Source organism: Ruegeria sp. BF7 (assembly GCF_056538605.1).
This window is the reverse complement of sequence record NZ_JBQFTM010000007.1, coordinates 110,158-163,157: the sequence shown is the minus strand read 5'-3', so window position 1 is coordinate 163,157 and position 53,000 is coordinate 110,158. Positions and strand designations below refer to the sequence as shown.

Below are 53,000 nucleotides of genomic sequence, written 5' to 3'. Positions count from 1 at the left end.
TGTTCGAGGGGATGTGAAAGATGTCGTCGCGTTGGTCAATCTCCTCGATCACCCCGGCCAGCTGTTTGCAGGGCACAGTGGTGACAAACGAAATATCGTTTGCGACCAGATCATCCGTAATCTTTTTGTCTATGTTCATATCTGGTCTGTTCGTCCTGCTTGAGGCACCTAGGGCGCAATTTTGGGTTCATATTCTGCGATGCACATGCACGGCGCACCCGGCATGGCGAACCACACGCGATGCGGTCGAGCCCAGGAAATAGTCGCTGAGCCCCGGCTTGTGTGAGCCGATAACGATGCAGTCAAAGTCATTGCTATTGGCATAGTCGATGATGGTCCGGGCAGTATGGCCCTTGACGATCTCGGGCTGGATACCCTCCAGTTCCTCGGTCTTTTCGCGCAACAAACTGGCCGCCGCGCGGAATCCATCGGCAACTGCGTCCTTGTCCAGATAGGCACTGACCGAGCCCTGCGGCATCTCGTAAACATGCAGCGCAACAATTTCGCTGCCTTCTGCCGAAAGCGCCCGTGCCACTTCCAGCGTGTGCTGCGAAATGCCGTGGTCCAGCGCCATTGGAACCAGAATTTTCTTATACATGAAACCCTCCGTTTCTGTCGGACCAGAGCCCACAGACGGCCGCCAATAAGACCCACGCGGTCTGCCGGAAAACCTCGGCCGTATTTGTGTACGGTGCCGAAAAAGGTGGTTTTCTGCAAGGTATTGCGACAAGGCTCCTGCCCTGAGGCCCCCGCGCAGTCAGATTGAAGGGTATCCGATGTTCATCCATCCGCGTGTAGGTCAAACTGTTCGTCAGGGAAATACTTGGCCAAACGCACATCCGCAGCGCGGGCATGGCCTTCCATCCCCTCAAGCCTGGAAATTCGGGCAGTGGCGACAGCGACAGGCTTCGATCCTTCCCGCGTGGCACGTTGCCAGGTGACGATCTTCATGTACTTGTGGACGCTCAACCCTCCAGTATAGCTGGCCGCCCCCGAGGTCGGCAAAACGTGGTTGGTGCCGGTGGCCTTGTCGCCATAAGACACAGTGGTCTCTTCACCCAGAAACAACGACCCATAACAGGTCAGCCGGTCCAGCCACCAATCCAGGTCCTCGGCCTGGACGGTCAAGTGTTCGGGGGCGTATTCGTCCGAACAGGCAGCCATTTCCTCACGATCCGAACAGACGATGACCTCGGCATAGTCGCGCCATGCGGCGGCCGCATTTTCGCGGTTCAGGGCGGGCAGATCGTCTATAAGCTTCGGCACCAGCGTCATCACCTCCTGCGCCAGATCCCGGTCATTTGTTACCAGCCAGACGGGCGAGTTGTACCCATGCTCGGCCTGGCTGACCAAATCGGTGGCCACCACATGCGCGTCGGCGCTGCTGTCGGCAAGGATCAAGCTGTCGGTAGGACCCGCGATCATGTCGATGCCGACTTTGCCATAGAGAATCCGCTTGGCCTCGGCCACGAACTGGTTGCCCGGGCCCACAAGGATATTGGCCCGCGGCAGGCCGAACAGGCCATAGGTCATCGCGGCCACGCCCTGTACACCGCCCATGGCCAGAATACTGTCTGCCCCACAGATATGCGCGGCATAGACAATCGCTGGCGCAACGCCCTCGCCTGGGCGCGGCGGAGAACAGGCGGTGATATGGCGGCATCCGGCGACCTTGGCCGTGGTAACGGTCATGATCGCGCTGGCGGTATGGCTATAGCGCCCTCCGGGCACATAGCAGCCCGCCGCATCCACCGGGATCGCCTTTTGACCGGCGACGAACCCCGGAACGATCTCTGTCTGCACATCGGCCACGGTTGCCTTCTGCGTTTCAGCAAAGCGGCGCACATTGTCGTGGGCAAAGCGGATATCGGCCTTCAGTTTTTCCGGAACCCGTGCGATAGCAGCGTCAATCTCGGCCTGCGTCATCAAGACATTGCCGTCGAACTTGTCGAATCTGGCTGCGTATTCCAGCGCCTTGGCATCACCGCCAGCCTCAATATCAGCAAGGATGTTCCTGACTGTATCATTCACTTCGGAGGCATGGGATTGCGCTGTCAGGATGGCTTTTTTCAAATAGTCACGAGGCATGCTCAGCTGGTCCTATTCACGGGTCTTTCTTCCGGATTCGGCTTACCGGATTTGTAAGCCCTTACATCAAAGATGCAAGCGCTTACACATCTACTTTTCTTAAGCCGCGCTTGAGTTTAAGCTTATTGGCAAAAGCAAATCTCAGGTTTGAAAATGCCGAAACTTCGATCCGCGCCCACATTGGACGATGTCGCCAAACTGGCGGGCGTTTCAACAGCGACCGTGTCGCGCTGCATGAATGACCCCGACCGGGTGGTAGAGGCAACGCGTCAGCGCGTTCTGTCAGCGGTGGACAAGCTGGGATACACGCCGAACTTTGCCGCGCGGGTGATGGTAGCCAAGCGAACCCGGACGATCGGTGCGATCATTCCCACCATGGAGAACGCTATTTTCGCGCGCGGCCTACAGGCTTTTCAGGAAGAACTGCACACACGCGGTTACACACTGCTGGTATCAAGTTCGGCCTACGATCCCGACCTTGAAGAAGAGCAAATCCGGACGCTGGTCGCGCGCGGTGCGGACGGGTTGCTATTGATCGGGCATGACCGCAATCCGCAGGTTTACAAGGATCTTGCGCTCCGCGACATCCCGGTAATGATCGCGTGGTCCTTTCTGGCGGATGCACAGGTTGCCTCGGTCGGGTTTGACAATCGCGCAGCCATGGCCGAGCTGACGAACCGCGTGGTCGGGCTGGGCCACCAACGGATCGGAGTGATTTCCGGCATCACCGCTGGCAATGATCGGGCGCGTCTTCGGATTGAAGGTATAAAGGACGCGGTCCGGCAGTACGGGATTTCCCCGTCAGGTTTAGCGATCGTTGAAACACCCTACCAGATCGAAAACGGCGCCGATGCCTTTACCGAACTGATGTCACAGAACGCCCCGCCCACGGCAATCCTGTGCGGCAACGACGTTCTGGCCGTCGGCGCACTGCATCGGGCGCGTGAGATGGGATTAAATGTGCCCAAGGATGTTTCTGTCACCGGGTTCGACGATATCGAGCTGGCCCGGGTCGCCACCCCCGCGCTGACGACGGTGCATGTACCGCACCGCGAAATGGGTCAACGGGCCGCGTCGGCTCTGGTTGATATGCTGGAAAACCAGGCCCCAGGCACTGGCACGCGGCTAGTGACCCATATCGTCGAGCGTCAATCCCTCGGACCACCGGCCAGCGCCTAGGCAGCCTCGGCCTCCATGGTGCGGAAATCGTCCTTTAACCAGGAATGAGCCCCACACATCGGATCGGTGAAATGCTGCCGGATCAGCTTTACCATCACTTTCTGGATCAGCTTCGATGTCGTCTCGGGATACACTTCGGTCGTGAACAGGGACACGGTGCGTACGAAGTTGCGCCCCGGAAACGGCAGCGCCCGAACGTTGTCGTGGAACCTTTGTGCGCGGTGGAAACAGGCGGCCGTCGTGATCGCCCAACCGCTGCCCTCGGCGACAAGACCGATGATCGAGTGGTTGCACTCCATTTCAAACCGGTTCGGGAGATTGTATTTGCTGCGGGTTAGTTGAATTTCAATCTGCTTGCCGATCATGTAGTCCCGCGAATAGCGCAGCAAGGGCAATTCCGCATCCGGTTTCAGCAGGTCTTCAGGTTCTCCGCTGAACGTGTTGGGCAGAATTACGATAAACGGGTCGCGCATCAGCGGGTATTCGATCAACCCCTCGGTCCGCTCCGAGGGCCGGGTGGCAACCCCGGCATCCAACTTATGCTCTTGCAGATTGTTGATGATCTCGTGACTGGGGCGCGTGTAGTGGCGAAAGCTGCAACGCGGCAGAGCCTGTGCCAAAAAGCGGAACAGGTCCGGGGCGATCTGGTTGTCGAAATCGTCAATCAAGGCCAGCCGCAGATCCGTTGCGTGCTTCCAGTTGCCGGAGCGGATTTCGGCCTCTCCCCGTTTCAGCACCGTGAGCCCGTCGCGGACATATCGCGCGAACACCTCGCCCGCAGGGGTCAGCCCCATCGGACGCCGCCCATGATCGACCAGATCAACGCCCAGCGCGCCTTCGAGGCTGCGCAAGTGGTTCGAGACGGTGCTGATCGACAGCCCCGTTTCCGAAGCGACCTGCTGGATCGACCCCGATTTGGCAACCAGACGGAAGACTTCCAGCCAGCGAAGGCTCAGAGATTTGGACACTGCACACCCGTTGTTTCGATTTCTTCGAAACAAACCAAGCAAAGATTCACACAAACGGCAATGGTGAAGTTGGCCGAGCGGTCACGCTCTCATGCGCTCAAAACCCGGATCATAAGGTGATGGCGGGATAACTGTCGCACGCACGCGCTGACCACAGGAGTCTAACTCCATCTCAGTTCCGATATCTGCCAGATCGGGTCGCACGAAGCCATGCGCAAGATTCAGCCCTGTGCGATACCCCCAATCACCCGAGGTGATCGTGCCGACAACCTGCGAGCCCAGCATCAAAGATGCCCCGGGATGAGCGGGTTGTCGGGTGGTGTGAATGTGCAAGACGACCAGAGTTTTACGCGGCCCCTCGGCCTGCCGTTTCAACAAGGCGTCCCGCCCTGTGAAATCTCCCTTGTCCGGCTTCACGAAACGGTCGAGGCCGGTTTCGAAGGGGTCGAATTCGGTGATCAGATCGGCCTTCCAATGCAGGAAGCTCTTCTCCATTCGCATGGATTCCACTGCCCGCGCGCCGAAGAGTCTCAGCCCATGAGCCTCTCCAGCCTGCCGCAACGCCAGATAAGCCGCATAGAGCGACGCGTTGGGGACATGGATTTCATAAGCCAGTTCACCTGAGAAACTGACGCCCATCACCGTCACCGGAGCAATCCCGACGAAACACTCCCGCACGCTGAGCCACGGAAATGCCGCTGCGGACCAGTCACCGCGTGCGCTGGCGGACAGGACATCGCGCGCCTTGGGGCCAGCCAGCACCAGAATGGTCCGGTCGTTGGTCAGGCTGCGCAATTGCACGTCTTCATCGGCGCGCAGGTGTTGGGTCAACCAATCCATGTCGTGAAACTCACTTGCGGCGGCGGATCCGTACCACAGGCGGTCCGGCCCCCGGTCGCTGGCGGGCAGGTTGGCGACGGTCGCCTCGGCCTTGACCATGCCCTGATGGTTTAGCAAATAGCCCAGCCCAACCCGGCCATCGCGTCGGGTGACGGTGCCGCAAAACATCCTATCCAGAAAAGCGTGCCGGTCCGCGCCTGTGATCTCAATCCGGTTGAACCCGTTCACCTCGGCCAGCCCGACGCCGTTCTGCACGTTGGCCACCTCAGCTGCGACCAGATCAAATGTTTCGTCAAAATCGAAACTGAGAGACGGCGAGAAATCGGGCGTAGGCTTGATATACTCCACCCTCTCCCAACCATTGACCACGGTGAATTCCGCCCCTTCAGCTGCCAACACCGGAGTCAGAGGCGTCGTCTTGGCCGGCCGCCCGGCGGGGCGGTGTTCGTGCGGAAAGTGAAAGCGGAACTCGTTTTGATAGTCTTCGATGGCTTTCAGCGCCGTCAGTTCCACATTCGCATGACCAGTGAACCGGCGCGGGTCCAGACACCACGTGTCGTAACATGCTTCGCCATGCACAATCTGCTGGGCCAGCAGCCAGCCGTGGCCGCCGCCCTCACCCAACCCAGCGCGCAGGCCGATGATGCAGAACGCGTTGCGCTTGCCTGGGATCGGCCCGACCAAGGGCGCACCGTCGATCGTGTAGGTGATCGGGCCGTTGACAACCGTGTGAACGCCGACCTCCATCAACGCCGGCATACGGGCAAATGCGCCCTCCAACACATCGGTCACCCGGTCCAGATCGTCTGGGCACAGGGCATTGACGAAGTTCGGATCGATCCCGTCCATGCCCCAAGTTTTGCAGTCCTGTTCGTAGAACCCCAACAGCAGCCCGTTCTTTTCCTGCCTGCAATAGTAGTCACTGATTGGGCACCGCAGCAGGGGCATCCTGTGACCCGCATCCCGGATGGCAGGGATCTCTTCGGTCAGGAAATACTGGTGTTCCATGGACGAGACAGGGTGATGCACCCCCATCATCGCGCCGACCTCGTTCACCCGATAGCCGCAGGCGTTGACCACGATGTCACAACCTATATCGCCATGTTCGGTATGGACCGTCCAGGTGTCGTCGCCGTGCTGGGTCAAACCGACAACCGGCGTGTTGCGATAAACCTCGGCCCCCGCCTTGCGCGCGCGCCGCGCCAGCGCCTGACACAGCTGCGCCGGGTCGATGTCGCCATCCATCGGATCCCACAAACCGCCAATCAGGTTCTCGGTCGAGATCAGCGGGTGGCGGCGAGCGCATTCTTCGGCGTCGATCACCTCGAAATGCACATCCATCCCGCGCGCCATCGACGTGAAATGGCGATAACCCTGCATCTGCGCCTCGGTATTGGCCAGACGGATGCCACCGTCCCCGTGGTGGTAGTTGATCGGATAATCCGGGTCCTCGGCCAGTTCCTTGTACAGTTGGATCGAGTGCGATTTCAGGCCCACCATCGTCTGGTTCATGCCGAAATTCGTCACCTGCGCCGCAGAATGCCATGTCGTACCCGAGGTCAGCTCGTTGCGTTCCACCAGAACAACATCCGTCCACCCCTCCTGCGTCAGGTGATAAAGTGTCGAACAACCGGCGATCCCGCCCCCGATCACAACAACTTTGGTGCGCGACTTCATTGGCTCTGCTCCCTCTGGTCCGGGACAAGTTTTGCGGAAGAATGGACCGGGCCGACAATAGGGCCAGTGACTGTATTGAAAAATCGAAACTGCGATTGAGGATTCTGATATTCGCAGTTCCCCTTTGCGACGGGGCAGAGTTGCCGCTTAGTGTGCCCGGAGGAATAGCGGGAAAGGATAGGGATGTCCTCGGAAGGTGGCAAACGAAGCGGTCGGCGGGCACGGCACGCTCAGCGCGCGGCCAAGCCTGTTTTTGATCCCTGCCCGCCCGGTCAAAAAGGAGGCGCGTTCAAACCACTGAAACCAGCTGAGCTTGAGCAAATCTACGACACCGCACTGCGCCTGCTAGAGACGCTGGGCATGGGCAACGTGCCGGACCGGCTGGCCGTTGATCTGCTAGCCGCTGGTGCGCAGCCGGGAGCACAGGATCGGCTGGTCTTTCCGCGCAGAATGGTGGAGCGGTTGGTCAATTCCGCCGCCAAGACATTCACTTTCCACGGCCGGGACGAAACACGCTCCATTCAGGTGGGTGGAGACCGCGTATACTTCGGCACCGGAGGCGCCGCCGTACAGACATTGGATATCGACAGCGGGCTCTATCGCCCCTCGACGCTGATCGATCTGCATGACTTCACCCGGTTGCAGGACACTCTGGCTAATGTCAGCTGGTTTACCCGCTGCTGCGTGGCGACCGATGTACCCGATGTGCGCGATCTGGACATCAACACGGCTTATGCGCTGGTGCGCAACACGACCAAACCAGTGGCCACATCGTTCACGCTGGCTGAAAACGTCGCTCCGATTGTCGAGATGCTGGACATCGTGGCCGGTGGGCCGGGCGAATTCGCCAAGCGGCCCTTTTTGAAGGCCCATATCAGCCCGGTGATTTCTCCGCTGCGCTATGGAGAGGATGCGGTGGACGTGGTCTATGAATGCGTTGCCCACAACATTCCCATGTCCTGCATCACCGCCGCGCAGGCCGGGGCCACTGCCCCAGCGACCCTGGCTGGATTTCTGGCGCAATCTCTGGCCGAAACGCTGGCCAGCCTTGTCATGGTCAACGCGATCCAGCCCGGTTTTCCGATGGTGTTCTCCAACTGGCCCCTGATCGTGGACCTGCGCACCGGCTCCTTCGCCGGGGGCAGCGGTGAGACCGCCATTCTGAACGCCGCCTCAGCGCAGCTCACCAACTGGCTGGCGCTGCCTTCTGGCGTGGCGGCGTCAATGACCGACGCCAAAGCTATCGATGCGCAATACGGGGCCGAAAAGGGGATAACTTCTCTGGCCGCCGCGTTGGCCGGGGGCAACCTGATCTATGAAAGCTCGGGCATGACGGCATCTCTGCTGGGGGCCAGTTTCGAGGCGTTTGTTCTGGACGATGAAATGCACTCTCACACTTATCGGGCCCTGCGAGGGATCGAGGTGACCGAGGAGAACCTAGGCTTCGATGCGATCTGCCAGTCGGTTCTGGGCGACGGTCACTTTCTTGGCAGCACTCATACCTATGAGGCGATGGAGCGGGATTATTTCTACCCATCCCTCGCCGACCGGAATGAGCCGCGCACGTGGGAGGAGGGAGGCGCAACCGACGCATGGTCCGCTGCGCGTGCAAAGGTCAAAGAGGTTCTGGCCACCCATCACCCACAATACCTGAGTGACGCGCAGGACGCAGAAATCCGCAAACGCTTTCGCATTCTGATCTGAGCGCATCGGCCCATTCCCAAGTCACAAATCTGCCGCTAGGCTCGCGCCAGAACCAACAAGGGGGAACCACATGACCAATCCGTTTTTTCAACCGGTCTCGGCAATGGAGCTTGCCCGGTTTGCTGGTATCCCCACTTTCATGCGCCTGCCGAGCGTGACGCTGGACCACGAACGCATCACCGAGGTTGAGCTGGGCCTGGTCGGAATACCGTGGGACGGCGGCACCACCAACCGCCCCGGTGCCCGGCATGGGCCGCGTCAGTTGCGAGACTATTCGACGATGATCCGTGCGATGAACCCAGTGACCGGGGTTGCGCCTTTTTCCATGGTCAATTGCGCCGATCTGGGAGATGTCGCGCCGAACCCGGTGGATATCCAGGATACGCTGGATCGGGTGACCAGCTTCTACGCTGACCTGACAGCGCGCGGCATCACCCCCCTGACCGCCGGCGGCGACCACCTTACCACCCTGCCCGTTCTGCGTGCGCTGGCCAAGTCCGGCCCGCTTGGCCTGATCCAGTTCGACAGCCATACCGATCTGTTCGACACATATTTCGGGGGCCACAAATTCACCCACGGCACCCCCTTCCACCGCGCGGTCGAAGAAGGGCTGGTCGACCCCAAACGCTTTGTTCAGGTTGGTATTCGCGGCACCGCCTACAACACCGATGACATCGAATGGGGCGAGGCGCAGGGTATCCGCATCATTCGCATTGAGGAGCTGTTTGACCGCGGCATCAACGACGTCATGGCCGAAGTGCGCAGCATCGTGGGTACCGCGCCCACCTATTGCACCTATGACATCGACTTTGTGGACCCGACCTATGCCCCCGGCACCGGCACGCCCGAGATTGGCGGGCCAAACAGTTTTCAGGCGCAACAGGTCATTCGCCAGATGGCAGGCGTCAATCTGGTCGGCGCCGATCTGGTCGAGGTTGCACCGCCCTTCGATCCCGAGGGCGGCACGGCTTGGCTGGGCATCTCTTTGATGTTCGAACTGCTCTGCGTGTTGGCGCAGGCAGTGGATGCGCGGCGCTAACTGACGTTTTCGGCGATCATCGAGATCATCTCGAACATCACCGCCGCCGCTGTCAGGGCAGTAATGTTGTTGGGGTTGTCTTTGGTGGGCATCATGCAGACGACATCCCCACCCACGATATTCAGGCCCCGTGCGGCACGCAGAATGCCGACCGCCTCGTCGATATCGAACCCTTTCTCACCCGGCTCCAGATTCGACACGGCGGGCGCAACCGTGGGGTCGAGGCAGTCCAGATCGAACGTGATATAGACCGGACGGTCGCCCAATACCTCGCGGGTCTGTGCCACCACATCCTCCAGCCCGCGCTGACGGAATTCGCGCATGGTGACGATATTGTAGCCATAGTCATAGGAGGGCTGCAGCCAGTCCAGACTGCGCGGATGGCCCCGCAGCCCGATCTGCATCGACCGCGTCGGATCGACCTGACCCTGATCGGCCAGATATGCCCCCCAATGGGCCGCTGATTTCTTGGCGCCCAGAAAGTGATCAACTTTGGTGAACACATCTGTATGCGCGTCCAGATGCAGAAAGCTGACTGGCTCTCCGCCCGCCAGCTTGCCGTTGCCCAGCGCCTGCACGATCCCACCGGTGATCGAATGATCACCACCGACAGACACCGGCCGCGCCCCTGCCGCGTCGATGTCTTTAAAAAAGGCCGTGATGCGCTCGATGCTATCTTCATTGTCGTTCGCACGCGGAAACGGCACGTCGCCCACATCGGCAATTTTCGCACTGTTCCACGGGTCGATCTCGAACACCGAATGCACCCGGCGTTGGACCGCCGAGACGTGACGCAGGGCACGCGGACCCAGATGCTGATCCCGCTCAGTCGTGCCGTTGCCGGTGGAATGTGGCACGCCCACCAGCGCGATGTCCTGCCCCTCGGGGCCTTCGTTTGGACAGCGAAACAAGGTGGGCACGCCCCACCAATAGAGATTGTCCATCATGGACTGTTCATAACGATCGGTCATTGTCTTACCCGGTCAAAGAAAAACGCCCCCGGCGGCAACCGGGGGCGGATATGTTCAGATTTTTTCGTCTTCTCGCCGGAAGGCTCCCTGTACGATCCGGTCAATGACCATCGCGCAGAAGAGGATGGCAAAGCCACCCAGCAGGCCCGGCCCCTTGGCGGCGTATTGCAGCGCCTCTAGGATTTCCTTGCCCAGACCTCCGCCGCCGATCAGCGAGATGATCACCACCATCGACAGGCACATCAGGATGGTCTGGTTCACCCCGGTCATGATCGACGGCAAGGCCAGCGGTATTTCCACATCCTTCAACAATTGCCACTTGGATGCACCAAAGGCGACTGCCGCCTCTTTGATACTCTCCGGCACCCCGCGCATCCCGAGCGCGGTCAGACGGATCACCGGCGGCATGCCAAAGATGATCGTCGCCAGAATACCCGGTGGGTTGCCGGTGCCAAAGAAGGCAATGATCGGGATCAGGTATACGAAGGCCGGAAGCGTCTGCATCAGGTCCAGCACCGGTTCCGCCGCGCGATATGCACGTTGGGACTTGCCGAACCAGATTCCCAACGGGATGCCGAAAACCACGCACAGCAACACCGCGGCGCCGACCAGAGCCACCGTCTCCATCGCCACATCCCAGTAACCCAGCAAGGCAATATAGGCCAACGAAGACGCTGTGAAGATCGCCACGCGCGGCCCTGCCGCACGCCATGCGGTCACGCAGATAACCAGCATCACAACTGGCCACGGAGACCCGATAAGCGCAATAGTCAACGCATCCAGAACCGAGCGGACACCAGCGACAATCCCGTCGAAGACATCACCCCCGGCGGCGGCGGCGGCGTCGATTTGCGCCTCCATCCAACTGGCCAGATTCGAGAAGATAGTGCCCTCGCCCTCGCCTAGTATCAGAGCGGAGACCTCATCTTCCGGAAAGGCGTCCAGCATCGCCAGCGACGCATTCACCGTGAACTTATAGATGATCAGCGGCGCAATCGCGGCCACCAGAACAGCACCCAGAACCGTATTGCGCGTGGATCGGCCGCTTTCGGTGCTGGTCGGATCGATCCGCCATTTCGAATACTGCTTTTCATAGACCCGGTCCGCGTAGAACCCCTGGGCCAGTTTGAACACGAGCAGCATCAGAAGTCCGGTGATCAGGATCCCCGACGCCTCGGCCTGAGCCGCCTGCGCTTGCGCCAGACTGCTGTCCGCCGCCTTCTGGATATTCTCGGCCAGCCGGTTGAACCGGTCTATGTCGGCCTGTTCGGTTGCGGCTGCTGCGCGTTCCAACAATTCATTAGCCCGGGTCTGCTGGCGTTCGGCGCGTTCGGCCAGGTCAGCGCCGGGATTGCCCCAGGCCCCACGCCCGATCTGGACCCAGGCGATGATTTCCAGGATCAGGAAAGTCCAGAACATCCCCCAGATGGCCCGCGAGGCGGACCAGAACGGCCCCAGCACCGCCGCCCAGATATTGAACGTGTTGGGCAATGCGCTGGTGGCATCGTGGATCTTGTGGAACGCGGTGACGTAGTAATCACCATTCGGACCGGCAAATTCGTGAATGGATTGGTCCAGTGCCTCTCGGTCGACCTCGATATCGGAGGCGGCCGTGACTTTCATTTCCATTGCTGCATCAGTCATTTTTGCCCCCCTGAATTCCGCGCAGCAGACGCGGCTTGGTCACAATGCCGACGTCACTGCCCGCATCGGTGATGACGACCGGCATCTCGGTATTCACGGCCAGATCGATCAGTTGATCTAAATCCGCGCCCTCATCCGCGCGCGGCGCGCCCTCGAGCGGGCCAGAGTAGCTGCCCATCGGCTCCATAATCGAATGCGCCTTGACCAGTTTCAGTTTCGAAATGCCCTGCACAAACTCGCGCACATAATCGTCCGCCGGGTTCATCACGATGTCTTCCGGCGTGCCAATCTGCACGATCACCCCGTCTTTCATGATGGCGATGCGGTGACCGATACGAATGGCCTCGTCCAGATCGTGGGTGATGAACAGCGTCGTCTTCTGCAACTGCGCCACCAGCGCCTTGAACTGATCCTGCAGTTGCAGGCGGATCAGAGGATCAAGGGCCGAGAACGGCTCGTCCATCAGCAGGATTTCAGGGTCCGAGGCCAGCGCGCGGGCGATCCCCACCCGCTGCTGCATCCCGCCCGACAGTTCCTTGGGCAAGCGGTCTTCGTAACCGGTCAGGTCCACCAGACCCAGCGCGTGATCCGAAACCGCCCAGCGTTTGGATTTGGACACTTTGCGAATTTCCAGCGGATAGGCCACGTTGTCACGCACCGAGCGGTGCGGCATCAGCGCCATGTGCTGAAATACCATCCCGATCTGCTGCGCTCGGATGCGGCGCAGTTCCGTCTCGGATATCTTGGACACATCGTGTCCCAGAATTTCGATCTTGCCCGAGGTCGGCTCAATCAGCCGGTTCACGTGCCGCACCAGCGTCGACTTCCCCGAACCCGACAGGCCCATGATGCAGAAAATCTCGCCCCGCGGCACGTCAAAAGTGGCCCCTTGTACACCTACGACGCAATTGAATCTTTCCAGAACTTCGGGCTTTCCAATGCCTTCGTTCCGCACGGCTTCCATGGCTTCTTCGGCGCGCGCGCCGAAGATCTTCCACACATCCGTCAGTTTTACGACTGTTTCGGTCATACTTGTCCCTTTGATGCAAAACAGGCCGCCGGACGTGTCCAACGGCCTGCCCGGTTTTCAGTTCCGGTTGGTATCAATCACTGAGACATCCAGCCCAGAACGGCATCTTCGTTGGCAGCCACCCATTCCTCGGCATAGGCTGCGGGCTCTTTACCCTCGATCACCAGCGCATAGGTCATGGCAGAGACCGTATCGGTGTCCAGCTTCATGTTGGCCAGCAACTGGGCAACTTCGGGGAACTCATCCTCGAGGGATTTCGCATAGTGCAAATGCAGATAAGCCAGATCCCAGGCCACACCGGCGTCAGATTTCTCAAGCCAGTCCGGATCGTCGGTGGGCTGCAGCACATTCCACTTGGACGCGTCATAGGCTGGTTCTTCCAGAATCTGCATGTCATGCAAGGCAAACACGTAGTGCGGCGTATAACAGAATCCGACCCACGGATCCCCTGCCTTGATCGCGTTGTCGAGGTTGGCATAGGCCACGGTTTCGTCGATTTCAGTCAGTTCCATGACTTGGTCATAGCCATAGGATTTGGCCCTGATTTTCTCGACATTGGTCGAAGCCCATCCAGGCGCACCGATCCAGACTTCGCCTTGCCCATCGCCATTACTGTCAAACAATGCGGCAACGTCAGGGTTGGTCAAATCGTCGATCGAACGAATATCGTGGGCGTCCGCAGTTGCTTTGTCGACGCACATTCCCTGGAACGCTTCAACTCCATTTGGGTTGAATGCAACAGTGCCTTTATCAGTGACGTAGGTATCGTGCAGGTTCTGCTGGTTCGGCATCCAGACCTCGGGGTGAACATGCATCGCGCCGGAATCCATCGCCTCGAACACGATCGGGTTGGTTCCGTTCTGCAGTTCAACATCAAGACCCAAGTTCTGTTCGATCGCCACCTTCAGAATATGCGCCGTGGCATTCACCGATGGCCAGTTCGGCACACCGATCACAATATCCGCAGCCATCGCTGGTCCGGCGACCGCCATCGATGCGCCTCCTAAAAGTGTTGCAAGTTTTTTCATCTGATATCTCCATGTTGGTCATCCGTGGTACTTGTTCTTGTGTCCCTATCGGACACCGACGCACCTTTCGAACAGTGGCGGGAAGGTGGAACTTCCCCGGTTTCTTGGCCAGCGGCTTGCTGCGCCGGGTTGGCCAGAAAATTGAACCATGCCAGTACGCCGACCTTCAAGAATTACATGCGGCAAACTGCACTATGCGATATTATCGTAATTTAGTTTCGCTTTTTTGCAAATAGGTGCACATTTGCGACCCAGCGCCAGTGCAAAACATATGTCGGTTCCGTCCAACATAGTTCCGGAAAACTTCGCGCCATTCGGCAAGAGGCGGCGACATAATTTAACCTGAGAACCGATCTCCGGCATTACCGAATGTCTTGCACAACCGTCTCCGATATTTTTTGCCATACACCCGACCTGGCCCACTGCAACGGCAAGCATTGGCCGCGCTTGGAAATGTGATCCGAAATCTCGTTATACGGTAACTCTGCCGCATAAAATGACCGTCAAAAAAGGGAAAACAACGGTGCGATTTTTACAAGCTGCGCCCGCCAAAACAGGAAAAAACCGGATCAAATCGATTGAATCAAATAATGTCGGGATAAGATTACAAACGGCGACAGATGGGTAAAACCGGTACCAGATGCGGGTTTCTATTAACAAAGGCACTAGGTTAATGCTTCATTCGGCTCTTATTCGGTACATTGCTTGACCTCACGGGCCAAGATCGAAACAGCGCGCTTCTAGTCAAGCAAAACTAACTCTCAAGAACGCCAGTTTTATACGCCTTGTTTGCAAGAAAAGGCACCACGAACCGCTGCAAAGGCTCGATTGCGCTCAAGCATCAGAGCTTCCGCTGCTCTTCAGGGGCTGGGTGAAACTAGGATTAACGGCCACCAACCCGCTTTCAACTTTCAATCGTCCTAAGTGGACGCGGTTGTACCATGCTCAACGAACTCGTTCACGAAGAGGTCAGAAAAGACAGCCTGTGTCGCGGCAACGAAGGTGCCTCAGTATTTCTCACAGCAGCCGCGTGCTCTGCTACCGCTCAACATTTCAAAGTGCTTGTTTCCTGGTCAGATATGATGGATCAGTTGCCGCTACTTCTCGGAGGCTGGCTCTCGCCTTGGGTTGAAAGCGCGTTCTCACACTTCGACCGGGTCGCCAGCGGAAGCCCACAGATTTCTCGGCACACTGCCATGCAACTTTAGCCACGAATTTACAGACGGTATTGCCGAAACTCGCAAGCTGGCCGACGAATCGGATCAAAAAGCCTGAACGGATGCCGCCTCCAAAGCTGCCGAGACCGCTCAAACTCTTCCCGGTAAAAGCGACGGGCTGCTGACATTGAATGGTATCTGCTGGACAATGACACCCGACGAGACGGCGGCGGTCCCGGCCTCGCAGCAATACGAGTGCAAATATGACCTGTTTGAAAACCTCTACTCACGGGCTGCATCCGACCATCGCAACCCATTGCGGTTAATGAAAACTATCTCGCTTGGCACACGCCGATCATCAACTCTCGGCTTGCCATACCCCCCCTTTTGCGCCTCCCTTGCTTAATCCATGCGTGCCCCTTCGCGATTGAAATAGTAAACTCTTTGCGGATCATAGCCGAGGCGAAGTTCCTGACCCTGTTCCACCGCATGCTGTCCGAACAGACGCGCAGTGATCTGAAGATCGTTCACCTTGGCAATGACGTTTGTATCGCCGCCGAGTTTCTCGACATGATTGACACGAGCTGTAATCAGGCCGTCATTGTCCGGAAACAGATCCTCAGGACGCACGCCCATGGTGCGGTCGTCACCTTCGGACAGCAGCCCGGCGGGAAGGAAATTCATCGCCGGTGACCCCAGAAATCCGGCAACAAACTGATTGGCGGGATTGTTATAAAGCTCCATCGGGCTACCGATCTGTTCCACCCGCCCGTCACGCAGCACAACGATCTTGTCGGCAAGCGTCATGGCCTCGGTCTGGTCGTGGGTCACATAGATCATCGAGGCCCCAAGCTGCGCGTGCAGCTGGGCGATTTCCAGCCGTGTGTTCATGCGCAAAGCTGCATCGAGATTCGAAAGGGGTTCGTCAAACAGGAACAGTTTCGGCTGGCGTACAATGGCCCGACCAATCGCCACCCGCTGACGCTGGCCTCCGGACAATTCGGACGGGAAGCGATCAAGATAAGGAGCGAGATCCAGCATCCGACTGGCTTCTTCCACCCGCTGGTCGATGACTTCTTTCGATTGCTTTTCCTGTTTCAACGCCAAGGTCATGTTGCCGCGCACATTCAAGTGCGGATACAAAGCATAGCTTTGGAACACCATGGCGATGCCGCGTTTCGATGGAGGGGTCGTATTGACCAGATCATCACCAATATAGATTTCGCCGGACGTTACGTCCTCAAGCCCCGCGATCACCCGCAAAAGGGTCGACTTGCCACAGCCCGAGGGGCCGACGAACACGACAAATTCACCTTCTTCCACTTCAATGTCGATGTCTTTCAGCACGTGCACCGGACCAAAGGATTTGTTCACTTTGCGTAGGGAAAGAGCGGTCATGATGTCTCCTCTTCTAGGCTGACGGATTGGCCGGTGCGCACACTTGTGTCCGCAGCCAGGCAAATGGCAAGGGACCGCACCGCATCCTGCATGTGACGGGTGAGGTCGAGATTTTCAGAAATGGCCTCAAGCATATGGGCCTGTTCGGCATCACACAGCGCTTGATGGCCGGGTTCATCCGGCAAGGCGATCAAATGATCGCCTTCAGGACGGTGGACCAGCAGCCCCCCAACGGCGGTGTGGCTGTCCACATTGGAACTGTCCGATTTATCCGCTTCGGTGATCGATACGGATCCGGTGGGGGAAATCACATCTTTCACGAAAAATGCGGTTTCCGACATCATCGGCCCCCAGCCCGCTTCGTACCAGCCCACGGATCCATCTTCGAATGTGACCTGAAACTGGCCGTAATTATACATGTCGGGGGAAATCTCATCAGACAGGCGCAACCCGATACCATTCACCTGCACGGGGGCGGCGTCGGTGATCTGGCACCAGACATCGACATAATGCACGCCGCAATCGACGATTGGAGCGGTGGTCTGCATCAGGGCCTTGTGGGTGTCCCACTCCGCACCTTTGGATTGTTGGTTCAGGTTCATGCGGAACACGTAAGGTCCGCCAAGCGCACGTGCCTCTTTGATAAGCCGCACCCAGCTTGGGTGATGGCGCAGGATATACCCCACCACCAGTTTTCGCCGCAGCCGGGTGGCGGTCGCGACCACACGCGTTGCATCTGCCACCGTAGTGGCCAGTGGTTTTTCCACGAACACATGGGCACCTGCTTCCATCGCCGCCACGGCAAAATCGGCGTGGCTGTCGGAATAGGTGGCGATGACCACTAAATCCGGCTTGGTTTCTGCCAGCGCTTCGTGGAAATCGGTAAAAACAGGATAGTTGGCCAGTTCCGGCTGATCGACTCGACCCGAGCGGTTCACAAGAGCGACAATCTCGGCACCGGCGTTATTATGGTGGGCAAGCGCGTGACTTGTCCCCATGTTGCCCAGCCCTGCAATCAGAACCCGGATCATTTCACCGCACCGGAGGTGATGCCGCGGATCAACTGGCGCGAGAAGATCACATAAAGGATCAGCACCGGCAGAATTGCCATCGACAGCGCGGACAGGACCGCGTTCCAGTCGGTCACGAACTGGCCGATGAAGACCTGGCTGCCCAAGGTGAGCGTTTTGGTTTCTTCGGCGGGGGCAAGGATCAGCGGGAACCAGAGGTCATTCCAGATTGGGATCATGTTAAAGACGGCCACCGTCGCCATGGCGGGGCGCACAAGCGGCAGCACCAGTTTGAAGAAGATCGTGTATTCCGACAGGCCGTCAATCCGCCCAGCGTCCTTCAGATCGTCACTGACCTGCCGCATGAATTCCGACAGGATGAATACCGCCAATGGCAGGCCCTGCGCCGTATAGACCAGGATCAGCGCCCAAAGTGTGTTGACGAGCCCAGTCGAGACCATCAGTTCAAGAATGGCCACTGTGCCGATGCGGATCGGGATCATGATACCTAATGCGAGGTAAAGCCCCATCATCGTGTTGCCCCTGAAGCGATACTCGCTCAGCGCATAGGCCGCCATCGCACCGAACAGCAGTACAAAGAACAGCGACGCCACGGTCACTATCATCGAATTCTGGAAGTAGAGGAAAAAATCCCCCTGTTTCATCACGGTCTCATAGCCAACCATGGAAAAGCTCTCGCTGTTCGGCAGGGCCAAGGGCTCGCGAAAGATCATTTTGCGGGTCTTGAAGCTGTTGATCAGGATCACGAAGACCGGAAACAGCGCAATCAGCGTGTAAAGGATCAGCGCGCCATGCATGGCGGCAACGTTCAACGGGTTGCGACGGGCTTGGTTCATCTCGGCCTCCTTACAGCTGATAGCGGCGCATCCGGGTCTGGATGCCGAACAGATAGCCGCAGACTCCGAGAAGAATGATCGCGAACATAGCGCCGGCAATGGCCGATCCCATATGCGGATCCCCCAGTTGCAACTGAAAACCAAAGAAGGTGCGATACATGAAGGTACCCAGAATATCGGTCGAGAAATCCGGCCCCGCCAATGCGCCCTGCGAGGCATAGATCAGGTCAAACGCGTTGAAATTGCCCACGAAAGTCAGGATCGAGATGATCCCGATCGACGGCAGGATCAGCGGTAACTTGATCTTCCAGAAGGCGGCAGCGCCGGTGATCCCGTCAATCTCACCCGCTTCCAAAATTTCTTCCGGAATGGTCAGAAGGGCGGCATAGATCAGCATCATCGGAATGCCCACAAACTGCCAGACCGAGATCAGCGCCAGCGCGGTCAGCGCATATTCCTCTTTGCCCAGCCACGGCGCAAACAGCGATTTCAACCCCACTGCGTCCAGCATCGACGGCGCAATCCCCCAGATCGGCGACAGGATCAGTTTCCATGCAAAGCCGACAATCACAAAGCTGAGGATAGTGGGAAGAAAAATGGCCGAACGATAAAGGGCAGCAAAGCGAAGCCGGGGATGGCTAAGGATCGCAGCAAGCGCAACCCCAATCGGGTTCTGCACCAACATATGCACGATGAAAAACCAGAAGTTGTTGCCAAGCGCGTTCCAGAATTGCTTGGACCAGATTGGGTCAAAAAACAGGGTGCGGAAGTTCTCCAGCCCCACAAAAATCCGAGTATTCTCCACCTCGCTGTAAAGAGCGAGACGTAAGGTGTTGAAGAGCGGGAAGATCATAATCGCGGTGTAGACCAGCACGGCAGGTGCAAGGAATACAAGGATATGCCAGCGGATCGGGCTGCGGTTCTGCGCCCCTTTGGGCAGTTGGTCAGACATGCTGAGCTCTCCCGTTCTGTTGAGTGTCATGTGTTCCCTCCGGCGAGGGAACGGCTTCAAAGATTGCGGAGAATGCGCGCATCATGGCGAAGCCTCTCCGGGGATCAGGCGCACGGCGCCCACCCAATCCTTGGTTCTCGTTCGTCTTTGCTCGAAGTGATCCACCTTTTGGGTGGCATGACGGCCGGAAAAAGGTATCCGGCCGTCCGTATCAGCCTTTACTTATGCGGCTCGTACCAGGAGGCAAGCCCGTCCTGCAGCTTGGCGCCCAGCTCTTCCGGGGTAGACGTGCCTTTGATGGCGGCCACAGACGCCCCCCAGGTCTCGTTCTCGAGGTTCGGGGTGCCGCGCGACAGGATCTGATAGGTGGAACGGATGGTGCTTTCGCACTCATCTCGCCAGCCAATAATTTCCTTGGCCAACGGATCAGACAGCTCAACCTGTTCCTTGGACAGCGGGAAAAAGCCCGGCAATGCATTGCCGAAGATCGAGGCAAATTCCGGCGACGCCACCCAGGCCAAGAATGTTTTGGCCGCTTCCGGGTTGGCGGTTTTGGCATTCATACCAATGCCAATGTCCGTATGATCCGAGATATAGCAGGTGTCACCTGCGTTCTGCACCGGTGGTTTGAAGGCTCCCATTTCGAAATCGGCCTGCGCATTAAAGCCCGAGATTTCCCAACTGCCGGCCGGATAGATCGCAGCGCGCCCCAGCGTGAACAGGTTCTGGCTGTCAGGATAGGTCTGTGCTTCAAAGCCGTCCCCCAGATAAGCGCTCCATTTGGCAAGGGTTGCATAGGGTGCGGTCCAGGCCTCATCGGTCAGCTTCTGCTCGCCCGCGATCAATGCCAGACGACCTTCTTCACCTTTCCAGTAGTTCGGGCCGATGTTGTTGTAACCCATTGTGGCCGCTTCCCACTGGTCATTGGTGCCCATTGCCATCGGGATATAGTTCCCATCCGCCTTGAAAGCTTCCAGGGCGGCAAAGAATTCCGCCTCGGTGGTCGGAACTTCAACTCCCACTTCCTCGAACGCTTCTTTGTTGTAGATAAAACCGTGGATCACCGATGCCATCGGCACGCAGAAGCTTGCCGAACCATCATCGGTTTGCCAGGCAGATTTCGCCACGTCCGAGAAGTTGCTCATCGCTTCCATGTCGCCAAGGTCGGTCAGATGACCGGCTTCGAACAGCGCCAGCGAGGCGTCAAACGGACGACAGGTGATGATGTCGCCAGCAGACCCGGCATCCAGTTTCGAATTCAAAACGGCATTGTATTCCGCCGGGGCCGACGGAGTGAACTTAACCTTGATGCCGGGATGGGCTGCTTCAAAGGCCGGGATGATCTTGTCCTGCCACAGCGCCAGATCGTCGTTGCGCCAACTTTCAATCGTGATGGTCACGTCATCAGCCATAGCAGAGGTGGCCACCATGGCCGTGCTGGCCAGTGCCAGCGTCATCAATTTGCGTTTCATTGTTTCCTCCCAGTTAATTCCGCAATGTTATCGTGGTGGTTATTCCTTGGTCAGGACCGACAGGGCCGGTCGCAAATGACCGTTGGTTCGGGCGATCAGGTCTTTAGCCTGGTCGGGGGTCGCCCCGGTGGCGATCAGGATCGCCCGCTTCACATCACCACCGGCACGCCGCAGCGCGCTTTCGGCGGCAGCCTTCTCCTGGCCTGAAATCCGTGCGACAATCCCGGTTGCGCGGGCGCGCAGCTTTGCATTGTCGGCACGCAGGTTTACCATCATCCCGTCATACACATGGCCCAGTTCCACCGCCATCAGGGTCGACAGCGTGTTCAAGGCGATTTTCTGTGCGGTGCCGGCCCCCATGCGGGTGGAGCCCGACAGGACCTCGGGCGGGGTGGGTAGGCAAATCGCGCAATCGGCCAAGTCCAAAAGCGCGCTTCCTGCATTGTTGGCAATGCCGATCACTGCCGCGCCCCTGCTTTTGGCAATCCGTGCGGCGGCCAGGGTATAGGGGGTACTGCCACTGGCAGAAACAGTGATCACCGTGTCCTTTGGCGCAAGCCCGGACAAGGCGCAGCCCAGCGCATCAGATTGATCTTCGCTGTCACCGGGCATTTCCGGCGTAGTGGGAATACCCCCGGCCATCAGAATTCGGATCTGCGCGGGCGGGATGGAAAAAGTGCCGCCCAGCTCCATCGCATCAGCGGCAGCCATCAGCCCTGACGACCCGGCGGCAATATAATACAGAGTGCCACAGTTTCGGATGGTTTCGGCCATCACACGGGCAGCGGTGGCCATTTGGGCAGCGCTTTGGCAAACCGCCGCAGCGGCGTTTTGCTGACCATCCGCCAGAATACCTGCCACCACATCCAGCGGCAGGCGGTCCAGGCCCGCGGCCTTGCCATGCAGCTTTTCGGTGGTGTTTGCAGTTTGGTCAGCCATGATTGCGATGTCGCGCCCTGGGCGCCTCCCCTAAACTCTTCTCAAACCGCCCGGACAAATCTGAAGACGAATCCGGTTTCAGTTATCCAGTGATCATACCTTTTAGATACCATTTGTCTACCATTTATTTTGCCACCCCATAATTCCCCTAAAAATTGCGCCTATTAGCGGCTTTTGGGTACATATTGGACTATTTTTTTCTTTCATTCCGCACACAGGTATTATATAGGTATTCTCATGACGACACGCACAGATCTTCCTTTTCTGGCCGTTGACGGGGGCGGAACACGCTGTCGACTGGCCCTGCGCGACCCATCCGGACAGATGCACGTGACAGAGACTGGCTCGGCAAATGTGACCAGCGATTTTGCCGCGGCCACGCAGGAAATTCGGCACGGGGCTGATACACTGGCACAGATCTCCGGGCTAACAGTGGATGAGATTGCCGCGCTGCCCGCCTATCTGGGCTTGGCTGGCATCACCGGAGAGGACATTGCCATGCAATTGGCCGCGGCTTTGTCCTTTTCTAAAATTCGCATCGAAGATGACCGCCCTGCCGCATTACGCGGGGTGCTGGGTGTGCGGGACGGGATGGTTGCCCATTGCGGCACCGGGTCTTTCGTCGCAACGCAGATCGAAAGCCAGATGCGCTTTGTCGGCGGCTGGGGTCCGGTGCTGGGCGATGAAGCCTCGGCGCAATGGGTTGGCCGCCAGGCCCTGGCACGCAGTCTTGACGTTGTGGACGGGCTGATTGAAGCCTCGACTTTGTCAAGCCACATTCTGACCACCCTGGGCAGCCCTGCAGAGGTGGTGCGCTTTGCTGCCAGCGCCACACCGGCCCGGTTTGGTCGCTTTGCCCCGGAGGTCACGCGCTTGGCCGCCGAAGGCTGTCCGATATCGCGCGCAATCCTGCAACAGGCCGCGAACCACATCGCGGCCACCCTGACCACTCTTGGCTGGCAGAACGGGATGCGCATCTGCCTGACCGGTGGAATCGGCCCATCCTATGCACCCTATTTGCCCGCAGCGATGAAATCCGCCCTGCACGACCCGGAAGGGCAACCGCTGGATGGGGCAATTGCCCTGGCCGAGGAATTTGCCTCCGCTTGCGCCGCCAAAAATACCACGAGGAGAGAGACCCATGTCCGTTGCTGAAATGTCCGTCGCCGATTTTCTGCAGCCCGAAGGCTGGCTAGGTCACTCCCCCGGTCCACGCTATGTGCAACTGCATCGCCGTCTGGAAAAAGGCATCAACAGCGGGTTACTGCCACCCGGCAGTTCGCTGCCGCCTGAACGTGAGATTGCCGAGATCACCGACCTGTCTCGTGTGACCGTGCGCAAGGCTATTCAGGAACTGGTCAAGACCGGCGCCATTGAACAGCGCCAGGGATCTGGATCTTTTGTGCGCGAACCGGTGGGGCGCGTGGAACAGTTGCTGTCGCATCTCACCTCATTCACCGAAGACATGGAGCGGCGCGGGTTGACCACCTCGTCGACATGGCTGGAACGCGGCGTGTTCATGCCCTCACCGGAAGAGGTACTGACCCTGGGTCTGTCAGCGGGCGACAGCGTGGCGCGCATTCACCGGCTGCGCGAAGCGGATGGGCACCCGATGGCGCTGGAACGCGCAGCCTTACCCCTCGACATCCTGCCCAACCCTCTTGCAGTGACAACCTCACTTTACGAAATCCTCGAACAAAGCGGCCACCGCCCGGTGCGCGCGATCCAGAAAATCTCGGCGATCAACCTCGATGCGCACGAGGCCGAACTGCTTGGCGTTGCCGAAGGCACGGCCGGTCTGAAGATCCAGCGTATCTCTTATCTTGAGAGCGGGCGTGCGGCAGAACTGACACGGTCGATCTATCGCGGCGATACCTATGATTTCGTTGCCGAGCTGCGCTTGTCACCCTGACCCACCCCTATGAAAAGGCTGCCCAAATGACCCAATCCATGACCCGCATGCGCGCCGAGATCAACGAAATCCCGCAAGCCGTGGACCGGTTGCTGACCGATGGAGCTGACGCAATCGCCCAGACCAAATCCGCACTGGCCGACCGCGATCTGCCCTATCTTCTTTCGGTGGCGCGCGGTTCGTCTGATCATGCGGCGACCTATCTGAAATACGCCACCGAACTGCTATTGGGCTTACCAATGGCCTCGGTCGGTCCGTCCGTGAAGTCAATCTATGGCGCCGAAATCCGAGCCAAGGGCGCACTTTGCCTCTCGGTGTCACAATCGGGCCAAAGCCCTGATATCGTGCGCCTGACAGAGGCGTTTGCCGCCTCGGGCGCCTTTACCGTTGCGATCACCAATGACGCAGATTCACCGCTGGCCAAGGCCACCGCCGCCACTCTGCTGATCCATGCAGGCCCAGAATTGAGCGTTGCCGCCACCAAAACCTTCGTCACTTCGCTGGTCGCAGGGATCTGGCTGCTGGCCGAACTGCGCGGCGATGTCGAGCTGATCCGCGCCATCCACACTCTACCCGACGTGCTCGTCAAAGCCACGCGCTGTGACTGGACGGAGGCAGCGGAAGCAATCACCGGACAGTCGCTATTTACCCTCGGGCGCGGCCCGTCCTGGGCGATCTCCAACGAAGCGGCACTAAAATTCAAGGAAACCTGCCAGATCCATGCGGAAAGCTATTCCAGCGCCGAGGTGCTGCATGGGCCGGTCTCCATTGTGGAGCAGGGCTTTCCGGTCATTGCCTTTGCGGCCGGCGACGCCGCCGAAGACACTGTGGCCGAAGTGGCCGATGCACTGGCAACCAAAGGCGCACATGTTTTTGCCACCTCCGGCAAGGTGCGTGAGGCAGACCCGTTGCCTCATGTGCGCACAGATCATTGGATCACCGACCCCATTGCTGCCATCGTGTCTTTCTATGGCATGGTCGAAACCGTGGCCGCCGCGCGTAAGATCAATCCGGACACGCCGCGCCATCTGAGGAAGGTGACGGAAACCGTATGACACAGGGTGCGAAAGTTTTCCGGAATGGCCGTATCTTCGATGGATCGACCCTGCGGGACGGTTTTGCAGTGCGGTTTGAGGAAGGTCACCTGACAGAGTTTGGGCCGGACGCCGACGTGCCCAGGGGCGGAGAGGTGATCGATCTGAACGGAGATATCCTCAGCCCCGGATATGTCGATTTGCAGGTCAATGGCGGTGACGGCGTCATGTTCAATGACGATCCTTCGGTCGAAACGCTTCGCAGGATATCTTCGGCGCATTGGCGTCTTGGTGTCCGAGCCCTCTTGCCAACATTGATAACTGACACAGCAGAAAAGACCCGGGCCGCCATTGCCGCCGCAACAGATGCCATCCGCGCAGATGTGCCGGGGATCGCAGGTCTGCACCTCGAGGGGCCGCATCTTTCGATTGCGCGCAAGGGAGCACACGACCCCTCCCTCATTCGCCCCATGGAACCGAGCGATCTTGATACACTATTGGCCGCTGCTGAGAATTTGCCCGTACTGAAGATCACAATCGCTCCGGAAAACGTTTCAGAGGATCAAGTCAGAGTGCTTTCTGCAGCCGGAGTGCTAGTGTCCCTGGGTCACACAGATGCCGGGTACGACACATGTCGTAAGTTTTTTGCCGCTGGCGCGCGCTGCGTCACACATCTCTTCAACGCCATGAGCCAGCTTGGAAACCGTGAACCCGGGCTTGTTGGCGCAACGCTTGCCGATGGAAATGTGTCGTCTGGGCTAATCGCTGATGCAGTGCATGTTCATCCTGAGACCATGCGCGCGGCTTGGCACGCAAAGACCGGTCCTGGGCAAATCTTTCTCGTGAGTGACGCCATGGCCGTTGCGGGAACCGATTGCACAGAGTTCACATTGGAAGGGCGGCAAATCCGGCGTGGTGGCGGCCTCCTGACCTTGTCGGATGGGACATTGGCTGGCGCCGACCTTGATCTAACGCAGGCCATTCGAACGCTCGTCGAAAAGGTAGGCGTGCCGATCGAGACCGCATTGCGGGCAGCAACCAGCGTTCCTGCGGCTCTGGCCGGAATCCCTCCGTCGACCCTCGAGACCGGGAGCGGAATGCAATCAGACCTAATACGATTGTCACGGGATCTGAGTGCGGCTTCCATCCTGGCTTAAGAAACCAGTGCAAACCAAGCGCCTGTCAAAAAGCGCTGCGCGCCTAGCGCAGGTCGCGACATCCTTAAGCTGAGATTGGAGCGGTCATGCCAATGGCATAGATACATGATCCGTCGTACAGCCAAAGCCTTGCCTTCTTCAGTTGTTTCGATGGCACATTTGTCATTCGGGTCAAATTGCGGAACAAGAGCTTGTAAGGAAAACGCGATCTTCCTCATGTTGTAATGCTCCAAAAGGTCCGCTGGGACCCGCCTCTCGAAGTAATAAATGCCGTTCTTGGTGAACGAATACGGCACCGATTTGCCATACGCCCTCGCAGTCTCCACAAGAAAACTGATGGCGAACAACAGGTTATGACTAAAAGTGGTGCCCGGGGGCGGAATAACCGGTTGCTTTTTTTATAATAATTTACGAGGCGGTGGGACTTTTTTCTTTCACCATGTTTATTGGATTTTTTCGGATTTGTGTCCCACTTTTCCGAGGGGGATTAGGGCCGGAAAAAATCGGTCGAGCTGGCGCCGCATCGCCCCAGCGCCTGGACATGCCAGCGGCGATCCTTACCAATGGTCTCAGTAGAAACGATCAATCTGGACGAGTGTGACTGACCCGCGCCTCACCTGCCCGATCTGCATGCACCGTGAGGCCGGATTGATCCCCGCCCCTCGGCATGTGCCCGCGTGGGATGACCTGACCGCCCCGGAACAGATGACCATGCTGGCCGAGGTCGGCGCCGCACTTGGTCGCGGTACGGCCGGTTTCGTTGCCGCATCCGATCACGACCATTTCCACCTGCGGGAAGCCAGTGGCGCGCGCCTGACAACCGGCGGTCGCGATCCGCTCCTGCCTTTGCTCGCCGAACGGTTGGACACCGCGCAATCGGTCGACCTTGCGATTGCCTTTGCCATGGACAGCGGCGTGGCCCTGCTCGAGCCCTGGTTCCGCGAGTTGCTGGCACGTGGGGGGCGGCTCAGGATCGTGGTGGGCGATTATCTCGATACGACCGACCCGACAGCCTTGGCGCGTTTGCTGGACCTGGAAGGCGCGGAGCTTTTCGTTTTCGAGACCGATGGCCTCAGCTTTCATCCCAAGGCCTGGCTGTTCCGGGCCGCCGATGCACGCGGGGCGGCGATTGTTGGTAGCTCCAACCTGTCCCAATCGGCGCTGACCAAAGGTGTGGAATGGAACCTGCATTCCGAAGAAGCGGCTGACAGTGTCGGAGCAGCCTTTGAGGACCTGCTGGTACGGCCAGAGGTCAAGCCGCTGACGGCCGCATGGATCGATGCCTATGCGAAACGCCGCAGGGCAAGGCCAATGCCTGAGTTCACCGCCCGCGTCGTCGCCGAGGAAGGCCCGCCGCCCGAGCCGCACACGATCCAGCAGGAGGCGCTGGCGGCACTTGCGCAGAGCCGTTCGAACGGCCACCGCGCCGGGCTTGTCGTGCTGGCTACCGGACTGGGCAAGACCTGGCTGGCTGCCTTCGACACGATCAGTTCAAAGGCGGGCCCCATCCTATTCGTTGCTCACCGGGACGAAATCCTGACCCAGGCGATGGCAGCCTTTCGCAAGGTCCGCCCAGAGGCCAAGCTTGGCCGCTACACTGGCACCGAGAAGGAGGCAGATTCAGAAATCCTCTTCGCCTCGGTTCAGACACTGGGCCGCGTCGGTCACTTGCGCCAGTTCGACCGAGACCATTTCGACTACATCGTGGTTGACGAATTCCACCATGCCGCCGCCCGCACCTATCAGAAGCTGATCGAGCATTTCACGCCCGGCTTCCTGTTGGGCCTCACCGCAACGCCAGACCGGACGGATGGCGCCGACTTGCTTGGCCTTTGCGGCGAAAACCTCGTCTACGAATGCGACCTGTTTCGCGGGATCGACGCTGGGCACCTGTCGCCCTTCCACTACTTCGGTGTGCCGGATGACGTGGATTATGCCCAGATCCCCTGGCGCTCCGGCCAGTTCGATCCGACCGCACTGGACGCAGCCCTGGCCACCGAGGCCCGGGCACTGAACGCTCTGGATCAGTACCGCAAACGCGCAACCGGCCCCGCGATCGGCTTTTGCTGTTCCATGCGCCACGCCGAATACATGGCCGAGTACTTCCGCACCGCCGGTCTGAAGGCTGTTGCCGTCCATTCAGGCCAAAGCTCCGCTCCGCGCGCGAGCTCCCTCGCAGCGCTCGGTCGCGGCGAGATCGACATTCTCTTCGCGGTCGACATGTTCAACGAAGGCGTGGACGTGCCCGAGATCGGCACCGTGCTAATGCTGCGTCCCACCGAAAGCGCGATTATCTGGCTGCAGCAACTCGGCCGCGGCCTGCGCCGCGTCGAAGGCAAGGTGCTGCAGGTGATCGACTATATCGGCAACCACCGCAGCTTCCTGACCAAGGTCGCGACCCTTCTGCAGGCCGGCGCGGGCGATCGCTCGATCTCGACCAAGCTGGAGGCACTTCAATCCGATGAATTCCAGATGCCCAAGGGCTGCGAGATCACCTATGAACTCGAAGTCATCGATATCCTGCGCAATCTCCTCCGACCGAAAGAAGGCGCCGCGGAGCTCGAAGCCTTCTATGTCGATTTCCGGGACCGGACCGGCATCCGCCCCACGGCTGTCGAAGTCTTCCGCAATGGCTTCGATCCTCGCGCTTCCGGCCATGGCGGCTGGTTCGATTTCGTGCGGGACATGGGCGATCCCTTTCCCGAACGTCCCTTCGCCACCCACGGGCGCTTGTTACGCGAGATGGAACGGCCCAAGGTTTTGTCCCGCGCCGCCTTGACCGGCTTGCGCGACGTGTTAGCCGGACGGCAGCCGAGCGAAGGCGCGTCAGAGCTGGCGTTCAACCCGCACCTAGCGCAGGGCAGCGACGGCTTGCGGCTGGCGCGACCTGACGCCTCCGGCGAGTTGGAACTGCTTGTGCGCGAGTTGGTCGAATGGCGCCTGGCAGAAACGCCCATCGTGCGCGAGGCCGCCGAGGCATCCGCGACCTTTGTCGGCAAACCGAAAGAACTGGCGCTTTGGCAGCGCTACTACGTGCCGGACATCGCCGAGTTCTTTGGCGAAGAGTACAAGCAAAACGTCTGGCGCACCGGGATGAAGGCGCTGCCCGAAAAGAAGATCATGATTCTTCTTGCCAATGTTTCGATCCAGGACCTGACCTACGAAAACGCATTCCTCAGCCCTTCACGCCTGAAGTGGTTCAGCCAGAACCAGACGCGACAGAACAGCAAGCATGGCCGGATCATCAGCGGTGAAGAAGGTCATGAGGTACACCTGTTCATCCGCCGAGGGAACAAGGTGAATGGCAAGGTTAATCCGTTCATCTATTGCGGGAAGCCCGGGTTCGCCGGATGGGAGGGCGAGAAGCCAATTGAAGTACAGTTGGATTTAATCTCGCCAGTACCGCGCGAGCTTTGGGCGGAGCTCGGAATTCCAAATCAAGACTGATAGCTTAAACAAATTCAATTTAACGTTGCCCCTGGGGCATAGGAAGACAACGGCGTATGGGAACCAGGGAGCGGCAAGGACTGATTTCACGCTTTTTCTCGCGGGCCAGCGAGACTGACCGTGACGTGAGCACGACCGAAGGGCCTCCTTCTTCCTGCCACGAGGCTTGGGGCGACAATGCAACGCGTTCGGTCAGTGGCTTGGTCAAATTCGCTCTACAGCAACAAAGTTGTTTGATTGTGACGGGTTATCAGGACTTTCTGTCGTCGCTCACCATCCTGCTCGAAACAATCGAAAACCTTGGAGAACGCCCAGAAGGCAGCATCCGCATTGTCTTTGGCTCCAATTCCGAAACACGACAGGCTCTAGGCGGCAGCGACCGGTCAGTGGCCGATGAAGCGCGCCAGCATTTTCTTGGCGCCAGGGGTTTTTCGGTTGTTGATTTGGCCGACCTGCGCGCAGTTCTTGCAATGGACGCAATCGAGCGCGGGATCATCAAATTCCGCATTTTCGATCCCGATCTGGCAGAAGAAAAACTAGGACGCCGTCCACCAATGCTTCACGCGAAGCTTTTTGTAGGCGGGGACAAGGCACTTTCGGGAAGTGCCAATTTCTCGATCAACGGTTTGCGCCGCAATCTGGAATTCATGGACGACGCCGATGCCTGGCCCGAACTCGCGACTGCACGTCGCGCTGCCGCTGAGCAGTATTGGGACATGGGGCGCGATTGGACTGAAACAGCGCTGGAAATCCTGCGAGCGCTGATCCGCCTTGTCTCACCCGAAGAAGCAGTGGCCAGAACGGTTCACGAAGCCACAACCTTCACCCCCTGGCGTGTCGCAGGCGAAACCAGCGCCGGACGTCCGCCTCAACCCTTCCAGGCCGATCTTGTCTATGAGGCTGCAGGGACGGTCTATGAACACGGCTTTGCCTTTGTCGAAGCGCCAACTGGTGCCGGGAAGACCGACATCGGAAAACACCTGGCAACAGTTCTACCGATCAGCCATGGGCAAACGGTCTTTTCCTGGGGAGAGCGCGCCGATCAACAACGGCTTGGCTCGCTCGCCCTGATACCCGCAAGTGTTCTGAAGAACTGGACAACAAACGCGCCTGCGAACTTCAAACCGATCAAGCACAGTCACCTGTCGCGGCGAGGTAAGGAGGAGACTGCGGAATTGGACGAGATCAACCGGGCGGTCCGTTCGTCTGCATCAATGATCGTCGATGAAAGCCACCGACTGAGCTCGCGATACCTTGCACCTTCTGCACGTTCGCTTGTCTTCGAACGCAGTCCGGCGATCTGGACCGCCTGTTTGTCGGCCACGCTAATGGGAAACCAAGGCCTGGACGGCTTGCTTGCATTCCATGAGAAGCGCGCCTCGATCTATGTGCCTCCGCCCATCACGGAGCAGATCAACCAACACATGGCCAAGGTTCGAAAGCGTGGCGAACTCGTGCGCCACCTCGATCAGATGAACCGCCGGATCGAAGATCAAAGCGTACAGGACGATCTGTTCGACAGCGCGGAAAAGCTAAAGGATGAAGTTAACAGTGTTGAACGCCAGCTAGAGACCAGTGGGCTTCAAATCAGTGCTCTTCAAGAAGGCTTGGCCGACGCCCTAGCCCCCTACGTCGTGCGGCGCCAACGGGATTGCATTGGAGAGAGTGCAGATCGAAAAACTGGTGCTTTCGTTTACCCAACGATCCGAAGCCACCGAAAGGATACGGCGCTGAGTGATCAGCAGCGCCAGATTATTGAGCGGATCAAGACACTGGCGGAGTGCATCACGACTGGGGTCACCCTTGTGTCTGCCGACCCCCAACGCGCCGCCCACACTGAAATTAAATTCCACGACAAATCGCGCATTCACATCCGGAACTTCCTCGCTTTGCTGCGCGCGTCGATAACCTTTGCACGCGAAGAATGGGCCAGAGAGCGCGACAGCGACGCCGATCAGCGGGGGCGGGCATCCATCGGAGAAAACCTAAGACGCGCCGAGAAACAGAACGCCCGCGGGATTGCCGTTCCGGATGGAGCGCTGCCCGAGGAAGTCGATGCCGAAGCTGAGGACAGCGAAACTACGATTTGCGACCGGATCAGTAGGCTTCTGAATGATCCCAGCCTCGACAGCATTGATGAAGCCCGGGCCGGTGTCATGCGAGACATCCTTCGAAAGCATGGCCATGCCATCTTCCTTGCTGAGCGGGTCGGCGTTCTCGAAGTCTATGCCAGACTTCTTGCAGGTCAACGTGGCCGAGGGCCCGAGGTGTTCGTGGTCGCACCTGGTGCACGGATCAAGACCGGTAAGAAGCTGCATCACATCCGATCGGGAGCAGATGCGCAGGAGTATTTCGGCATCGATGGGAAACATGTCGCCCCGCTAAAGCCACGGGCCATGTTCCTCACATTCCAGATGGCGGAAGGGATCAACCTCCAAATCGCCTCTGCGCTTGGGATCATTGGCGTCACGTCCGACGTCAAGAGCCTCATTCAGGGGTTGGGCCGGATCGACCGGATCGACAGTCCCAATTCCCGGATCCACTACTACACCTTCGACCTTCCCGGTCTGGTTCTGTCATCAGATCACAAGGCGCGCGCTCGTGTCGCCAGCATCGCCCTCCTGTCAGGTGTTGGCGCCGAAAACCTACCATCAGAGTTGGTTGAGTTTTCTGCCGGTGATCTGACCGATCTTGTTCTCGAACAGGTCAAGAAGCCGCGCATCCTCCGCCCCAACAATTACTTTGATCAGCTTGAAGAGCTTCGGCGTGTGTTGCCTGCCGACGTTCTGCGCCGGGTCTGGAACGCAAACCCTCGAGGTCTCTGGGGAGCGGAACTCTGCCTTCTGTCCTCAGTTGAGCCAGTCACCATCCTCCTCTTGGGCGGTCGTACAGGCAGCCCCCAAGACCCTACTGTCCTACCGCCTCGCTCAATTGCCGTTCGAGATGTCGATGGGCGCGCAGAGATCATTGGCGACCAAGTAGAAGCAGCTAGGCTCCTATCCGCCGCCTATGCCGAAACGCGCCGCCGAGGCATGCAAAGCCACCGCCCAGAACTGAACGCGATATCCGCTACGTTCAGCCGTCTCGGCAGCACCCTTGCGCATCTGACCCACTGGGATGTTCGGCCAGCTCGAACGGTTTCACTTCTTTCCTCTCTCGCTAATTTTCTGTCAGGCCACGACACAGGTGATTCTGGTCAAGGGCTCTTCGGTTCCTTAACTCTGCCGACGCTGGAAAAGCTGGCAGAAGCCTGGGCACACGAACTCGATGTATTCTGGATCGAGGCGAAGGAGACGGTTAGCCAAAGGAGTGCGTCTGGCGGCGAAATACCCGACTACCTCGGGATCGACGCGATCTACCGGGCTTTCCAAGAGCAGCCAGACGATGTCCGCTCGGCTGTAAGTGAAAGGATGCAGGAACTCTTTGCTCGGTGCACGGCATTGTCAGAGGGGCAATCGATCGATGTACTGAGCCGGGTGGCCGTCATCTTCGAAGCCAGACAGTAGGCCGAAAACTCTTCCGAGCCCTGCCACGATTGGCTTTACGGAGTTGACGCTCTCGGCCTAGACCTGCCCTTGGCTTTGATAGCTCGCGCTGCACTGCAGCATTGCAAGAGCAGACATTGGTTGGGAAGTGATACCCCATTTGCGAATTGGGTAGTAACTCCCAAGTCTTAGTTGCCGACCTAGACCCGGATGGATAAAATAGAACAAAATACAAACATTTCGAGCAGACACATGAGAGCTTTCATTTCTTACTCCCATCGAGATGCAGATGCACTTGGCCGCCTACATGTTCATCTTGCGAACCTTCAGCGGGAAGGTCGGATCAAGACATGGTACGACCGCGAAATCTTGGCGGGTGAGGTCTTGGATGATGAAATCAGCGAAGAGCTAGAGGCGGCTGAACTTTTCCTGCTGATGGTTAGCCCCGACTTCATAGCGTCCAACTATTGTGTCGAACGAGAGATGCAACGAGCTTTGGAGCGGCACGAAGCGGGCTTGGCACAGGTTGTCCCTATCATCGTCGAACCATGCGACTGGGCTGCAATGCCTCAGCTCCGACGGTTGAAAGCGGTGCCGAAGGACGGTCTTCCGATCTCGGAATGGACGAACGCGAATACTGCATACCTAGATGTCATTCAGGAAATTCGCCGGATAGTCGATGCAGGTGTGTCGAATGCACTCGATTCAACTGCTGATGAAACAGAGCCAGCGTCAACACAACAAGTCGCCCCCCGCTATCGCGTTCAACGCGACTTCGACGAAATCGACCACAGTGAATATCGCGACGCGGCGTTCACTACGATCAAGAACTATTTCAAGCTGGCGATTGCTGAGATAGATGCTGTCGAGGGGCTGCGGGGCCGATTTGTAGACCGTGGCGAGAACTCCTTTGGCAGCACCGTTGTCAATCGTGGCCGGCAGCATGGAACGGCGCATATCACAGTGCACTGCCGAAACGCGGGGTTCGCTTTGGGCGACATCTATTTTTCTTTCACTGAGAATGCAGCAGACAATACGGCAAATGGCGGCTTCAACGTCTCTTCCGACGAATACGAACAGTTCCTTGTTGTGACTATGTCGATGTTCGGGAATGAAACTAACCAGCTAAATCCTGAGCAAGCTGCAGAGTACTTATGGAACCAGTTTATTGAGCAAGCAGGCATCAGTCATGCCTGAGCGTGCTCGCTTTCGCTGCAACAATTGCGGTCACCGTTTCGAAACCGCGGTGCTCAGCAAGAACGAGCAACGTGAAGCTCGCCGCGATAATCGACCGACCAAAGCTGTACATTGTCCAGAGTGCCGTCGAACCGATATTCGGATGGGTTGGGATTAGTGGAGATGCTAAAATCGGAACTATAGGGCCATTCACGATCATCCCAGCTACCGCCAATGGGTTATTATTCTGAGAGAAAAAATGCTGTCGCCAAGTGAATTCACAGTCGGAAAAGTCGGTATCGCAAAGCCACTCAGCTTGATCCTGCCGACCTCGAAGTACGAGGAAACGTTACTGGTTGGCCAACTCAACGACGTGCCGACGGCGGTTTTTCTTTCAGGGCAGCATAAATCGATGTTCTTCGAGGCCGAAGGCAACGAAAGCTGGGGTGGACTGATTATTCCATCTGTACGAATTGAGATCGATGAGGCTAGCTTCGTTGACGAGTACTCTTCTGAAGCGCCCATGCTTTCAGTGACTAGGACCGACACAAAACTTGTTGTGGCGGCGAAAGCAGAAAGATCGTTCGGCCGTCAAATCCAAATCACCTTGCACGAAGGGCTGGTTTCATCGGGAGAGGCCAAGGCTAAGTTTGCGAATTGGCAGATTGTTCTTGGGGAGGGTCAAGACAAGCGTGTCTTGTGGACTGCGACATGATCCACGTCCCATTTGAACGTCGTTTTGCACTGCCATCACAAGAGCGACTGCGCGACCCAGACTACATGTCTATCTGGGGCAGTTATGAGCACGGTTCCGTACGTTGGAGCGACCTCTATGCTCACCGCTGTGTCGTCGTCTTGGGTGAGGGGAAGTGCGGTAAGACCCATGAATTCAAAAAGCAAAAACAAGCGCTCCAGGATCAGGGACAAGCTGCGTTTTTTGTCCCACTTGAATTGCTTCAAGACGGAGAGTTTTTGGACTCAATCACCGCGGAAGAAGAGCAAGAATTTCAGCACTGGTTAGAGGCATCTGACGCAGAGGCAGTGTTTTTTTTGGACGCGGTTGACGAGTTGAAGTTGCGTAAGGGCACGCTGCGGCGTGCATTGCGAAAAATTCAGGCTGCTATCGGAGCGCAGACACACCGGGCGCGCTTCTTCATTTCATGTCGACCAAATGATTGGGCTGACGAGCTGGATTTTCAGGTTGTGAGCGCTTTGGTTGCGCCGAGAGAAAGAGCCGCTGAGGTTACTGAAGCTCCAGCAGGTGAAGAAGTCTTCACGGCAGTGATTGCACGAGATGGCGGCCCACCCCCTAGTGATGGGGAGGAGGGGGCCAGCGGCAGGGAGGAACCTGTAAAGGTTTTCGCGCTTTTGCCGTTATCTAGAAATGAGATCGTTGAATTTGCACGTCTTTACGCAGCAGATCACGCTGATGTCTTTGCCCAGCACTTGGAGGAAAAAGAGCTCTGGCATCTCTACCAATTGCCTGCCGACATCATGGCTGCGCTTGACCAGTTGGCGACGGAAGGACAACTCGGCAACCTTCAGGAACAATTGGTCTTTGGCATTGGCCAACGGCTTCGCGAAACCTCTGACAAAAAGCGCAACGATCTGAGCGTAAAAAAAGGCATGGAAGGGGCGGAGCGGATTGCGCTTGCGCTATTTCTAATGAAGCGCAGGTCAATCTACTTTGCAGCGCCTGGCGGTGACGCAGAGGGAGTCAGTGTAGCCGACATCCTGCCGGACTGGTCGCACGATGAGCAGGTCGAGTTGCTTGGCAAGTCCTTGTTTGACCCCACAGGCGTCGGTGCTGTGCGCTTTCATCATCGATCCACGCAGGAGTTCTTGGCCGCACAGCGCCTTCAGAAGTTGCGTGAGCAAGGTCTTGCGACAAGCGACCTCCATCACCTGTTGTTCGCGAGCGTCGGACAAGAGCGAGTGATAGTCCCAAGTATGGAACCTGTGGTGGCATGGTTGGCACTGTGGAACCCCGACGTACTGACTGATGTGAAGGAGCGGAACCCTCTCTTACTGTTCCGCCAGGGAATCCCCGCGATTCTGAGCCTCGAACTGCGCGCGGAACTGTTACGCAGGTTCGTTGAGCAATATTCTGGTAGCGACTGGCGCAGGGTCGGCGTTGGGCACACTGAGCTGAAGCGCGTGTCGACACCGGAGCTGGCGCCGCTGGTGCAAGAGTTGTGGGACCAAGCCTATACAGGTCACGACACGCGAGAGCTGCTTCTCGAAATGGTGTACCTGACGCCAATGGCTGATTGCGCCGATTTGGCGTTTCAAGCGGCCTTCGACGAGAGCTTGGATTTCCACCATCGGACATACGCTGTCTGGGCAGTTCTTAGATGTGGAAGCAGTCAACAGAAGCGCGAGATCGGGACTAGCATGGTGGCGGGCAATTGGCCCGAACGGGTTGTGCGCAATGCGCTGCCTGATCTGTTTTCTGAAGCAATTGAACTGGCAGAGTTTCTGGCTCTTGCAAGATCGCTGAACGAAATACCGCGTTCCGTTCATGGCTTGGGCTATGCACTACTTCAGGCGATCAAGTCGGATGCCATGAGCGCAGAGCAAAGGGTCCAAATCAGGGACGACCTGGTCGACGCAATTTGGGTGAACCGCACCGAAGAAAGTCGCGTCTACCAAGCGCATTCAAGCTATGATCACTTCGTCGATCCCGTGATAGCGGCTTGCGATCTGACTCCACCTCAGTCCACCGAAGAAATCCCACGTTGGGCATGGAGTGTTGCAGTGGCCTTTCACTTTGGAGAGCGCCGCGAAAGCATAATCGCCAAAGAGGAAACCAAAAGGTTGCAAGAGGCATTGTCCGAGAGTGTTGCTTTGCGGGAAGGTTACTTTTGGGCGTGCTTCGACTTGGCAGAATCTCTTGAAAAGCCCGAGAACGATTGGCATCGATTTGTACGATCCGATTATGGGCGGATCCTACGACCTTTTACTGAGTTGGATTTCCCTTGGCTTCTTCGCGCACTTGCGAATGGCGCAATAGAGGACCGTCGCGGCGTAGCGTTCTATACGCTGAGCATGTTCGTCCGAGGCGGCGAAAACGCCCAACTTGCGGTCGAAATAGCTGAGCTAATCTCCGACCGAGAGGACCTCCAAGAAGAACTTGAGCGGATTTTGAATCCTCCATCTCAAGTACCCGACGAGCACGAAATTGAACACCAAAATTGGCAGCGTGAACGTGAGATCGAAGAAGCTGAGCGGCAGGATGGTTGGAAACAATGGCGGCAGGAGGTTCTTGCTGCTGAAGATCTAATGCTGGGGGAAGCAGACCGGGAAAACACGCTATATAACTTGCACAATGTCATGCAGCACACGGAACGCGACCACAATACGTGGGGGTATTGGGATGCACAGTTTGTTGCGACGGCGTTTTCTCCGGAATTTCTTACCGGTGTAAGAGAAGGTCTCTCTGATTTCTGGCGACGCACCGACGTATCGCTGTTCAGTGAGCGCGCAGAAGAAGATCGGAATAGCTATTCAGCCGCCAGCCTTATGGCACTTGCTGCGCTCAAATGCGAGGCTGAGACCGCGAATTGGGCCGAAGTGCTTTCGCATGATGAAGCAGTAAGGGCGACGCGCATTTCAACATTGGAGCTGAACGGTTTCGGAGCCTTCCTGCCGCAGCTGGAAGCGGCCCACCCGCACGCCATCGAAGAAGTCATTGGTACTGAAATCAACCGACAGCTCGCAAACCTTATGGAGGTAGGACGTGCACCCATTTTGCATGACGCACTCCACCATGGCACACCATTCATGCGCGAAATCGCAGCCGCAGCGGCTACAGATAGCCTACCGGCATTTGAGAATGCGCTGGGGCAGAATACCCAGACCGACCTCAAATACGCCTTCGAACTGATTGCTGGCCATGGCACGGATGCGGCCATTTCGAATGCCGCTGGAGCGATCCAAAATCATATCGACACATCCAACCAAATGACTGCTGAAAGCCAGCGGTTCTGGCTGAAAATGTTGACCCAACTGAGCCTAGAGCAAGGGTGCGAAGCGGTGCTGGCAGCGACCGCTGACTTATCAACGCAAGAGTCCCGAGAAGCTGCAATTTCAATACTTGCCGCGATCTTCGGTGATCGCCACTGGGGCGGGCAACCGAGTTTTGATGGGGTGGAGAATGGCCGTCGCCTCGATTTGTTGACCCAGCTGGTCATAAGAGCCTACCAAACGGTGCGCCCGCAAGAGGATCAGCACCATGAAGGCACCTTTACACCGAACACTCGCGACCACGCTGAGGAAGCACGCGGTTACCTCCTGAGCACGCTTACTTCCACGAAGTCGCCGAGAACGCTGTTGGTGCTTTACGAATTATCCGCGATGCCCGAATTCGCGCATCTGACTGACCGTTTGAAACAGATGGCTACAGAGTTGGCGGCGAACATATCGGAACCCGAGGCCATGAATGCCTCGGCATTCCGAATATTCGACCAAGAGCGAAACTACCGTGCCTATGATGACCCGTCGCTATTTGCGGTCATGAATCACAGGCTAGCAGACTTTGAACACCACCTGCTTAACGACGAGCAGACAACTGTAGCGACTTTGCGAAAGGTGGAAGGCGAAACAGAGCTACGTCAATTCCTTTCCTACTGGCTGACCCAAAACGCTCGAAGTGCATACAGTGTCACACAAGAAGCCGTCGCAATTGCTGAAAAGCGAACAGACATCCGATTGCACGCAGCCGGTTTGGACCGATACGCATCTGTAGAAGCGAAGTTAGATGACGCAAGACATCGATGGAGCGGAAGCCAGCTGAGAGATGCTTTGATCGACCAACTCGTGGGGCGTTATCTGAACCATGAGCGATGTCGAGTTGGCTGCCTTTTAATCTGTATGCGTGAACCGCGGCAATGGGAGCATCCAGACACCGGCGAAAGAATGGATTTGGAAACGACAGTCGCCTGGTTGCAGAGCATTGCCAACGCTATTATGGAGGAACGTTCAGAACTGCTGCTTTCGGTGAAAGGGATCAATTACTCAGTTACCGCGAACGAGTAGATACGCGACCACCTCGGGGCTGCAGGTTGACGGTCACCGGAGCCAGGCTCAATCTCTAGCTTTGGGGCCCTTTCTTGACGAAGTTTGGCTTTCAATCCTCGGCTACAAGCCAGCCGAACGGCTCGAGGCTAGGCCTTCAATCGCTACTTCAGCAAAAAATACAAGCTGCCGAGCGGTAGTCCTTTGGCAAAGACGCTGCACCCCAGTTGCACTCTCTTTGGACACTTCCTGCGCCTTGAACGCTCCATTCTGGCAATCAGTCAAACCAACTGGCTGCTTCGCACGACATCGAAGGCCAGGATGCAATCGCAAGCAAACGGCAAAGTAGAAGCCCTCGGACTGCAGCGCTACGGGAAATGGGCAAGATAAAAGCGCCTGCCACGACTGCCGCAAATCACTGACGTGACTGGCGTTTTCGTGTGCACGCAAATCGGTCGTGTGCAGGTTTCCTGCAATTTCGCAGGGTTTTCAGCCCACTGGTATGCACACTGCGGAATCGTGCTCTTGGCGGTTGCTCTGTAGAAGCGGCGAGAACTCTGAGCATCGGAGGCGGACATCTCGCGCTCAACAATGGGAGCGCGAGATAAAAGAGGTGCCGCACGGCCACCTCAAGTGGCTGTTGTTCAGAGAGATTATCCGCCGCAGTCACACGGGCATGGAAGCGTCAATCGCGCCAAACTACTGATCTCAAAACAACTTTCATGCGGCACTACACCGAATCCACGAGAACACGCGCCTACGCCAGCACACCCGGCTATCCGCACTGAAACCCCACACCCACCGCCCACCTGTCATTCCCCGCCACAGGCCTACCCCGCCCGTTCTCGGCTTCGTTCCCATCTCACTTTCCGGCATCCTTGGAGCACCCGAAACCCAAACCCATCGCCCCATGCCCAAGCGCCCCGACATCCTGCCGCCCACCCTCGCGCCCCGCGGTCTCTCGCGGACCGAGGCGGCGGCCTATATCGGGGTGTCGCCCACGCTCTTCGATCACCTCGTTCGCGACCGGCGCATGCCGCCGCCCAAGCGGATCAATGCCCGTACCATCTGGGACCGGAAAAAGCTTGACCGGGCGTTCGAGCTGATCCCTGATGGAGATCACTCCGACCACAATCCCTGGGACGACTGACGGCTGACGAAAGGCAGCGCGTGCCATGCCCACATTCAGGATGAGAGACGGCTCGGGCAGCATCCGCCTGAAGCACGTCATCGAGGATACCGACCGGCACGGGAACGTGCGCGTCTACCTGCGGCGGCCCGGGCACCTGAAGGTGCGGCTGCGCAGCCAGCCGGGGACGGAGGACTTCCTCGCCGAGTACCGCGCCGCGATGATGGGCGCGACGCCCCGCGCGCCGACCGGACCGCTCGAGCGGCGCGGATCGAAGGGCAGCTTCAAGTGGCTCTGCGAGCAGTACTACGTCTCGGCCGAGTACCAGCGGCTGAGTGGCCGCACCAAGTATGTCCGGCGCGGCATCCTCGACCGGATCTGCGAGAAGAACGGGTCGAAGCCCTACGCGCTGATGGAGCCTCGCCACGTCCGGCGCATGCGCGACGAGATGGCGGACAGGCCCGAGGCCGCCAACGGCTTCGTCAAGGCGCTGCGGCAGGTCTATGCCTTCGCCGTCGAGTACGAACTGGCGCAGCGCAACCCGGCCCGCGACGTGCCCTACCTCAAGGCCAAGGGGGACGGCTTCCATTCCTGGACGATGGAGGAGGTCCGGCAGTTCGAGGAGCATCACCCGATCGGCGGCAAGCCGCGGCTGGCGCTCGCGCTCATGCTCTACACCGGGCAGCGGCGTTCGGACATCGTCCGGCTCGGGCCGCAGCACATCAAGGACGGCTGGATCACCCTGACCCAGGCCAAGAACCGCGACCGCAAGCCCGTCACCCTCTCCATCCCGGTCCTGCCCGAGTTGAAGGCGGTCCTCGACGCGACGCCCACCGGCAACCTCGCCTTTCTTGTCACGGCCTTCGGCAAGCCCTTCACCTCGAACGGCTTCGGCAACTGGTTCCGCAAGCAATGCGACGAGGCCGGGTTGAAGCATTGCTCCGCTCACGGATTGCGGAAGGCGGGCGCGGCGCTCGCGGCCGAGAACGGCGCGACCGAGCGGCAGCTGATGGCGATCTTCGGCTGGACGACCATGAAGGAGGCGTCGCGCTATACCCGCGCCGCGCGCCAGAAGGTACTTGCGGCGTCCGGGATGAAGCTGTTGTCACGGGATGAGGGCGGGCCGGGAAGAGGGGAAGTGCGGGGTGGCGATCCGTGATACGTCGTCTTCCCGTGCCAAGCCTGAAACGACCAAGAAGAACACAATGGAGGCAGTCATGACAAAGACCGAGAAACCGAAGCTGGACGAAGGCGCAACCTCGACGCTTCCGCCCGAGGCGTTCGCCAAGTTCGAAGCGACCACGAAAGCCACCGGGAAGCGGGTTGCTGGCCTCGCGCGGGCTGCGGAAAATGCGCAAGGGCTGCTCAAAGATGCAGACTGATCCTCGCCCCGTGCCTGCGAACGCGACGCCACCGTCCTTCAGCTCGTTCTTGCAAAATTAGTTCCCCCAAGCTATATAGCTTCAAGGTAGTATTTGCCCGATGCCGTGGACCGTATCCTTTGCCGAGGAATTCGAGCCGGAATTCGATGCCCTGCCACAAGAGGTGCAGGACGCGATCCTCGCCCGGGCGTTGCTGCTCGAGCGGGAAGGCCCCATGCTCGGGCGACCCCATGCGGACACCCTGACCGGGTCGAAGCATGCTAACATGAAGGAACTGCGCTGCACCGCCGCCGATGGCGTCTGGCGCATCGCCTTCGCATTCGACCCCGACCGTCAGGCGATCCTGCTCGTCGGCGGGGACAAGTCGGGTGGCAGCGAGAAGCGGTTCTACAAGTCGCTGATTGCTAGGGCGGACGACCGCTTCGACCGCCACCTGGAGAGACGGAAAGGATAACGACGATGGCCCGGAGCCTTAAGGAGAAGCTGGAGACCCTCGACCCCGCCCGCCACGCGGCGATCAAGGTCGAAGCGGATCGGCTGCATGCCGAGTACCTGACGCTGCAGGAGTTGCGGAAGGCCAAGAAGCTGACCCAGGTTCAGCTGGCTGAAACCCTCGGCGTGCAGCAAGCCACCGTCGCGAAATACGAACGCCAGAGCGACCTTCTGCTCTCGACGCTGACGAGCTACGTCCGGGCGATGGGCGGGGAACTCAAGCTGATGGTCGAATTCCCCGGCACGGCACCAATGGCGCTCGAAGGGTTGGGCGATACGGAGGAGCCGCAGCGAGTGAGAGCCGGGAAAGCGCAACGCGCCAGTCTGTCGTAGGCACGAGATCGGTACAGGTCGCCAAGGCGGCTAGATCAGGTCTTCGAGAGCATTTCGCACAGCAATAGAGAACTGAGCCAAGCTGTCCTGCTCCTCCATCAATCGGTTTCTCAAAGTCCTAGGCAGCTCAAGTTGCACACCCCTGCCACTTCGCGCTCGGTTGCAAATGTTGTTTCGATGAGTTCCGGCAAGCTCACCCTGTTGCAGCCTACCGACGAAACCCGCACGAACGACATGATCCAAGATCAGCCCACTCAAGTCTGTGTCGAGGCCACCGATCCAAACCGTTTCGGTGTCGTCTCGATCAGCGCGGCCATGAAATGCGACCAAACGATCGGTTCTAGCTGCAATTTCGAGAGCGAGTGGTTCATCGTAGAGGTGGGAAGTCACGTGCAACTCGTGATGCCTCAATCCGGCTCTCATGCCTTCAAATAGGTAGAGGGACTTGTCATCTTGGGCCACACTTCGCGCAATCTCGGAAGTGCCTGGTTCGATCCGCCCGCCATGGGGCGCCATAACCAAGGCTGAGTTCGTCACATGACGGGCTTCAATGCGATAATCGCTCCCTGCCGTCTCGTGACGGAAAAGCTCCGAAAAGGTCGAATAGCGATCTGCTGGCATTGTCATCCGTGACTCAGATTGTGCGAGCACCATATGCCTCGCATCCTCTGCCAACAATGTTTGGGCGCGTCCCAGCACACTTCCTGCCGTCCCGATCAAGTCTCAATACATCTCTTGAACGAAACCTCGGCCGGGACCGAACCACGAACAAAAAAGTCCCACTTTTGTCCAGACGTGAAAACGGTGGGACATTTTTGCCCCATAACACATTGATTTCATTATCACTTACAGGTGCTTTGGTGCCCGGGGGCGGAATCGAACCACCGACACGAGGATTTTCAATCCACTGCTCTACCCCTGAGCTACCCGGGCACGGGAACGATGTTCATCGTTGGGTGGAGGCCTTCTATGACTTGCCACTGGCAGTGTCCAGAGCCTTTTTGACATTTTTTCAATGTGGGCGGGATTGCTCTGTTTCCCCCTCAGTGACGTCCGCGTCCAGGTCTTCTTCGCGCTGTGACGGAACCGCATATGACCCGTTAAACCACTTGGCCAAGTCGATATCAGCGCAGCGTTTTGAGCAGAACGGGCGGAACCTCATCACCGTGTCTTCGCCGCAGATCGGACAACTCATTTGAACACCTCCGACAGCGGAATACGGCCACGTTTACGCTGCAGTTCATAGTGCCCCAACGGTGTCCAGCCGGCCAGAGTGGTCTCGATCCCATCTGCCTTGAACGCAGCGCGCAGTGCCGCTTCAAAGCCGCGGCGGTCCTTCTTGGGCATGGGGGCCAGGTCCACCGTGATTTGCCCACCAAGGCCGCGTACACGCAGCGCACGGGCCAGCGTCTTGGCGCAGGCGAAATTGGCTTTGGTGCCAGCGGCCAGAGACGTATCGGACCCGGTGTTCACATCCACGGCAACCAAAGCGCGCGTGGGCTGGATGAACAGGTGGCCCCCGCCCGGAAGCGGCTCGGATATCCCGCGCGCCACGTCCAGCGCGTCAAGCACTCCCTGCACCTCGAACCCGCCCGCCTGCGTCAGGACCTCAGCCGGGTCGGTCCAGTCGCGCCAGGCCAATACGTGCGGGCCGTCACCTTCGAGCAAAAGCGCGGGCTCAGCCCCGGAATCTTTCAGAACCTGATCAGCGTGGGCCAGCATGGCGCTGATATCTTCGGCAATCTCGCCCGCATCCTCGCCCTCGCAGCACGACCGCAGGATCAGGCCATAGTCGCTGCTCTCCATGCATTCATGCGCGATCTCGAGCAGACGGTCGCGCTCTTCTTCGTCACGGATGGAACGCGAGATGTTCAGGCCGGGCGCATCGGGTGTGACAATTGCATAGCGGCTTTTGAACAGGATACGGTCGGTTACCGGCAGCGCTTTGCCCGGTTCAGCATAACCCGTGACTTGCACCAGTAACAGCGCACCCGGCGCCAACCCCTTGACCTGGCGCAGAAAGGCCGGGCCCTCAGGCGTTGTCAGGAACATACCGCCCTGCCCTTTGACCGGACGGTCGGCGCGGGCGCGATAGATCGTGCCCGGCACGGGAGCGTCTGACGCGATCAGGAAATCGTCAAGCTTTCCGTCCACCATCAAAGCAGCTGCTTCGCGGTTTTCAATATGGTCCAGAACGATGGTACGACCCTTCATGATGCCTCACGATACAGCGGATAACCGATGCCTTGCAAAAGGGCGGCAGTCTCAGATAGTGGCAAACCCACAATGCCGGTGAACGAGCCCGAAATCCATGGGATGAAGCCACCTGCTGGACCTTGGATGGCGTAGGCACCTGCTTTTCCCTGCCAGTCTCCGGTCGCCAGGTAGGCGTTGATTTCCACGTCCGACAAACGTTTGACCTTGACTTGGGAAACAACATCTCGCTGCAATATCCGGTCCCCACGCCGCACGGCGACCGAGGTGATCACGCGGTGCCGCCGACCGGACAAGGCATGCAGGAATTCGGCCGCTTGGCCTGCGTCTTCGGGTTTGCCCAGAATGCGGCGACCCAGCGCGACGGTGGTGTCGGCGCACAGGGTTATATCGCCATTATCCGCCTGCACCGCCTGCACTTTGGCCCGCGTGATACGGCTGCAGTAGGGCACCGGCAGCTCGCCCTTCAGGGGCGTTTCGTCGATGTCGGGGGCGCGAATCGCATCGGGCTGCACACCAAGCTGGGCCAGCAGGTCCAGCCGCCTTGGGCTGCCCGATCCTAAGATAAACGCCATTGCGGCAGGCGTTACTTGAAGCGGTAGTTGATCCGACCCTTGGTCAGATCATACGGGGTCATCTCGACCTGAACCTTGTCGCCGGCCAGAACGCGGATGCGGTTCTTGCGCATCTTGCCTGCCGTATGTGCGATGATCTCATGGCCGTTTTCCAGCTCGACCCGAAACGTCGCATTAGGCAGGAGTTCCTTCACGACACCGGGAAATTCGAGCGTATCTTCCTTGGCCATGTTGTCTCCATCATTACGTTGCACCCGCAGAATCTACGGGGATGTGGGCTTAAATGAGCCTATTTCGGCCCTATTTCAAGGGCGGAATCACCTAAAGGCGCGATATTGTGACTGAATCGACTCGGGGCGCCTGCTCTTCCCAGTGGGTGCGGTTCAGTACATTCCCATCGGCGCGGACTTCGGCAATGGTCGTCAGGTCGATATCGGCATAGGTCCAGCCGGGCTGGTTCAGGACGCCCTCAGACAGCACACCGGTCGCTGGGAACCCCTTGTCGGGCGGGCCAAAAACGCCGCCGGTGCCGGTGTTCATATCCACAGCCTCGGACCAATCATTGTTCCCGACCAGAGACGCCATTACGGTAACACATTGATTTTCCAACGCTCGCGACATCGCCCCGATGCGAACGCGCCAATAGCCTGCCAATGCTTCGGTACACGAAGGGACAAGGATCAGGTCAGCCTTGCTCAACGCTCGGCCCAGCAAGGGGAACTCACTGTCATAGCAGATCAACACGCCGATTTTCCCCAATGCAGTGTCGAAGAGTTTGAGTGGCCCGCCCGGCACGATATCCCAGTCTTCGCGCTCGAACCGGGTCATGATCTGTTTGTCCTGATGATCCTGTCCGCCATCAGGCGCGTAGAGCGCTGCGCGATTTACCGGACGGCCCGGCCCATCCACAACCGGCGCCGATGCGCCCAGAATGTAGGTTTTGTATTCTTGAGCGATGCGCTGATGCAGGGTCTTCGCCTGCTCCATCCGATCCGATACAGCCCGGATCGAACGCTCCAGATCACCTGCCACCTCAGCCCCGTCGAGCGTCGACAGTTCCATCGCACCGTATTCCGGAAACACCAGAAGCTCGGCCCCCTGCCCGGCAGCTTCGGCCACCCAGCGATACAGCTTATCCTCGTACTGCGCCCAGCTGTCGAGCCAGTCAAGATTATAGGCGGCGGTTGCGACTTTCATAGCGCGGGCTCCTCAGGCCTGGTTTGGCGAGACACTAATAGACGGCGTCTCGAACTGTACAGACGCATTGTTCGCCCCAGCCATCATCGACGGGAAAGTGAATTGGCAGAAGACATCCGAAGTGTTTCAATGTGCTTAGGAGGAAGACCATGCAAAACCCGCAAAATTTCGAGAAGTTCTATTTTGCCAAAGTTGGCATGGGCGAAGCCTGTGGCTGTGCGGAACGCGTTATCGACGTGTTCGAATTCAATCGAAAGAGCGGTGCACAAGTAAAAAAGCCGCTGAAGCAGGAAAAACGCAAGAGCTTGTCCCTCAGAGGGTGGGCCGTCAAATACGGTCTGCTCAGCCGAAAACACCGGACTTGAAGCGCTAGCGCGGATTACGTTGGCAAATCCCTGATCCAGAACTGTAACGGTTTGAGCGTCTCACCCTCTTCGCCGATATCCTTCCACGAAAACTGCGCGATTGCACCGGGCAACGGTTCGTAGCCCCGCGCGCGCCAGAATGCATCCAGTGGCCGGTAGCTTTCCGGCCGCATGGGATGATCGGCCGGGCGTTGGACGCTGCAAAAGGCACATTTTTTAAAACCCAGCGCGCGGGCATGGGCCTCGCGCAGGTCGAAGAATTTGTGGCCGACACCCTGCCTCCGGTAGTCGGACAGCAGAACAGACTCGGCACAGTAGAAGATCTCGGACAGGTCCAACCCGGACCCTTCGAAAGCCACAGCGAAATCGTCGGCGTGTTCGGTCAGAGGCGCCCCGGTCGAGGCCCCGATCAGGCGGTCACCGTCGAAAGCACCAACCACAATCGCCTTGTCGCTGTCGCGGTAGGATTGCAGGTATTTTCGTTCGTATTCCAAATCACCGTCATACAGGTACGGCCACGCCCGAAACACTTCGATCCGCAGGCGCGCCACGTCGTCCAGAGCGGCCCCCAGCGCCGCTCCGGTCAGGGGGCGGACGGCGGTAACCTCAGCCATTCGAAACCTGCTTGGTCCAGTCGGCGAGGTTGTAGAAGGTGGTGACGCGGGTGATCTTGCCATCCTTCAGGTCAAAGAACGACCCGGCGGGCAGGCGGTAGGTCTGGCCATGCGCCTCGGGCAGGCCCTCGTCGGTTTCCAGATAGGTGCCGTTTACGATGAACTCGGCCGCGGCGCGGGTACCACCTTCGGTGTTGAACACCACAATATCGGTCAGGTTCTCACGATAGCAGCGATTCATGTGTTCGCAGAATGCCGCGAACTTCTCTTTACCGACGCGAATCTGGCCCTCGTTCACGTGATGCGCCACGTCATCGGACAGGCAGGCCAACATGCCGTCCACATCGCCTGCATTGAAAGCTTCGAAATAGGTTTTGACGGTCTGGTTCATGGTCACTCCGTAGGTTCGCCCCAGCGTTCTTTCAGATGCCCGATGATCTGATCGCGGGTCTGTCGGTAGTGATGTAGCTTTTCTTCGCGATTCTCGCCCAGCCCGGTAGGGTCCATTATTGGCCAATAATCGACATCCAGATGAAAAATCCGGGTCAGTTCCAGCGCTTTTCGCTGGCTGGCGGGCGACAGGGCGACCACTAGGTCAAAAGAGCTGAGGTCATCTCCCCATTCCTGCATCTCGTCAAACGAGCGCGTCCGGTGGCGGGAAAGCTCAACCCCGATTTCCTGGCAGACCGAAATGCAGAACCCGTCGATCTCAAAGTCGTTGCGCACACCGGCAGATTGCACATAAGTGCCGGTGCCATAAAACTTCTTCATGATGCCTTCGGCCATCGGTGACCGGACCGAGTTGTGGTCGCAACAAAACAGGACCGACTGCGGCAAAGGCTTCACCCGTCAGCCCCCGAAGTGCAGCACGCAGATCAGCGTGAACAGGCGACGGGCGGTGTCAGTATCGATATCTGCTTTTCCTTCCAACCGCTCCTGCAGCACGCGGCTGCCTTCGTTGTGGATACCGCGGCGAGCCATGTCGATGGTTTCGATCTGGCTGGGCGGCAAGGTCTTGACCGCGTTGAAATAGCTTTCGCAGATCTGAAAATAGTCTTTGACCACCTGCCTGAACGGACCCAGTGACAGGTGGAACTCGGCCGCTTTTTCCTCGGCCTCGGTGGCGACGTCGAACACCAGCCGCTTGTCCCGGATCGACAACTGCACGTGGTATGGCCCCTCGGGTACCTCGCGGCCGTCCCGCTGGGGCAGTGCAAAGCTGTTGTCTTCCAGCAGGTCATAGATAGCAACCTTGCGCTCCTGCTCGATCTCGGGGGTCGGCGGGGGCAGATTACGGTCATCCAATTCGATATGCGAAATGCGGGTCATCATTATGGTCACAGTGTTTCGGGTCTGCACAGACCTATAACAACGTATTTCGTTCGGCAACGGACAGAAGCCCCTTAAGGGCTCCTATTTGTGATCTGCGGACCGAATCTCACAACTTGACCAAAGCCTGCCAGACCATTCGCCACGCTCTTACCCCGGAGGGGCCGATGACCAGCTGCAGGACTTAATCGTTTGCATTGAGAACAATTGGTCAGATGGCAAGTACGCAGCGTACTGGACCTCCCCGCCCAACTCAAAGAAGTGTCGCGACCCGTCTACGGAACAAAGAGCTCGCCATATGCCGTATTCAAACTGTTGTTTAGCTGTAGAATCATTCAAGTTGGTAGGTCTATTTTTCACGCGGTCACCAACATCGAACGTCAAAAAAACTACTTTCCCATCTGTTTTTGCTTCACTCACAGATATCCCGTGACCCCAGTTTGTACCTGCCGTTTCATTGTAGCCGTTGGTCCAAATGGTGGCGAGAGTACAAAGTTCGTCACCTAAACAGCTATCATTGGCTCTTTGCACGTCGTTCTGGCTAGGCACATAGGATGTACATGCTGAGATGACAGGTAGTAGAAACAGAGTGATTGTTTTGCGAAAAGTCATTAGACCTCCTTGTTTTGTTCCCTGCGGTCGTCTTTCGACCGGGCCTTATTTGAGGTCACACTGCGTCGTTACGCCAATTCAGCCGTTCAACCGCTTGAGACGCGCGGTGACCGACAGGCCATGCGCCTCAAGGCTTTCCGATTGCGCCAGTTGTTCGGCGGCTGGTCCGATGGCCCGCAGTGCCTCGGGCGTCATCTGGCTGAGTGTCGTGCGTTTGAGGAAATCCATCACGCTGAGGCCGGACGAAAAACGGGCCGAACGCGCGGTCGGCAACACGTGGTTGGGGCCACCGACATAATCGCCAATGGCTTCGGGCGTATACTGGCCAAGAAAGATTGCGCCGGCGTGAATGGTTTTTTGGCTGAGCGCCACCGGGTCGGCGACGCAAAGTTCAAGGTGTTCTGGTGCGATGCGGTTTGACAGCGCGGCAGCCTCGTCCAAGTCGCGCACGGTAATCACCGCACCAAAGTCGCGCCAGCTGGCTCCGGCGATCGCGCGGCGCTGCAAGGTTTCCAGGCGCTTTTCCACGGCCTGCGCCACGGCCTGTCCGAACGCAGCTTCGTCGGTGATCAAAAGCGATTGCGCGCTTTCGTCATGCTCGGCCTGACTGAGCAGGTCCAGCGCGATCCAGTCCGGGTCATTTTCCTTGTCGGCGATCACCAGAATCTCGGATGGACCCGCGATCATGTCGATGCCCACCTTACCGAAAACCCGGCGCTTGGCAGCAGCGACAAAGGCATTTCCCGGACCAGTGATCTTGTCCACTGGCGCGACGGATTCGGTACCATAGGCCAGCGCCGCAATCGCCTGCGCGCCACCGATGCGATAGATTGTGTCGACGCCCGACAGTTGTGCCGCCAGCAGGACCAGAGGGTTCACCTGCCCGTCCGGCGTCGGCACCGCAATGGCCAGCCGGTCAACTCCTGCCACCTTGGCTGGAATCGCATTCATCAGAACCGAAGACGGGTACGAGGCCAGACCGCCCGGCACGTAAAGCCCCGCCGCCGAGACCGCCGACCAGCGCCACCCCAGTGTCGCCCCGGCGGTGTCGGTCCATTGCTGGTCTTCTGGCATCTGCCGTTCGTGATAGGCCCGGATGCGTTCGGCCGCCAGTTGCAGCGCGGCACGGTCCGCGTCCGAGACCTGCGCGACCGCTTCGGCGATTTCATCGACAGAAAACGCCAGTGTTTCCGGCGTCAGTTCCAGCCGGTCAAACTTGGCGGTCAGCTCAATCACAGCCGCATCGCCCCGGGTGCGCACATCCTCAATGATCTCCGCAACCACGGCGTCCACATCCGGGCTGTCTTCTCGCTTGGCCGATAACAGCGCCTGAAAGGCGTGTTCAAACTCGGGCGACGAGGAATCTAGGAAAACGGGCATGATCTGGCTCTCCGGGCATTTGATCGGGACATATCGCCGGGATGGGCTGGCCTCAACCCTTCTCGGCGGGGTGCAGCGATTTGCGCATGGCGAAACAGGAAACGTCACCACGCGCGCCGCATTGCCCGGTAGGCTGCCAGCCATGCCGCCTATAAAACGCCTGGGCCGTTTGTGTCGCCTCAAGCCGGGCTTCGGTATGGCCCGAAGCGATCAACTCCTGTTCCAGCCGACGCAGCAAGGCCGACCCGATACCATGCCCGGTATGATCCGGATCGATATAGAGCAGGGTGATCTCATCGTTACGCAATCCACCTACGGCGGCGACCTGACCTGCACGTTCAGCCAACCAGATCTGCGCCCCGTCCCTGATCCAGCGCCGAATCGTCTCGGGGTCTTTGTTCACCGTCCATTTCGCGATGGCTTGCGGGTCACCCTGATGATCCACCTGACACAGCTGGGTGATCGAGCGGACCAGAACCCGGCTCAGATCGAACACATCGAACACAGTCGCGCGGCGCAGCCCCGAACCCGCCGGAGGCTCGGAGAACGCTTGTGATATGCCGCGCTTATTCCGGATGGTGCGGGGCCTGCCCCGACGGGGCCTGATAGGGCCGCGTCACATCCTTGAGCGTTGCGTCAATCGCCTCAACCGCCAGACGGATCGCGCCGTCACCTGCCAATGTCAGGATGATTTGGCCTGCGCCGTCCTCACCCGCTTCGAAATCGACCGACAGCAAAGACACCACCATATCCTTGTCGCTGCGATCTACACCCTGGCTGGCCACCGATAGCACCGAGTCAAACACCAGAACCGATTGGACACGTTCGAATGCACGTCCTCGGCGGGTGGCGGCGTCCTTATCTTCCCAACGAAAGCGGTTCAACAGCAGGCCAAACCGGCGCTGCGACGGCTGCCATTTCATCTCGGTCATCGGGAACACGGCATCTTGCGTCAGTGTAGAAATCACCTGCAGGTCATCGCCATCCTCGGCGCCGAGGTTCAGCGGGGCTTCGCGCCCGTCGTGAAAGCTTGCGTCTGTCATTGGCCTTTGATCCGTTCGATTTTGGCGCCCACGCCTTCCAGCTTGCGCACCACATGTTCATATCCGCGATCCAGATGATAGACCCGGCTGACCGTGGTTTCCCCTTCGGCTGCCAGTCCTGCCAGAATCAGCGAAACCGAGGCCCGCAGGTCCGTTGCCATCACCGGCGCGCCCTTCAGTTGCTCTACTCCGGTGACCGTAGCCGTACCACCGTGCACTTCGATATTCGCCCCCATGCGCACCAACTCCGGCGCGTGCATGAAGCGGTTCTCGAAAATACGCTCTTCCAGCACCGAGGTACCCTCGGCCGTACACATCAGCGCCATCATCTGTGCCTGCAGGTCGGTCGGAAAACCGGGGAACGGTTCGGTGACCACGTCCACGGACTGAACGCGCCCATTCTTGCGCGCAACTTTCAGGCCCTTGTCGGTTTCCGTAACGCTGACCCCGGCGGCCTCCAGTTTCTCGGCAAAAGAATCGACAAGACGCATCCGACCGCCCAGCAGCTCGACCTCACCGCCGCAGATAGCGGGGGCTAGCATATAAGTGCCCAGTTCGATCCGGTCGGTCACAACCTGATGAGTCGCGCCGTGCAGGCGATCAACGCCCTGAATTTCGATGGTCGAGGTGCCCTCACCCGAAATCTGCGCGCCCATCTTTCGCAAACATTCGACCAGATCGACAATCTCTGGCTCACGCGCGGCGTTCTTCAGCACCGTGGTACCCTTTGCCAAAGTGGCCGCCATAACGATGTTCTCGGTCGCGCCGACAGAGGCAAAGCGCATCTCATGCACCGCGCCCTTCAGACCGCCTGGCGCCTTGGCGTGCAGGTATCCGTCCTTCAGTTCAATCTCAGCGCCCAGCGCCTCGAGCCCCTCTACGTGGAGGTCCATCGGGCGCGCGCCAATCGCGCACCCACCGGGCAGCGAGACAACGGCTTCTCCGAACCGGGTCAGTAACGGGCCCAGAACCAGGTTAGATGCACGCATTTTGCGCACGATTTCATAGTCGGCGACGTGACTGGTCAGGCTGTGGCTGGACATGGCGATCACCTGCCCGTCCTGCAGCGAGGAAACTTCGGCCCCCAGCGACTCCAACAACAGCGTCATAGTCTTGATGTCGCTCAGCCGCGGTGCGTTGGTCAGCGTCAGCGGT

At 58.5% G+C, this 53,000-nt stretch carries 47 protein-coding genes, 1 tRNA gene and 2 pseudogenes (1 of these 50 running past the window's edge); 17 read left to right on the top strand and 33 right to left on the bottom strand.

Annotation, left to right across the window (positions count from 1 at the left end):
* The 3 genes and pseudogenes from ACR0IK_RS15815 to hisD (ACR0IK_RS15805) all read right to left on the bottom strand — a co-directional run.
* A pseudogene (locus ACR0IK_RS15815) lies at window positions 1–139 on the bottom strand (sulfopyruvate decarboxylase subunit alpha); the annotation flags it as partial.
* 48 nt (window positions 140–187) lie between these two features.
* Window positions 188–598: a universal stress protein gene (locus ACR0IK_RS15810; protein ID WP_480642182.1), complete on the bottom strand. Its 411-nt coding sequence runs from the start codon at window positions 596–598 to the stop codon at window positions 188–190.
* A 182-nt stretch (window positions 599–780) separates the two neighbouring features.
* Entirely contained in the window at window positions 781–2,088 is a 1,308-nt protein-coding gene (gene hisD / locus ACR0IK_RS15805; protein WP_480642181.1) for a histidinol dehydrogenase, read from the bottom strand.
* 153 nt (window positions 2,089–2,241) lie between these two features.
* Here hisD (ACR0IK_RS15805) and ACR0IK_RS15800 point away from each other — a divergent pair, with 153 nt between their 5' ends.
* A complete protein-coding gene (locus ACR0IK_RS15800) occupies window positions 2,242–3,267 on the top strand; it encodes a LacI family DNA-binding transcriptional regulator (protein ID WP_480642180.1) in 1,026 nt (341 codons plus the stop codon).
* On the opposite strand, the gene ACR0IK_RS15795 is transcribed toward ACR0IK_RS15800, so the two are convergent.
* Complete coding sequence (locus tag ACR0IK_RS15795; RefSeq protein ID WP_480642179.1) at window positions 3,264–4,235, bottom strand: LysR family transcriptional regulator; 972 nt, start codon at window positions 4,233–4,235, stop codon at window positions 3,264–3,266. The two genes, ACR0IK_RS15800 and ACR0IK_RS15795, sit on opposite strands and share 4 nt — an antisense overlap.
* A gap of 81 nt (window positions 4,236–4,316) precedes the next feature.
* Window positions 4,317–6,752, bottom strand: a complete 2,436-nt coding sequence (locus tag ACR0IK_RS15790) for a GcvT family protein (RefSeq protein WP_480642178.1) — start codon at window positions 6,750–6,752, stop codon at window positions 4,317–4,319.
* Between the two features lie 183 nt (window positions 6,753–6,935).
* On the opposite strand from ACR0IK_RS15790, the gene ACR0IK_RS15785 reads away from it, so the two are divergent.
* Both ACR0IK_RS15785 and ACR0IK_RS15780 read left to right on the top strand, forming a co-directional pair.
* On the top strand, window positions 6,936–8,456 hold the full coding sequence (locus tag ACR0IK_RS15785) for a trimethylamine methyltransferase family protein (RefSeq protein ID WP_480642177.1): 1,521 nt from the start codon (window positions 6,936–6,938) through the stop codon (window positions 8,454–8,456).
* Window positions 8,457–8,526: 70 nt separating this feature from the next.
* The gene (locus ACR0IK_RS15780; RefSeq protein ID WP_480642176.1) at window positions 8,527–9,495 is read left to right on the top strand and encodes an agmatinase; all 969 of its coding nucleotides are present in this window, start codon (window positions 8,527–8,529) and stop codon (window positions 9,493–9,495) included.
* Here ACR0IK_RS15780 and ACR0IK_RS15775 read toward each other — a convergent pair.
* The 11 genes and pseudogenes from ACR0IK_RS15775 to ACR0IK_RS15725 all read right to left on the bottom strand — a co-directional run bounded on the left by ACR0IK_RS15775 (window position 9,492) and on the right by ACR0IK_RS15725 (window position 21,953).
* On the bottom strand, window positions 9,492–10,466 hold the full coding sequence (locus ACR0IK_RS15775) for an arginase family protein (protein ID WP_480642175.1): 975 nt from the start codon (window positions 10,464–10,466) through the stop codon (window positions 9,492–9,494). The genes ACR0IK_RS15780 and ACR0IK_RS15775 overlap by 4 nt on opposite strands.
* 54 nt (window positions 10,467–10,520) lie before the next feature.
* Window positions 10,521–12,110 (bottom strand): ABC transporter permease, encoded by a 1,590-nt coding sequence (locus tag ACR0IK_RS15770; RefSeq protein ID WP_480642174.1) that lies wholly within the window; start codon window positions 12,108–12,110, stop codon window positions 10,521–10,523.
* Window positions 12,103–13,140: a quaternary amine ABC transporter ATP-binding protein gene (locus ACR0IK_RS15765; RefSeq protein WP_480642173.1), complete on the bottom strand. Its 1,038-nt coding sequence runs from the start codon at window positions 13,138–13,140 to the stop codon at window positions 12,103–12,105. The genes ACR0IK_RS15770 and ACR0IK_RS15765 overlap by 8 nt, the downstream gene beginning before the upstream one ends.
* A gap of 77 nt (window positions 13,141–13,217) precedes the next feature.
* Window positions 13,218–14,168: an ABC transporter substrate-binding protein gene (locus ACR0IK_RS15760; RefSeq protein WP_480594288.1), complete on the bottom strand. Its 951-nt coding sequence runs from the start codon at window positions 14,166–14,168 to the stop codon at window positions 13,218–13,220.
* A 1,442-nt stretch (window positions 14,169–15,610) separates the two neighbouring features.
* Window positions 15,611–15,703: pseudogene (locus tag ACR0IK_RS15755) on the bottom strand (IS5/IS1182 family transposase); the annotation flags it as partial.
* Window positions 15,704–15,727: 24 nt separating this feature from the next.
* Entirely contained in the window at window positions 15,728–16,723 is a 996-nt protein-coding gene (locus tag ACR0IK_RS15750; protein WP_480642172.1) for an ABC transporter ATP-binding protein, read from the bottom strand.
* Window positions 16,720–17,754, bottom strand: coding sequence for a Gfo/Idh/MocA family protein (locus ACR0IK_RS15745; RefSeq protein WP_480642171.1), 1,035 nt, complete (start codon window positions 17,752–17,754; stop codon window positions 16,720–16,722). The genes ACR0IK_RS15750 and ACR0IK_RS15745 overlap by 4 nt, the downstream gene beginning before the upstream one ends.
* Window positions 17,751–18,590: a carbohydrate ABC transporter permease gene (locus ACR0IK_RS15740; protein WP_480594294.1), complete on the bottom strand. Its 840-nt coding sequence runs from the start codon at window positions 18,588–18,590 to the stop codon at window positions 17,751–17,753. The genes ACR0IK_RS15745 and ACR0IK_RS15740 overlap by 4 nt, the downstream gene beginning before the upstream one ends.
* Window positions 18,591–18,600: 10 nt before the next feature.
* Window positions 18,601–19,542, bottom strand: a complete 942-nt coding sequence (locus ACR0IK_RS15735; protein ID WP_480594379.1) for a carbohydrate ABC transporter permease — start codon at window positions 19,540–19,542, stop codon at window positions 18,601–18,603.
* A gap of 218 nt (window positions 19,543–19,760) precedes the next feature.
* Entirely contained in the window at window positions 19,761–21,014 is a 1,254-nt protein-coding gene (locus ACR0IK_RS15730; protein ID WP_480594296.1) for an ABC transporter substrate-binding protein, read from the bottom strand.
* Between the two features lie 39 nt (window positions 21,015–21,053).
* Window positions 21,054–21,953, bottom strand: coding sequence for an N-acetylmuramic acid 6-phosphate etherase (locus ACR0IK_RS15725; protein ID WP_480642170.1), 900 nt, complete (start codon window positions 21,951–21,953; stop codon window positions 21,054–21,056).
* A gap of 237 nt (window positions 21,954–22,190) precedes the next feature.
* Between ACR0IK_RS15725 and ACR0IK_RS15720 the strand changes: the two genes are divergently transcribed.
* Genes ACR0IK_RS15720 through nagA form a run of 4 tightly spaced genes read left to right on the top strand, consistent with a single transcriptional unit; the run spans window position 22,191 to window position 26,056 of the window.
* Window positions 22,191–23,108, top strand: coding sequence for a glucosamine kinase nucleotide-binding domain-containing protein (locus ACR0IK_RS15720; RefSeq protein WP_480642169.1), 918 nt, complete (start codon window positions 22,191–22,193; stop codon window positions 23,106–23,108).
* A 1-nt stretch (window position 23,109) separates the two neighbouring features.
* On the top strand, window positions 23,110–23,865 hold the full coding sequence (locus ACR0IK_RS15715) for a GntR family transcriptional regulator (RefSeq protein ID WP_480594380.1): 756 nt from the start codon (window positions 23,110–23,112) through the stop codon (window positions 23,863–23,865).
* Window positions 23,866–23,891: 26 nt separating this feature from the next.
* Window positions 23,892–24,920, top strand: a complete 1,029-nt coding sequence (locus tag ACR0IK_RS15710; RefSeq protein WP_480642168.1) for an SIS domain-containing protein — start codon at window positions 23,892–23,894, stop codon at window positions 24,918–24,920.
* A complete protein-coding gene (gene nagA / locus ACR0IK_RS15705; RefSeq protein ID WP_480642167.1) occupies window positions 24,917–26,056 on the top strand; it encodes an N-acetylglucosamine-6-phosphate deacetylase in 1,140 nt (379 codons plus the stop codon). Before ACR0IK_RS15710 ends, nagA begins: the two co-directional genes overlap by 4 nt.
* On the opposite strand, the gene ACR0IK_RS15700 is transcribed toward nagA, so the two are convergent.
* A complete protein-coding gene (locus ACR0IK_RS15700; RefSeq protein WP_480642185.1) occupies window positions 26,053–26,352 on the bottom strand; it encodes a DUF6538 domain-containing protein in 300 nt (99 codons plus the stop codon). The genes nagA and ACR0IK_RS15700 overlap by 4 nt on opposite strands.
* A gap of 301 nt (window positions 26,353–26,653) precedes the next feature.
* On the opposite strand from ACR0IK_RS15700, the gene ACR0IK_RS15695 reads away from it, so the two are divergent.
* The 5 genes from ACR0IK_RS15695 (at window position 26,654) to ACR0IK_RS15675 (ending at window position 39,201) form a co-directional block, all read left to right on the top strand.
* Window positions 26,654–29,503 (top strand): DUF3427 domain-containing protein, encoded by a 2,850-nt coding sequence (locus tag ACR0IK_RS15695; protein WP_480642166.1) that lies wholly within the window; start codon window positions 26,654–26,656, stop codon window positions 29,501–29,503.
* Window positions 29,504–29,628: 125 nt separating this feature from the next.
* Window positions 29,629–33,009 carry a phospholipase D family protein gene (locus ACR0IK_RS15690; protein WP_480642165.1) on the top strand — a complete coding sequence of 1,127 codons (3,381 nt, stop codon included), beginning with the start codon at window positions 29,629–29,631 and terminating at the stop codon, window positions 33,007–33,009.
* A gap of 231 nt (window positions 33,010–33,240) precedes the next feature.
* Window positions 33,241–34,185 carry a toll/interleukin-1 receptor domain-containing protein gene (locus ACR0IK_RS15685; RefSeq protein ID WP_480642164.1) on the top strand — a complete coding sequence of 315 codons (945 nt, stop codon included), beginning with the start codon at window positions 33,241–33,243 and terminating at the stop codon, window positions 34,183–34,185.
* A gap of 238 nt (window positions 34,186–34,423) precedes the next feature.
* Window positions 34,424–34,879, top strand: coding sequence for a hypothetical protein (locus tag ACR0IK_RS15680; RefSeq protein WP_480642163.1), 456 nt, complete (start codon window positions 34,424–34,426; stop codon window positions 34,877–34,879).
* The gene (locus ACR0IK_RS15675; RefSeq protein ID WP_480642162.1) at window positions 34,876–39,201 is read left to right on the top strand and encodes an NACHT domain-containing protein; all 4,326 of its coding nucleotides are present in this window, start codon (window positions 34,876–34,878) and stop codon (window positions 39,199–39,201) included. Before ACR0IK_RS15680 ends, ACR0IK_RS15675 begins: the two co-directional genes overlap by 4 nt.
* A gap of 841 nt (window positions 39,202–40,042) precedes the next feature.
* Here the strand turns inward: ACR0IK_RS15675 and ACR0IK_RS15670 are convergent.
* Entirely contained in the window at window positions 40,043–40,357 is a 315-nt protein-coding gene (locus tag ACR0IK_RS15670; RefSeq protein WP_480642161.1) for a hypothetical protein, read from the bottom strand.
* On the opposite strand from ACR0IK_RS15670, the gene ACR0IK_RS15665 reads away from it, so the two are divergent.
* From ACR0IK_RS15665 to ACR0IK_RS15650, 4 genes are all read left to right on the top strand, one after another.
* Complete coding sequence (locus ACR0IK_RS15665; RefSeq protein ID WP_480642160.1) at window positions 40,356–41,468, top strand: tyrosine-type recombinase/integrase; 1,113 nt, start codon at window positions 40,356–40,358, stop codon at window positions 41,466–41,468. The two genes, ACR0IK_RS15670 and ACR0IK_RS15665, sit on opposite strands and share 2 nt — an antisense overlap.
* Before the next feature lie 58 nt (window positions 41,469–41,526).
* On the top strand, window positions 41,527–41,691 hold the full coding sequence (locus tag ACR0IK_RS15660; RefSeq protein WP_480642159.1) for a hypothetical protein: 165 nt from the start codon (window positions 41,527–41,529) through the stop codon (window positions 41,689–41,691).
* A gap of 100 nt (window positions 41,692–41,791) precedes the next feature.
* Window positions 41,792–42,145: a type II toxin-antitoxin system RelE/ParE family toxin gene (locus ACR0IK_RS15655; RefSeq protein ID WP_480642158.1), complete on the top strand. Its 354-nt coding sequence runs from the start codon at window positions 41,792–41,794 to the stop codon at window positions 42,143–42,145.
* A gap of 5 nt (window positions 42,146–42,150) precedes the next feature.
* Complete coding sequence (locus tag ACR0IK_RS15650) at window positions 42,151–42,516, top strand: helix-turn-helix domain-containing protein (protein WP_480642157.1); 366 nt, start codon at window positions 42,151–42,153, stop codon at window positions 42,514–42,516.
* A gap of 30 nt (window positions 42,517–42,546) precedes the next feature.
* Here ACR0IK_RS15650 and ACR0IK_RS15645 read toward each other — a convergent pair whose 3' ends face one another.
* The 7 genes from ACR0IK_RS15645 to ACR0IK_RS15615 form a co-directional block, all read right to left on the bottom strand.
* Window positions 42,547–43,170 (bottom strand): poly-gamma-glutamate hydrolase family protein, encoded by a 624-nt coding sequence (locus ACR0IK_RS15645; RefSeq protein WP_480642156.1) that lies wholly within the window; start codon window positions 43,168–43,170, stop codon window positions 42,547–42,549.
* Window positions 43,171–43,374: 204 nt separating this feature from the next.
* Window positions 43,375–43,449 (bottom strand) — tRNA-Phe (locus ACR0IK_RS15640).
* Between the two features lie 79 nt (window positions 43,450–43,528).
* The gene (locus tag ACR0IK_RS15635; protein WP_480594307.1) at window positions 43,529–43,711 is read right to left on the bottom strand and encodes a DNA gyrase inhibitor YacG; all 183 of its coding nucleotides are present in this window, start codon (window positions 43,709–43,711) and stop codon (window positions 43,529–43,531) included.
* Complete coding sequence (locus ACR0IK_RS15630) at window positions 43,708–44,730, bottom strand: ribonuclease E/G (protein WP_480594309.1); 1,023 nt, start codon at window positions 44,728–44,730, stop codon at window positions 43,708–43,710. Before ACR0IK_RS15630 ends, ACR0IK_RS15635 begins: the two co-directional genes overlap by 4 nt.
* On the bottom strand, window positions 44,727–45,305 hold the full coding sequence (locus ACR0IK_RS15625; protein WP_480594310.1) for a Maf family protein: 579 nt from the start codon (window positions 45,303–45,305) through the stop codon (window positions 44,727–44,729). Before ACR0IK_RS15625 ends, ACR0IK_RS15630 begins: the two co-directional genes overlap by 4 nt.
* 11 nt (window positions 45,306–45,316) lie before the next feature.
* Entirely contained in the window at window positions 45,317–45,535 is a 219-nt protein-coding gene (gene infA / locus ACR0IK_RS15620; protein WP_005978431.1) for a translation initiation factor IF-1, read from the bottom strand.
* A gap of 91 nt (window positions 45,536–45,626) precedes the next feature.
* A complete protein-coding gene (locus tag ACR0IK_RS15615) occupies window positions 45,627–46,502 on the bottom strand; it encodes a carbon-nitrogen hydrolase family protein (protein ID WP_480642155.1) in 876 nt (291 codons plus the stop codon).
* 149 nt (window positions 46,503–46,651) lie between these two features.
* Here ACR0IK_RS15615 and ACR0IK_RS15610 point away from each other — a divergent pair, with 149 nt between their 5' ends.
* Entirely contained in the window at window positions 46,652–46,867 is a 216-nt protein-coding gene (locus ACR0IK_RS15610) for a hypothetical protein (protein ID WP_480642154.1), read from the top strand.
* 14 nt (window positions 46,868–46,881) lie between these two features.
* Here the strand turns inward: ACR0IK_RS15610 and ACR0IK_RS15605 are convergent, their stop codons facing one another.
* From ACR0IK_RS15605 to murA, 8 genes are all read right to left on the bottom strand, one after another.
* On the bottom strand, window positions 46,882–47,481 hold the full coding sequence (locus ACR0IK_RS15605; RefSeq protein ID WP_480642153.1) for a GNAT family N-acetyltransferase: 600 nt from the start codon (window positions 47,479–47,481) through the stop codon (window positions 46,882–46,884).
* Window positions 47,474–47,872 (bottom strand): ketosteroid isomerase-related protein, encoded by a 399-nt coding sequence (locus tag ACR0IK_RS15600; RefSeq protein WP_480594314.1) that lies wholly within the window; start codon window positions 47,870–47,872, stop codon window positions 47,474–47,476. Before ACR0IK_RS15600 ends, ACR0IK_RS15605 begins: the two co-directional genes overlap by 8 nt.
* A gap of 2 nt (window positions 47,873–47,874) precedes the next feature.
* Complete coding sequence (locus ACR0IK_RS15595) at window positions 47,875–48,327, bottom strand: arsenate-mycothiol transferase ArsC (RefSeq protein ID WP_475211327.1); 453 nt, start codon at window positions 48,325–48,327, stop codon at window positions 47,875–47,877.
* 3 nt (window positions 48,328–48,330) lie between these two features.
* Window positions 48,331–48,810, bottom strand: a complete 480-nt coding sequence (locus tag ACR0IK_RS15590) for a UPF0262 family protein (protein WP_480594382.1) — start codon at window positions 48,808–48,810, stop codon at window positions 48,331–48,333.
* Between the two features lie 690 nt (window positions 48,811–49,500).
* Window positions 49,501–50,802, bottom strand: coding sequence for a histidinol dehydrogenase (gene hisD / locus ACR0IK_RS15585; protein ID WP_480642152.1), 1,302 nt, complete (start codon window positions 50,800–50,802; stop codon window positions 49,501–49,503).
* Window positions 50,803–50,854: 52 nt separating this feature from the next.
* A complete protein-coding gene (locus ACR0IK_RS15580; RefSeq protein WP_480642151.1) occupies window positions 50,855–51,298 on the bottom strand; it encodes a GNAT family N-acetyltransferase in 444 nt (147 codons plus the stop codon).
* 70 nt (window positions 51,299–51,368) lie between these two features.
* Window positions 51,369–51,845: a DUF2948 family protein gene (locus tag ACR0IK_RS15575; protein WP_480594317.1), complete on the bottom strand. Its 477-nt coding sequence runs from the start codon at window positions 51,843–51,845 to the stop codon at window positions 51,369–51,371.
* Window positions 51,842–53,000: the 3' portion of a UDP-N-acetylglucosamine 1-carboxyvinyltransferase gene (murA, locus tag ACR0IK_RS15570; RefSeq protein ID WP_480642150.1), read on the bottom strand. The gene runs 110 nt beyond the window's last position; the window shows 1,159 of its 1,269 coding nt (coding positions 111–1,269); its start codon lies beyond the right edge, outside the window; it ends in the stop codon at window positions 51,842–51,844. Before murA ends, ACR0IK_RS15575 begins: the two co-directional genes overlap by 4 nt.

Excerpts from the sequence above, each read along its gene's own strand:
- ACR0IK_RS15625 (WP_480594310.1), bottom strand. The coding sequence starts at position 45,305 with ATGGCGTTTATCTTAGGATCGGGCAGCCCAAGGCGGCTGGACCTGCTG.
- ACR0IK_RS15615 (WP_480642155.1), bottom strand. The coding sequence starts at position 46,502 with ATGAAAGTCGCAACCGCCGCCTATAATCTTGACTGGCTCGACAGCTGG.
- ACR0IK_RS15765 (WP_480642173.1), bottom strand. The coding sequence starts at position 13,140 with ATGACCGAAACAGTCGTAAAACTGACGGATGTGTGGAAGATCTTCGGC.
- ACR0IK_RS15635 (WP_480594307.1), bottom strand. The coding sequence starts at position 43,711 with ATGAGTTGTCCGATCTGCGGCGAAGACACGGTGATGAGGTTCCGCCCG.
- ACR0IK_RS15745 (WP_480642171.1), bottom strand. The coding sequence starts at position 17,754 with ATGATCCGGGTTCTGATTGCAGGGCTGGGCAACATGGGGACAAGTCAC.
- ACR0IK_RS15770 (WP_480642174.1), bottom strand. The coding sequence starts at position 12,110 with ATGACTGATGCAGCAATGGAAATGAAAGTCACGGCCGCCTCCGATATC.
- ACR0IK_RS15645 (WP_480642156.1), bottom strand. The coding sequence starts at position 43,170 with ATGGTGCTCGCACAATCTGAGTCACGGATGACAATGCCAGCAGATCGC.
- ACR0IK_RS15785 (WP_480642177.1), top strand. The coding sequence starts at position 6,936 with ATGTCCTCGGAAGGTGGCAAACGAAGCGGTCGGCGGGCACGGCACGCT.
- ACR0IK_RS15660 (WP_480642159.1), top strand. The coding sequence starts at position 41,527 with ATGACAAAGACCGAGAAACCGAAGCTGGACGAAGGCGCAACCTCGACG.
- ACR0IK_RS15775 (WP_480642175.1), bottom strand. The coding sequence starts at position 10,466 with ATGACCGATCGTTATGAACAGTCCATGATGGACAATCTCTATTGGTGG.
- ACR0IK_RS15810 (WP_480642182.1), bottom strand. The coding sequence starts at position 598 with ATGTATAAGAAAATTCTGGTTCCAATGGCGCTGGACCACGGCATTTCG.
- ACR0IK_RS15680 (WP_480642163.1), top strand. The coding sequence starts at position 34,424 with ATGCTGTCGCCAAGTGAATTCACAGTCGGAAAAGTCGGTATCGCAAAG.
- ACR0IK_RS15605 (WP_480642153.1), bottom strand. The coding sequence starts at position 47,481 with ATGGCTGAGGTTACCGCCGTCCGCCCCCTGACCGGAGCGGCGCTGGGG.
- ACR0IK_RS15725 (WP_480642170.1), bottom strand. The coding sequence starts at position 21,953 with ATGGCTGACCAAACTGCAAACACCACCGAAAAGCTGCATGGCAAGGCC.
- ACR0IK_RS15750 (WP_480642172.1), bottom strand. The coding sequence starts at position 16,723 with ATGACCGCTCTTTCCCTACGCAAAGTGAACAAATCCTTTGGTCCGGTG.
- nagA (WP_480642167.1), top strand. The coding sequence starts at position 24,917 with ATGACACAGGGTGCGAAAGTTTTCCGGAATGGCCGTATCTTCGATGGA.
- ACR0IK_RS15710 (WP_480642168.1), top strand. The coding sequence starts at position 23,892 with ATGACCCAATCCATGACCCGCATGCGCGCCGAGATCAACGAAATCCCG.
- ACR0IK_RS15740 (WP_480594294.1), bottom strand. The coding sequence starts at position 18,590 with ATGAACCAAGCCCGTCGCAACCCGTTGAACGTTGCCGCCATGCATGGC.
- ACR0IK_RS15780 (WP_480642176.1), top strand. The coding sequence starts at position 8,527 with ATGACCAATCCGTTTTTTCAACCGGTCTCGGCAATGGAGCTTGCCCGG.
- ACR0IK_RS15610 (WP_480642154.1), top strand. The coding sequence starts at position 46,652 with ATGCAAAACCCGCAAAATTTCGAGAAGTTCTATTTTGCCAAAGTTGGC.
- ACR0IK_RS15675 (WP_480642162.1), top strand. The coding sequence starts at position 34,876 with ATGATCCACGTCCCATTTGAACGTCGTTTTGCACTGCCATCACAAGAG.
- ACR0IK_RS15590 (WP_480594382.1), bottom strand. The coding sequence starts at position 48,810 with ATGACCCGCATTTCGCATATCGAATTGGATGACCGTAATCTGCCCCCG.
- ACR0IK_RS15655 (WP_480642158.1), top strand. The coding sequence starts at position 41,792 with ATGCCGTGGACCGTATCCTTTGCCGAGGAATTCGAGCCGGAATTCGAT.
- ACR0IK_RS15670 (WP_480642161.1), bottom strand. The coding sequence starts at position 40,357 with ATGGCACGCGCTGCCTTTCGTCAGCCGTCAGTCGTCCCAGGGATTGTG.
- infA (WP_005978431.1), bottom strand. The coding sequence starts at position 45,535 with ATGGCCAAGGAAGATACGCTCGAATTTCCCGGTGTCGTGAAGGAACTC.
- ACR0IK_RS15720 (WP_480642169.1), top strand. The coding sequence starts at position 22,191 with ATGACGACACGCACAGATCTTCCTTTTCTGGCCGTTGACGGGGGCGGA.
- ACR0IK_RS15630 (WP_480594309.1), bottom strand. The coding sequence starts at position 44,730 with ATGAAGGGTCGTACCATCGTTCTGGACCATATTGAAAACCGCGAAGCA.
- ACR0IK_RS15735 (WP_480594379.1), bottom strand. The coding sequence starts at position 19,542 with ATGTCTGACCAACTGCCCAAAGGGGCGCAGAACCGCAGCCCGATCCGC.
- ACR0IK_RS15790 (WP_480642178.1), bottom strand. The coding sequence starts at position 6,752 with ATGAAGTCGCGCACCAAAGTTGTTGTGATCGGGGGCGGGATCGCCGGT.
- ACR0IK_RS15715 (WP_480594380.1), top strand. The coding sequence starts at position 23,110 with ATGTCCGTCGCCGATTTTCTGCAGCCCGAAGGCTGGCTAGGTCACTCC.
- ACR0IK_RS15760 (WP_480594288.1), bottom strand. The coding sequence starts at position 14,168 with ATGAAAAAACTTGCAACACTTTTAGGAGGCGCATCGATGGCGGTCGCC.
- ACR0IK_RS15600 (WP_480594314.1), bottom strand. The coding sequence starts at position 47,872 with ATGAACCAGACCGTCAAAACCTATTTCGAAGCTTTCAATGCAGGCGAT.
- ACR0IK_RS15575 (WP_480594317.1), bottom strand. The coding sequence starts at position 51,845 with ATGACAGACGCAAGCTTTCACGACGGGCGCGAAGCCCCGCTGAACCTC.
- ACR0IK_RS15665 (WP_480642160.1), top strand. The coding sequence starts at position 40,356 with ATGCCCACATTCAGGATGAGAGACGGCTCGGGCAGCATCCGCCTGAAG.
- hisD (WP_480642152.1), bottom strand. The coding sequence starts at position 50,802 with ATGCCCGTTTTCCTAGATTCCTCGTCGCCCGAGTTTGAACACGCCTTT.
- ACR0IK_RS15730 (WP_480594296.1), bottom strand. The coding sequence starts at position 21,014 with ATGAAACGCAAATTGATGACGCTGGCACTGGCCAGCACGGCCATGGTG.
- ACR0IK_RS15685 (WP_480642164.1), top strand. The coding sequence starts at position 33,241 with ATGAGAGCTTTCATTTCTTACTCCCATCGAGATGCAGATGCACTTGGC.
- ACR0IK_RS15800 (WP_480642180.1), top strand. The coding sequence starts at position 2,242 with ATGCCGAAACTTCGATCCGCGCCCACATTGGACGATGTCGCCAAACTG.
- hisD (WP_480642181.1), bottom strand. The coding sequence starts at position 2,088 with ATGCCTCGTGACTATTTGAAAAAAGCCATCCTGACAGCGCAATCCCAT.
- ACR0IK_RS15650 (WP_480642157.1), top strand. The coding sequence starts at position 42,151 with ATGGCCCGGAGCCTTAAGGAGAAGCTGGAGACCCTCGACCCCGCCCGC.